This window comes from Hydrogenophaga sp. OTU3427 (assembly GCF_038440225.1).
Classification (GTDB): Bacteria; Pseudomonadota; Gammaproteobacteria; order Burkholderiales; family Burkholderiaceae_C; genus Hydrogenophaga.
In genome coordinates, this window is the sequence record NZ_JASATI010000006.1 from 1 (window position 1) to 55,514 (window position 55,514).

The 55,514-nt window shown below is 65.1% G+C and carries 59 protein-coding genes and 1 tRNA gene (1 of these 60 running past the window's edge); 46 read left to right on the top strand and 14 right to left on the bottom strand.

Annotation, left to right across the window (positions count from 1 at the left end):
• The first annotated feature begins 69 nt into the window (after positions 1–69).
• From AAHB17_RS05125 to AAHB17_RS05155, 7 genes are all read left to right on the top strand, one after another.
• Positions 70–933, top strand: coding sequence for a restriction endonuclease (locus AAHB17_RS05125; protein WP_342129421.1), 864 nt, complete (start codon positions 70–72; stop codon positions 931–933).
• A gap of 51 nt (positions 934–984) precedes the next feature.
• Complete coding sequence (gene hxsB, locus AAHB17_RS05130; RefSeq protein ID WP_342129422.1) at positions 985–2,424, top strand: His-Xaa-Ser system radical SAM maturase HxsB; 1,440 nt, start codon at positions 985–987, stop codon at positions 2,422–2,424.
• Positions 2,424–3,557: a His-Xaa-Ser system radical SAM maturase HxsC gene (gene hxsC / locus AAHB17_RS05135; protein ID WP_342129423.1), complete on the top strand. Its 1,134-nt coding sequence runs from the start codon at positions 2,424–2,426 to the stop codon at positions 3,555–3,557. Before hxsB ends, hxsC begins: the two co-directional genes overlap by 1 nt.
• Complete coding sequence (gene hxsA / locus AAHB17_RS05140; protein WP_342129424.1) at positions 3,554–4,192, top strand: His-Xaa-Ser repeat protein HxsA; 639 nt, start codon at positions 3,554–3,556, stop codon at positions 4,190–4,192. Before hxsC ends, hxsA begins: the two co-directional genes overlap by 4 nt.
• Positions 4,193–4,653: 461 nt before the next feature.
• A complete protein-coding gene (locus AAHB17_RS05145) occupies positions 4,654–7,755 on the top strand; it encodes a hypothetical protein (RefSeq protein WP_342129425.1) in 3,102 nt (1,033 codons plus the stop codon).
• Positions 7,756–8,028: 273 nt separating this feature from the next.
• On the top strand, positions 8,029–8,421 hold the full coding sequence (locus tag AAHB17_RS05150; RefSeq protein WP_342129426.1) for a VOC family protein: 393 nt from the start codon (positions 8,029–8,031) through the stop codon (positions 8,419–8,421).
• A 236-nt stretch (positions 8,422–8,657) separates the two neighbouring features.
• Positions 8,658–9,284 carry a class I SAM-dependent methyltransferase gene (locus tag AAHB17_RS05155; RefSeq protein ID WP_342129427.1) on the top strand — a complete coding sequence of 209 codons (627 nt, stop codon included), beginning with the start codon at positions 8,658–8,660 and terminating at the stop codon, positions 9,282–9,284.
• A 328-nt stretch (positions 9,285–9,612) separates the two neighbouring features.
• On the opposite strand, the gene AAHB17_RS05160 is transcribed toward AAHB17_RS05155, so the two are convergent.
• Both AAHB17_RS05160 and AAHB17_RS05165 read right to left on the bottom strand, forming a co-directional pair.
• On the bottom strand, positions 9,613–10,221 hold the full coding sequence (locus AAHB17_RS05160; protein ID WP_342129428.1) for a cysteine hydrolase: 609 nt from the start codon (positions 10,219–10,221) through the stop codon (positions 9,613–9,615).
• A 71-nt stretch (positions 10,222–10,292) separates the two neighbouring features.
• Entirely contained in the window at positions 10,293–11,198 is a 906-nt protein-coding gene (locus tag AAHB17_RS05165) for a shikimate dehydrogenase family protein (RefSeq protein WP_342129429.1), read from the bottom strand.
• Between AAHB17_RS05165 and AAHB17_RS05170 the strand changes: the two genes are divergently transcribed.
• The 9 genes from AAHB17_RS05170 (at position 11,167) to AAHB17_RS05210 (ending at position 19,799) form a co-directional block, all read left to right on the top strand.
• Positions 11,167–11,826, top strand: a complete 660-nt coding sequence (locus AAHB17_RS05170) for a GntR family transcriptional regulator (protein WP_342129430.1) — start codon at positions 11,167–11,169, stop codon at positions 11,824–11,826. The two genes, AAHB17_RS05165 and AAHB17_RS05170, sit on opposite strands and share 32 nt — an antisense overlap.
• Before the next feature lie 13 nt (positions 11,827–11,839).
• Positions 11,840–12,865 (top strand): ABC transporter substrate-binding protein, encoded by a 1,026-nt coding sequence (locus AAHB17_RS05175; RefSeq protein ID WP_342129431.1) that lies wholly within the window; start codon positions 11,840–11,842, stop codon positions 12,863–12,865.
• A 2-nt stretch (positions 12,866–12,867) separates the two neighbouring features.
• Positions 12,868–13,638, top strand: a complete 771-nt coding sequence (locus tag AAHB17_RS05180; protein ID WP_342129432.1) for an ABC transporter ATP-binding protein — start codon at positions 12,868–12,870, stop codon at positions 13,636–13,638.
• Entirely contained in the window at positions 13,628–14,479 is an 852-nt protein-coding gene (locus AAHB17_RS05185; RefSeq protein WP_342129433.1) for an ABC transporter permease, read from the top strand. The genes AAHB17_RS05180 and AAHB17_RS05185 overlap by 11 nt, the downstream gene beginning before the upstream one ends.
• A complete protein-coding gene (locus AAHB17_RS05190; RefSeq protein ID WP_342129434.1) occupies positions 14,476–15,759 on the top strand; it encodes an FAD-dependent oxidoreductase in 1,284 nt (427 codons plus the stop codon). Before AAHB17_RS05185 ends, AAHB17_RS05190 begins: the two co-directional genes overlap by 4 nt.
• Positions 15,760–15,940: 181 nt before the next feature.
• Positions 15,941–16,915 (top strand): Bug family tripartite tricarboxylate transporter substrate binding protein, encoded by a 975-nt coding sequence (locus AAHB17_RS05195; RefSeq protein ID WP_342129435.1) that lies wholly within the window; start codon positions 15,941–15,943, stop codon positions 16,913–16,915.
• Between the two features lie 426 nt (positions 16,916–17,341).
• Positions 17,342–17,719: a DUF3489 domain-containing protein gene (locus tag AAHB17_RS05200; protein ID WP_342129436.1), complete on the top strand. Its 378-nt coding sequence runs from the start codon at positions 17,342–17,344 to the stop codon at positions 17,717–17,719.
• Complete coding sequence (locus AAHB17_RS05205; protein WP_342129437.1) at positions 17,716–18,087, top strand: DUF2924 domain-containing protein; 372 nt, start codon at positions 17,716–17,718, stop codon at positions 18,085–18,087. The genes AAHB17_RS05200 and AAHB17_RS05205 overlap by 4 nt, the downstream gene beginning before the upstream one ends.
• Positions 18,088–18,131: 44 nt before the next feature.
• A complete protein-coding gene (locus AAHB17_RS05210) occupies positions 18,132–19,799 on the top strand; it encodes a recombinase family protein (RefSeq protein WP_342129438.1) in 1,668 nt (555 codons plus the stop codon).
• Positions 19,800–20,035: 236 nt separating this feature from the next.
• Here the strand turns inward: AAHB17_RS05210 and AAHB17_RS05215 are convergent.
• The 6 genes from AAHB17_RS05215 to AAHB17_RS05240 all read right to left on the bottom strand — a co-directional run bounded on the left by AAHB17_RS05215 (position 20,036) and on the right by AAHB17_RS05240 (position 24,625).
• Positions 20,036–20,123 (bottom strand) — tRNA-Ser (locus AAHB17_RS05215).
• A gap of 50 nt (positions 20,124–20,173) precedes the next feature.
• Positions 20,174–21,460 carry a tryptophan--tRNA ligase gene (locus tag AAHB17_RS05220; protein WP_342129439.1) on the bottom strand — a complete coding sequence of 429 codons (1,287 nt, stop codon included), beginning with the start codon at positions 21,458–21,460 and terminating at the stop codon, positions 20,174–20,176.
• 25 nt (positions 21,461–21,485) lie between these two features.
• Entirely contained in the window at positions 21,486–22,154 is a 669-nt protein-coding gene (locus AAHB17_RS05225) for a site-2 protease family protein (RefSeq protein WP_342129440.1), read from the bottom strand.
• 57 nt (positions 22,155–22,211) lie between these two features.
• On the bottom strand, positions 22,212–22,847 hold the full coding sequence (locus AAHB17_RS05230; RefSeq protein WP_342129441.1) for an L-threonylcarbamoyladenylate synthase: 636 nt from the start codon (positions 22,845–22,847) through the stop codon (positions 22,212–22,214).
• 7 nt (positions 22,848–22,854) lie between these two features.
• Positions 22,855–23,757 (bottom strand): DMT family transporter, encoded by a 903-nt coding sequence (locus AAHB17_RS05235; RefSeq protein ID WP_342129442.1) that lies wholly within the window; start codon positions 23,755–23,757, stop codon positions 22,855–22,857.
• 10 nt (positions 23,758–23,767) lie between these two features.
• Positions 23,768–24,625 (bottom strand): 3',5'-nucleoside bisphosphate phosphatase, encoded by an 858-nt coding sequence (locus tag AAHB17_RS05240; protein ID WP_342129443.1) that lies wholly within the window; start codon positions 24,623–24,625, stop codon positions 23,768–23,770.
• A gap of 83 nt (positions 24,626–24,708) precedes the next feature.
• Here AAHB17_RS05240 and murJ point away from each other — a divergent pair, with 83 nt between their 5' ends.
• The 6 genes from murJ (at position 24,709) to AAHB17_RS05270 (ending at position 30,229) form a co-directional block, all read left to right on the top strand.
• Complete coding sequence (gene murJ / locus AAHB17_RS05245) at positions 24,709–26,274, top strand: murein biosynthesis integral membrane protein MurJ (protein WP_342129444.1); 1,566 nt, start codon at positions 24,709–24,711, stop codon at positions 26,272–26,274.
• Positions 26,275–26,280: 6 nt separating this feature from the next.
• Positions 26,281–27,129 (top strand): SirB1 family protein, encoded by an 849-nt coding sequence (locus AAHB17_RS05250; protein WP_342129445.1) that lies wholly within the window; start codon positions 26,281–26,283, stop codon positions 27,127–27,129.
• Between the two features lie 76 nt (positions 27,130–27,205).
• On the top strand, positions 27,206–27,448 hold the full coding sequence (locus tag AAHB17_RS05255; RefSeq protein ID WP_342129446.1) for a hypothetical protein: 243 nt from the start codon (positions 27,206–27,208) through the stop codon (positions 27,446–27,448).
• An 83-nt stretch (positions 27,449–27,531) separates the two neighbouring features.
• Entirely contained in the window at positions 27,532–28,200 is a 669-nt protein-coding gene (locus AAHB17_RS05260) for a response regulator transcription factor (protein WP_342129447.1), read from the top strand.
• Positions 28,200–29,546 (top strand): sensor histidine kinase, encoded by a 1,347-nt coding sequence (locus tag AAHB17_RS05265; RefSeq protein WP_342129448.1) that lies wholly within the window; start codon positions 28,200–28,202, stop codon positions 29,544–29,546. The genes AAHB17_RS05260 and AAHB17_RS05265 overlap by 1 nt, the downstream gene beginning before the upstream one ends.
• A gap of 41 nt (positions 29,547–29,587) precedes the next feature.
• Complete coding sequence (locus AAHB17_RS05270) at positions 29,588–30,229, top strand: NAD-dependent dehydratase (protein ID WP_342129450.1); 642 nt, start codon at positions 29,588–29,590, stop codon at positions 30,227–30,229.
• Here the strand turns inward: AAHB17_RS05270 and AAHB17_RS05275 are convergent.
• The 4 genes from AAHB17_RS05275 to purM form a co-directional block, all read right to left on the bottom strand.
• Positions 30,223–31,200, bottom strand: coding sequence for a GlxA family transcriptional regulator (locus tag AAHB17_RS05275; protein ID WP_342129451.1), 978 nt, complete (start codon positions 31,198–31,200; stop codon positions 30,223–30,225). The two genes, AAHB17_RS05270 and AAHB17_RS05275, sit on opposite strands and share 7 nt — an antisense overlap.
• Positions 31,197–31,814, bottom strand: a complete 618-nt coding sequence (locus AAHB17_RS05280) for a DJ-1/PfpI family protein (RefSeq protein WP_342129452.1) — start codon at positions 31,812–31,814, stop codon at positions 31,197–31,199. The genes AAHB17_RS05275 and AAHB17_RS05280 overlap by 4 nt, the downstream gene beginning before the upstream one ends.
• On the bottom strand, positions 31,811–32,368 hold the full coding sequence (locus AAHB17_RS05285) for an isochorismatase family protein (protein ID WP_342129453.1): 558 nt from the start codon (positions 32,366–32,368) through the stop codon (positions 31,811–31,813). Before AAHB17_RS05285 ends, AAHB17_RS05280 begins: the two co-directional genes overlap by 4 nt.
• 104 nt (positions 32,369–32,472) lie before the next feature.
• On the bottom strand, positions 32,473–33,504 hold the full coding sequence (purM, locus tag AAHB17_RS05290; protein WP_342129454.1) for a phosphoribosylformylglycinamidine cyclo-ligase: 1,032 nt from the start codon (positions 33,502–33,504) through the stop codon (positions 32,473–32,475).
• Between the two features lie 84 nt (positions 33,505–33,588).
• On the opposite strand from purM, the gene AAHB17_RS05295 reads away from it, so the two are divergent.
• The 6 genes from AAHB17_RS05295 to AAHB17_RS05320 are packed head-to-tail and all read left to right on the top strand — an operon-like array spanning position 33,589 to position 38,824.
• On the top strand, positions 33,589–34,656 hold the full coding sequence (locus AAHB17_RS05295) for an AI-2E family transporter (protein WP_342129455.1): 1,068 nt from the start codon (positions 33,589–33,591) through the stop codon (positions 34,654–34,656).
• Positions 34,653–35,339, top strand: a complete 687-nt coding sequence (gene hda / locus AAHB17_RS05300) for a DnaA regulatory inactivator Hda (RefSeq protein WP_342129456.1) — start codon at positions 34,653–34,655, stop codon at positions 35,337–35,339. Before AAHB17_RS05295 ends, hda begins: the two co-directional genes overlap by 4 nt.
• Positions 35,336–36,019, top strand: a complete 684-nt coding sequence (locus AAHB17_RS05305) for a histidinol-phosphatase (RefSeq protein WP_342129457.1) — start codon at positions 35,336–35,338, stop codon at positions 36,017–36,019. Before hda ends, AAHB17_RS05305 begins: the two co-directional genes overlap by 4 nt.
• On the top strand, positions 36,000–37,604 hold the full coding sequence (gene pcnB / locus AAHB17_RS05310; protein WP_342129458.1) for a polynucleotide adenylyltransferase PcnB: 1,605 nt from the start codon (positions 36,000–36,002) through the stop codon (positions 37,602–37,604). The genes AAHB17_RS05305 and pcnB overlap by 20 nt, the downstream gene beginning before the upstream one ends.
• 3 nt (positions 37,605–37,607) lie before the next feature.
• Positions 37,608–38,075, top strand: coding sequence for a 2-amino-4-hydroxy-6-hydroxymethyldihydropteridine diphosphokinase (folK, locus tag AAHB17_RS05315; protein WP_342129459.1), 468 nt, complete (start codon positions 37,608–37,610; stop codon positions 38,073–38,075).
• Positions 38,072–38,824, top strand: coding sequence for a hypothetical protein (locus tag AAHB17_RS05320; RefSeq protein WP_446719556.1), 753 nt, complete (start codon positions 38,072–38,074; stop codon positions 38,822–38,824). Before folK ends, AAHB17_RS05320 begins: the two co-directional genes overlap by 4 nt.
• A 9-nt stretch (positions 38,825–38,833) precedes the next feature.
• Here AAHB17_RS05320 and pdxH read toward each other — a convergent pair whose 3' ends face one another.
• Complete coding sequence (gene pdxH, locus AAHB17_RS05325) at positions 38,834–39,469, bottom strand: pyridoxamine 5'-phosphate oxidase (RefSeq protein WP_342129460.1); 636 nt, start codon at positions 39,467–39,469, stop codon at positions 38,834–38,836.
• A complete protein-coding gene (locus AAHB17_RS05330; protein ID WP_342129461.1) occupies positions 39,466–40,068 on the bottom strand; it encodes a gamma-glutamylcyclotransferase in 603 nt (200 codons plus the stop codon). The genes pdxH and AAHB17_RS05330 overlap by 4 nt, the downstream gene beginning before the upstream one ends.
• 51 nt (positions 40,069–40,119) lie before the next feature.
• On the opposite strand from AAHB17_RS05330, the gene AAHB17_RS05335 reads away from it, so the two are divergent.
• The 18 genes from AAHB17_RS05335 to era form a co-directional block, all read left to right on the top strand.
• The gene (locus AAHB17_RS05335) at positions 40,120–40,671 is read left to right on the top strand and encodes a YceD family protein (protein ID WP_342129462.1); all 552 of its coding nucleotides are present in this window, start codon (positions 40,120–40,122) and stop codon (positions 40,669–40,671) included.
• A 113-nt stretch (positions 40,672–40,784) separates the two neighbouring features.
• Entirely contained in the window at positions 40,785–40,967 is a 183-nt protein-coding gene (gene rpmF, locus AAHB17_RS05340) for a 50S ribosomal protein L32 (protein ID WP_009518787.1), read from the top strand.
• Positions 40,968–41,068: 101 nt separating this feature from the next.
• Positions 41,069–42,115 (top strand): phosphate acyltransferase PlsX, encoded by a 1,047-nt coding sequence (plsX, locus tag AAHB17_RS05345; RefSeq protein ID WP_342129463.1) that lies wholly within the window; start codon positions 41,069–41,071, stop codon positions 42,113–42,115.
• A complete protein-coding gene (locus tag AAHB17_RS05350; RefSeq protein ID WP_342129464.1) occupies positions 42,116–43,093 on the top strand; it encodes a beta-ketoacyl-ACP synthase III in 978 nt (325 codons plus the stop codon).
• 51 nt (positions 43,094–43,144) lie between these two features.
• Entirely contained in the window at positions 43,145–44,095 is a 951-nt protein-coding gene (gene fabD, locus AAHB17_RS05355; protein WP_342129465.1) for an ACP S-malonyltransferase, read from the top strand.
• Complete coding sequence (gene fabG / locus AAHB17_RS05360) at positions 44,092–44,841, top strand: 3-oxoacyl-ACP reductase FabG (RefSeq protein WP_342129466.1); 750 nt, start codon at positions 44,092–44,094, stop codon at positions 44,839–44,841. The genes fabD and fabG overlap by 4 nt, the downstream gene beginning before the upstream one ends.
• Positions 44,842–44,959: 118 nt before the next feature.
• On the top strand, positions 44,960–45,199 hold the full coding sequence (gene acpP / locus AAHB17_RS05365; RefSeq protein WP_342129467.1) for an acyl carrier protein: 240 nt from the start codon (positions 44,960–44,962) through the stop codon (positions 45,197–45,199).
• A gap of 6 nt (positions 45,200–45,205) precedes the next feature.
• The gene (gene fabF / locus AAHB17_RS05370) at positions 45,206–46,450 is read left to right on the top strand and encodes a beta-ketoacyl-ACP synthase II (RefSeq protein ID WP_342129468.1); all 1,245 of its coding nucleotides are present in this window, start codon (positions 45,206–45,208) and stop codon (positions 46,448–46,450) included.
• 25 nt (positions 46,451–46,475) lie between these two features.
• Complete coding sequence (locus AAHB17_RS05375; protein ID WP_342129469.1) at positions 46,476–46,928, top strand: hypothetical protein; 453 nt, start codon at positions 46,476–46,478, stop codon at positions 46,926–46,928.
• A gap of 63 nt (positions 46,929–46,991) precedes the next feature.
• Positions 46,992–47,633 carry an RNA polymerase sigma factor RpoE gene (gene rpoE / locus AAHB17_RS05380; RefSeq protein WP_342129470.1) on the top strand — a complete coding sequence of 214 codons (642 nt, stop codon included), beginning with the start codon at positions 46,992–46,994 and terminating at the stop codon, positions 47,631–47,633.
• A gap of 38 nt (positions 47,634–47,671) precedes the next feature.
• Entirely contained in the window at positions 47,672–48,343 is a 672-nt protein-coding gene (locus AAHB17_RS05385; protein WP_342129471.1) for a sigma-E factor negative regulatory protein, read from the top strand.
• Between the two features lie 17 nt (positions 48,344–48,360).
• Positions 48,361–49,383: a MucB/RseB C-terminal domain-containing protein gene (locus tag AAHB17_RS05390; protein ID WP_342129472.1), complete on the top strand. Its 1,023-nt coding sequence runs from the start codon at positions 48,361–48,363 to the stop codon at positions 49,381–49,383.
• 185 nt (positions 49,384–49,568) lie between these two features.
• Positions 49,569–50,984: a Do family serine endopeptidase gene (locus AAHB17_RS05395; protein ID WP_446719559.1), complete on the top strand. Its 1,416-nt coding sequence runs from the start codon at positions 49,569–49,571 to the stop codon at positions 50,982–50,984.
• Between the two features lie 492 nt (positions 50,985–51,476).
• Positions 51,477–53,285, top strand: coding sequence for a translation elongation factor 4 (lepA, locus tag AAHB17_RS05400; protein WP_342129474.1), 1,809 nt, complete (start codon positions 51,477–51,479; stop codon positions 53,283–53,285).
• Positions 53,285–54,268, top strand: a complete 984-nt coding sequence (lepB, locus tag AAHB17_RS05405; RefSeq protein WP_446719557.1) for a signal peptidase I — start codon at positions 53,285–53,287, stop codon at positions 54,266–54,268. The genes lepA and lepB overlap by 1 nt, the downstream gene beginning before the upstream one ends.
• Positions 54,269–54,314: 46 nt before the next feature.
• On the top strand, positions 54,315–54,656 hold the full coding sequence (locus tag AAHB17_RS05410; protein ID WP_342129475.1) for a DUF4845 domain-containing protein: 342 nt from the start codon (positions 54,315–54,317) through the stop codon (positions 54,654–54,656).
• A 4-nt stretch (positions 54,657–54,660) separates the two neighbouring features.
• On the top strand, positions 54,661–55,344 hold the full coding sequence (rnc, locus tag AAHB17_RS05415) for a ribonuclease III (protein WP_342129476.1): 684 nt from the start codon (positions 54,661–54,663) through the stop codon (positions 55,342–55,344).
• A protein-coding gene (gene era / locus AAHB17_RS05420; RefSeq protein WP_342129477.1) for a GTPase Era crosses the window boundary here: on the top strand, positions 55,341–55,514 show its start. It continues 852 nt past the right edge of the window; 174 of the gene's 1,026 nt are visible here — the first part of the coding sequence; it begins with the start codon at positions 55,341–55,343; its stop codon lies off the right edge, out of view. Before rnc ends, era begins: the two co-directional genes overlap by 4 nt.

Below are 55,514 nucleotides of genomic sequence, written 5' to 3' on the forward strand. Positions count from 1 at the left end.
AGATGATAAAAATATGTTGCACAATATTTCGTCTGACAAGAAAAAGCCGTTCAGGATGGGAAAGGTGCAATGGCGAGACATAGGAAAACCAGTGCCGCTGAGGATTTGATGGACTTGGTCGCCAAGCTGCCATGGTGGGCAGGCATCGTACTGGCGCTGTCGAGTTATTTCATTCTTCACGCGGTTGCTACCGCGCCATTGCCTGAAGTCAAAACATCCTACGGCATCGGGCAGTTGGCTGTCGTTGGTCTGTGGCGAGGGCTGGCCAATGCGGGTCAATACATCTTGCCCTTCTGCTGCGTCATAGGGGCACTGGCGTCTACCGTTCGCAGGCGAGAACGCCGCAAGCTGGTGGAGACGGCAATTCAGAGTCAGGCCGCCGACGCTTTACAGGGTATTTCGTGGAAAGAGTTCGAGCTCCTAGTAGGCGAAGGCTTTCGTCGTCAAGGGTACTCGGTGACAGAAAACGGTGGAGGCGGTGCCGATGGGGGCGTGGATCTGATCCTGACAAAGGACGGTGAGCGTTACCTCGTTCAGTGCAAGCAGTGGAGGGCGTTCAAAGTCGGTGTGTCGGTCATTCGCGAGTTGTATGGCCTCATGGCTGCAGGTGGAGTTGCTGGCGGCATCGTGGTGACATCGGGTCGATTCACGAGTGAGGCCGTTGCGTTCGCGGGCGGCCGAAACATTCGCCTTATCGATGGTGGGGCGTTGCTGCAACTGGTTCGTCACGAGCTATCGCCGTCCGCGGCTGTCAGCGTGGCGCCACCGCGCCAGGATGTGCCGGCGAACACCAGGCCTGCGAGCGTGTCAGTTTCATGCCCAGTCTGTGACGGACCCATGGTGCAACGGCTGACCAAGCGCGGCACTTCTTCCGGAAAGATGTTCTGGGGTTGTTCGACCTATCCAGACTGCAAGGGAACGCGTCCGATATGAACGCCATGATGCTTGGTGCTCTTGTGTTTCGAGTGCTGCGGGGAGCGTGACATGACTTATACGCCGCAGACAATGTCTTTCCGAAGTCGCCTTTTGACCGATGGTTTTGTCGTGGCGACCGCGGCAACTGGTGATCACGCTTTTTTCTCACCTGAAGAGTTCGAGCAGTTTCGTCACGCACCGGCGACCTTGCCGCTCCATCGACAGGCTGAGCTGCGAGCACGGTTTCTGTTGGGCAGCCCCAATCCATCAACGGGGGTGCGCCGGTTGATGAATTCCCGAATCGCGACAAAACGCGAGACCGTGTCCTCTGGACCCGCATTGCACATCATCGTGCCGACTCTCCAATGTGCGCACTCTTGCCGCTACTGCCAGGTAAGCCGTGCGCTGAGTGACCAGGGGCACACGATTTCTTTGACTGACCTTGACAGTGCCTGTGACTCGATTTTCGAGAGCTCCTCACCCACGCTGACCGTGGAATTTCAGGGTGGCGATCCTCTGTTGCGTTTTGATCTGGTCGAGCATGCGATCCTGCGCATTCAGGCGCGCAATATATTCGAGAAGAAGCGCATTCGCTTTGTGATCGCGTCCACGCTGCATCAACTGGACCCGGCGATGTGCGCGTTCTTCAAAGTGCATGGGGTCTACCTGTCAACAAGTATCGATGGGCCATTGGAGCTGCACAACCGCAATCGCCCTGTTCCTGGTCGCGACGCGTACGAGCGCACGACGCTTGGGGTAGAAATGGCGCGCAGCTTGATAGGGCCTGATGCGGTAGCTGCTCTAATGACCACGACCAAGGCCTCGCTGCCCCACGCTGAAGCCATAGTTGATGAGTATGTTCGGCTTGGATTCAAGGAAATCTTCCTTCGCCCTTTGAGCAGCTATGGTTTTGCGAAACGCAACCAAACCCTGTTGGGCTACTCGGTCGAGGACTTCTTTCGGTTCTATCAGCGTGGGCTTCAGCGTGTTATCCATTGGAATCGACAAGGGGTCGAGATTCGTGAGGTCTATGCTTCGATTTTGTTGAACAAAATGCTGTCGACTTTTGACGCTGGATACGTTGATCTGCAAAGCCCGACTGGCGCTGGATCAAGTGTGCTGGTGTACAACTACGATGGCTATGTTTACCCAAGCGACGAGGCGCGCATGCTGGCCGAATCCGGTGACACGTCTTTGAGAATGGGGCGCATAGGTACGCCTCTCGACGTGTTGTTGAGTTCGCCGATTCGCGGTGAACTGGTCGAGGCGAGCGAGGTTGAGAACACCCCTGGTTGTCGGGATTGTGCCTATAACCTGTTTTGCGCGCCGAATCCTGTCGATATGAAAGCACAGTATGGGCATCTGATCCAATCAATTTTCGAGACCGAGCACTGTCAGCGCCACATGGGCTTGTTCGACGCGATGTTCATGATGGTGCGGGCAGCGGGTGATGAGCTTTTGGACTTGCTTCACCTGTGGGCACACCCGGTGGCCGAGAGGCGGGGTTGATGCGAAAGGTCCAAGCCACTTTCCAGTGTGATTGCGAAACGCGTGTGCATCGTGTCGTGCGCTACACGGATCTTCCGGCACAGTGGGAGCCGGACCTCCGCTTCTTGGTTCTCGTTCAATCCGAGAAGGAGCGTCTTGGCGTAGAAGACTTGCGAAGTGCGGGTCTCGCGCATGTGGCTTGGGTCGAAAGCGCTGCGCTTGAGGATGGCGATGTGGTCGTTCCCAATCCGAATCGAGGCGAGTGTGCGGTGTTGTTGCGGGAGTCGGATGCGCACCATGCGCTGTTCATGACCAACCGATGCAACAGTCTCTGCTTGATGTGCTCGCAGCCGCCGACGCCCAATAACGACAGCTGGCTCGTGGCAGAGGCTGTCGACGCGATCCAACATCTGCGATGGTCACCGCCTGTACTTGGGTTGACTGGTGGAGAGCCATTACTTCTCGGGGACGGTCTTCGGTGTGTCCTTGATGCAGTGCAGGCGCACCATCCACGTGCAACCGTCGAGGTGCTGACCAACGGGCGATTGCTTGCCAATTCAGAAGTCGCGACTCAGATACTGCAGGGGCTTACAACCCGGGTACGCTGGTTGATCCCCCTGTACGGCCACGCCGATTTTTTACATGACTTTGTGGTGCAGGTGCCTGGCGCGTTCGATGAAACGCTGACGGGATTGTTGACATTGCAGACGTATCAGCAGGAGATTCAACTTCGTACCGTGCTGATTGAACCTGTGTTGCAAGTGCTACCTGAACTTGCAGGTTTCGTCGGCCGCAACCTTCCCTTTGTCCGAGAGATGGCTTTGATGGGATGCGAGCCAATTGGCTTCGCATTGGCCAATCGCGAGCTGTGCGAGGTGGACCTGGGTCATTGGGGCGATACGTTGGCGCAGGCTGCGCGCATCTTGCGGCGACATGCCATCCCTCATTTGATCATGAACGTCCCGCTGTGTGCCTTGCCCAGATCGATGTGGTCACTCGCCCACCGAAGCATTTCCGACTGGAAAAATGTCTACGCAGCCGAGTGTGGGCGTTGTGTCGCGAAATCGGATTGCTCTGGCTTGTTCGCATGGCACGAGAGCGGATGGAAACCCTCGTTCCTCAAACCCTTGGATACCAATGAGGTCATCGCATGAGTAAGTTCATCCGGAATATTTCGCTGTTCGTTGCGGGGTTGCCAATATTGACAACCAAAAGTGTCTCGGCTGTACCCGGACTGCAACCAGGTTTTGATTTGCTTGAGTCCCAACCGGTCTCGCTGCGACCATTGAACTGGGATTCGGACAACCTGTTTGCGGGGCATCGGTCGCATTCCAGCCATCGCTCCCACTCAAGCCACAGCTCACACTACTCGGGTTCAGGCGGGGGGAGTTCAAGCTACAAGGCGCCTGTTTATTCCGCGCCGAGTCCTGCCCCTTCCTATACACCTCTGGCTCCCAGTCCAGCTCCGGCGCCCTCGCCTGGAACAGCCGCCAATCACCTGATGGATCAAAAACCTACGGCCAAGCCCATTCCTTCTGGTCAAGGCAATGCGGGTACACATGCGGAAACCGGTGCTGAACTCTCCCGTTCAGAGAAACTTCGATTGCAGGTCATGAGAGTGCAGATGAAGCTCAGAAGTTTGGGGCTGTACGACGGTCAGGTTCACGGTACGATGGACGACGACACTCGCCAAGGCTTGATGTATTTCCAGGACCTCAAAGGGCTACAAAAGACAGGCACAATGACTACGCCAACGCTCAATGCAATGGGTATTCCTGCCGCCAACTAAGGCGTCTGAATCGTTCAACGACATCTCAAGGCTGATTGCAGCCATTGGCGGCCGACGTGGTGTCCGGCAGCTTCCGATCCGGAACAGACATTGGCCGCCTTGATCTCCCCGCCCTGAAGCTGCCGGTCGAATCCGTAGCACGCACCCGGTGGGCATGCGGGCGTTGCATTGCTGCTGATCCTGCGATAGACGACGCAGGTGTCACACCGGTGGTACGCACTTAGTCGACTACGCTATGCAAACTGCCAAGTCGAAGGAGTAAAAGAACTGTGGTCGACCGGATGCTATTCATCGTGATGAGAGTCGTAGTCGCGGTCACACCACGACGTTGGTTGGCTTCGCTCTCCTGGCATGTTGACGAGTTCGTACACCAGTGGCGAGACTCGGCATCGGAGCTCCGGAAGAACTCCTGGTTTGAGCGACTCTTGCTGAGTGCGACTGCGCACCCTTGGATTTTCCTGTTGGCAGCGACCGCCATCTGGGCATTCATCGCTGCCGTACTGCTTGCCCTGGGTACGTACCTCTGCCTCCCGCTGGACAACTGGCAGAAGTCCGATCTGCCGACCTACTTCGGCACGGCTTGGTCAGTCCAGGCAACGGTGGTGGCACTCGTCTATCCGCTCGTCATTTCGTTCGTGACATTCCTGCTGCAACGGCGAGCGACAGCGAAGGTCGCATTGACAGCCTACCTCCTCGAGACCGGTGTCAAACCCTCTGGCACCAGTTCGTTTGCATTGCTGCTCTTGATGACGTTGCAGTATCTCGCTCTGCCGTGGATGTCGATACCGGAGGTACAGGCCGTGATGGTCGCCGACGTAACCTGGCTGGCCGTGAACCTGTTCCTTACCGGCTGGTTCCTGGCACGAACCGCGCAATACCTCCAAGATGAACGTTGCGTGGAAACATTGCAGTGGCTCACCCAGTGCGTCACGCTGCCTCGGGAGGTGCGGGCCTATGCGATGGGACTCCTGCTTCAGAACGCACAAGGGCGCGGCTGGGTTCCGGGCGGGGACTCGTTGAGCGAAAGTGTCACACCGAAAATTAACCTCTTCCCAATGGGCGAGGGTCGCGCAGTTCTGCAGCGAAAGTTCTCAAATCCGAAGGAGATTCGGGACGTTCACTTCAAGCCCCTCGGCTGGGCAATCGGCCGCTGGACCAGGGCTCAGAAAACGGCCCAAGGCAAGTACCCGTTGATGGAACTACCCTGTACGCCCGGCAAGGTCCGCGTTAAGCACATTCTCACGCGGATTCGTGACGCAGCCCCCCCTAGTCGGACAACCACTGCGGCCATTCTTGTGTCTTACCACTTTGCAAAGCCGACTGTTTCTGCCATGCCGTTCACATCTGTGGAAGTCATGGACGAATTGGGGCAAGAGGCTGCGGCGCAAGTGGAGCTTCGACGCGAACCTGGGTTCAGACAGGCGCTCAATGATTTAGTAGACGTGCACGCGGGATTACTGCGGGCGGCCCGCTTCCGCGGGAGTGATGGTGAGCTTGACAACATGAGTCTTCTCCCGGACCCGTACGGCTGGGGTTCGCGCCGGATGGTTCAAACTTGGATGGAACCATACCGCGCTATTGCCGAGGCCGCTGTGGCAGCACTAGAAGACGATGATCGCTTCTTCCAGCGGACAGCAAGATTGTCCGAACGACTGATGTATCGGGCGGGTGAGCAGCCAGCAGACGTGCTGATAGCGTTGATGCTGTCATCAACCCTTTTGATGTACCACCTGGGTCTTTGGTGGAGTCGTCGTGCGGCAACCGAACTGGTGCAGGAATCGCAAATTCCCCGGCTTCTATCACCACCATTGCGCAATGTGTACTGCGACGCACTGCAAGGATGGGTGGGTTCCTGGGAAAGCGTCGATGTCCGCATTAACAACGATGAGGTCCTACACGGCGCTGCGCTGTGGCGTGCGCACGTCACTAGGGTCAAGGTCTACGCAACCCACATCGACGAAACGGCGCTAATGCTACTGGCTGCAGTGGCTCGCGGCGACGCGGAGGCAGCAAGGCGCCTTGAGGATTCACTGGTCAAATGGTGGGGTGAGCGCCAGTACGAATTCGGTGCTGGCCGTGGTGTGTCACAGCCGGGCTGGTCTCTACTCACGCTGTCCTTCGCAGACCTGACCTGGGACGAAGCCAGGACACGGATCCCGGATCTTCCCGAAGGGTCCCAGACAGGCGAGGCTGCGACTCTGCTGTTAGCGACGGTGCTGAAGCGGTACTGGTCCGATGTGTGCATGGTGGTCGCATTTGTCCTGCTGGAGCATGCTGCCAGCCTCGAAAGTGCTGAATCCTTCCTGTGCTTGGAAATCGTGGGAGCCCTGATGGGCGGGCGTGGATACGACAAAGGGGGCAGGGTAGATGTTGACCGACATCGGGGAGCAGGAACCGGCGTAGGTCGTATCGCCCGTGCACTGTTCGGCGACCGCAGCTACTCTCAGCGCTTAGACAAGATTGTCGAACGGTACCGCTCGGACACGCGGGAGCCAATGACGCCTGGCCGCACGTATTCACTCCATGGCGCTGATGACGTCGATGCGTTGACCCGCGGGCAAGCCATCTACTTGACAGCCCTGATCGCTGGACGGCATGAAGACCTCAGCGCGTTTACGCGAATTGTGGAGGAGTGGCGCGAAGAGCTGCAACGACTCGACCGCGTATCCAGGCACTTCCAGGCGCTCGCGAATGAGCTTTGTCAGGATGAGTTCAAACAGCACTCGACGACCATTGCAAAGCTTCGAGAAGTCCTGGAGTGTCAGGAGCCGGTGAACGACGCGTTGAATCACGCGGCCTCGCTCTGCAAGGAGGCTTCGAAGGCGGCCAAGGAGGCTCACGCAAAGACCGTTGCCGATGCGCCACTAGACCCGGAGCGCCTGGTCGAACTGACGCAGAAGGTGCATGCACGAGTCTTCGGCTCTGATGAGCAGAGTGACTTCCCCATCGCGGTGACCACGGACTTCGTAGCGACTGACGAAATCCTTGAGACGGCGAGTCAAAGTTTCTCCGGAGTCTCGAAGCTTCCGTTAACCAGACTTCAGCTGGAAAACATGGATGAACACCTTGTCGATTGGTTCAGCCAGTACACGGCCCGGCATGCGTTCGCAGTTGCTCTGGCAGGAATTCAGCGGAAACGAGGCATCGAGCCCGTACGGGACGACAACGCGCAGGCGTTTTATGCGGACCTCGAGGCACGGATGTCCTCCATCATCGCCAGTGGTTGGACACCAGTGGTTTTGGTCGTCGCAGGCCGACGTGCAGATTACTTGTCGCCGTATCGATTGCCTGAAGATGGCGATGTCCCCGCAGGGTTCGTCATTCGTCCGCCCGACCACCCAGAGCGCGGACTGCATGCAACAGTGAATGGCGTCGAGGTCTACTCCGTACCCATGAGTTCAAGTCGGTACTTAGTGCTTCCGAAGGAGTGGTTGTCGACGCTGCGTTATCAAAGGAGGCAAGGAGACGTAGGGCTCTCACTGCTCTCCAAGAACGAGGCCGCGGGAAAACTGGATATCACTTTCGAGTTCGGATGCGAGTTTGTTGTACCTCACGCCGATTGAGCAGAGAGACCTCCGCGAGGCTGCGGAAGGCAGCCATTGATCCGCCGCGATGCCGGGTGCGCCGGTGGCTGCTTTGAGCTGGGCACCGTGAACTCAATTCACCGGGCGCGAACGGCGGCAACCGCTGCACACCGGCCGGCCGCGCTGCGATATCGGCTTCAGGCACTGAGCACCGAACTCTCGCATCAATGGTCGACCGTGATCACACTCAGCGTAGACTCGCGCCGCCGGCACACCGCTGGCCATGAGAACATTTTAAGGAAAGAGCTAGACATGTTGAACCACGTGATGGTCGGCACCAACGACATTGAACGCGCCAAGCGCTTTTATGACGCCGTGCTCCGCGTGCTGGGCGCGGGAGAGGGCGTGCTCAACGTGAACGGGACCGGCCAGTCTCGCCTGTTCTACCGCCACAACGGCAGCACCTTCGGAATCAGCCAGCCTATCGACGGCCAGCCGGCCACTCACGCCAACGGCGGCACGATCGGCTTCAAATGTCAATCCGCTGAGCAGCTGCAAGCCTTCCACGACACGGCCATCGCGCATGGCGGGACCTCGATCGAGGGCGCGCCTGGCCCCCGAGAGGACAAACCGGGCGCCATGCATCTGGCCTATGTGCGCGATCCGGATGGTAACAAGCTCTGCGCGGTCTACCGGCCCGCGTAAGCCCGGCGTGAGCGAATCGCGCCTGCCTTGACACCGGCTTTGGTCGGACCAGAGCATGCGCCGTTCGTTGGCTGCTCTTGGCCGAGACCGTGATTCCGCCGGTGCGCGCCGAAGCGGCGCTGTCAGCGCGACATGGTGGTTCGAGAGTGCCCCCTATGAGCCGCTGAACTCGATCGGAGAGCGTTCAGGCTGTCCTGTATTTCGGGTCAGGGCGGTGCTGTATGAAATGATGCGGTATGCCATTGAGTTCCGAAGACCTGCAACAAGTCGCCGCGCGCACCCTGGCGCACTACGAGCAGAACGCCCAGAGCTACTGGGAAGGCACGCGCGACCACGACGTCAGCCAGAACATCGCGGCGCTTCTGAAGCACATTTCCGGGCCACCGCCCTTTGACCTGCTGGATTTCGGCTGCGGGCCTGGGCGCGACCTGCACGCCTTTACCGCGCTGGGCCACCGCGCCGTGGGCCTGGAAGGCGCACCAAGCGCGGCGGCGCTGGCGCGCCTACACAGCGGCTGCGAGGTGCTGGAGCAAAGCTTCCTGCACCTCGAACTACCCGCGCAGCGTTACGACGGTGTGTTTGCGAACGCCGTGCTGTTCCATGTGCCCCGCCCGGTGCTGCCGCAGGTGCTACGACAACTGCAGGCATGCCTGCGGCCGGGCGGCGTGCTGTTCAGTTCCAACCCGCGCGGCAATGGCCAGGAAGGCTGGAACGGTGAGCGCTACGGCGTGTTTTACGACTGGCCAACCTGGCGCGCCTTGGTGACGGCCGCCGGCTTCGACGAGTTGGATCACTTCTACCGTCCCTCGGGCCTGCCGATCGAGCAACAGCCCTGGCTGGCGAGCGTGTGGCGCAAGCGCTGAGACCTAGATACGACTAGCTGTACGGCTGACAGTTTCGGCGGGCGGATGCATGGTTTGGGTCGGCTCTCGATCGTCTTGGTCATGCACTTGTCCTACGATACGGCGCATGACCAAGGACCGCTGTCGGGCTCACCAGCGAACTGACGGAGCCGGCCAACAGCGGTCGTCGGACTGATGGAGGTGCGTTTCAACAAGTCGCTATTTGTTGTGACCAAGAAAAGTCGCCCATCGCGAGGAACTATTCATTTAAGCTCGGGAGCTCTTCGTAAAGCCTTCTGCAAGCAACAACCCTTGACGTGGTCGTGCCACTCACTTCCCAAGACACGCATCAATTCACAGAGCACAGGCGGGCGCAGATTTGGTCTGTTGTCGCGACATCGCCAAAGGCCGCAAACACGTTCAGTAGCGCTGCAGTTTGGGCCGCGTCGCTGCGTGCCGCCGTGGCGTCGGCAACGACTATGGTGCGGTAATCCAGTTCCATGGCTTGTCGGGCCGTGGATTCGCAGCAAATATTTGTCAGTGTGCCAGCGATCACCACGGTGTCTATGCCCCTGAGGACCAGTTCTCCATTCAGGCTGCAGTGCTCGGTACCGAGAGCTCCGAAGCGCATCTTGTCCACCACGACGTCGCCAGGCTGCACGTCAATGCCACTGAAGATCGCGTGGCCGCCCGTACCGCCCCCCAGCAGTGCACTCGCTCGTGCTGGATCTCCGCCAGCAACGATTTCTACATAGCGCGACCAGTCGTGCTCGACGACGGTGTGCCGGGTAAAGCAAATAGTGGCCCCGGCTGAACGGAGACAAAGTGTTAGTGCGTTGATGCGGTCAACGATGCGCTTAGCGGAAGGCACGCAGGCGGGTGAATCTTGCCGAATAAAGGCATCTTGCATGTCGATGACGAGCACCGCTGTACGCACAGGATCGAGACGTGGGTACATGACCAGTCGGTCCCGACGGTGGCTAGCGCTTTCAGCCAGCTTGAGTTGAAGAGCCAGGTCCGTTGCCAAAGTCATACTGCCTCCGTTCCGATGTCGATACGCAAGAAAGAGGCGACTGAGCCGAGTTGGCCCAGAGCCGTCGATGCTCCGTTTAGCGTTCGCATTCCCAAATCTGCTGCTGCCCTTAACAAGGGTGTCTCCATAGGTTGCGTTACTAGGTCTGCAACCCATACATCTGCGCGAAGCTGCTTCAGGTCATGGGCATCTACGGCTAGTCCCGGCGCATGCTGCATGCCAATCGGCGTGGCATTTACCACGATATCGACATCATCCAAAGCCTGGTCCGGTGTCCAAGGCGAGCTTTCGGCACACATTGCGAGCATGCCAGCACGTTCCGACGCATCAGTGGTCCGAAAGACGATTGATCGCCCACCTCGGTGAATAAACTCCAGGGCGATCGCGCGGGCGGCTGCACCCGCGCCCACTAAGGCAAGCGACCGACCCATCGGGTCGAAACCGTTGAGACGCGCTCCGTTCCAGAACCCATCGCCGTCGAACATGTCGCCTTCTAAGCCTTGTTCTGTCTTGCGAAGGACGTTCACCGCGCCAATTCTTCTTGCCCTAGAGGTGAGCGTGGTGGCCATCCGAGCTGCAGCCTGCTTGTGCGGGGCCGTGAGCACTAATCCGAGGCAGTTACTGGTGGTGTGCACCATCGACAGCAGCGCCTCTAACGCGCTTGGCGCTGTATCTAGAGGAACGAGCGCCAAGTCTGCGCCAGCTTGCTCGAAGCGAGCATTGAAAAGGGCGGGCAACTGCACCTGAGAGACCGGATACCCCACCATGAAGACTACCTGAGCTGCGCCTGTGAGAAACATGGCAGAACCTTGACAAAAATTGAAGATTTCGAATAATATCCAAAATATTGAAGATTTTGGGAAAGATTGAATGTTCTTCCGCTCAAACGACGAGTCCTCCACCGTGGTTCGCCTCTTGGCCGAGCAGGTACGCCGGGACATCTCATTCGGGGTGCTGGCGCCTGATTCAAAGCTAAAGATCGACGAACTCAGGCAGCGCTATGGGGGAAGTGCGAACTCATTTCGCGAGGCCCTGACACAGCTCGCCAATGACGGACTGGTGGAAGCCACTCCGCAAAAGGGGTTCAGAGTGGCATCAGCCACGACTGCGGACCTGCAGGACATCACGCGGGTGCTCTTCGAAGTTGAATCCGTTGCCATCCGTTGGTCCATGGCAGCGGGTGACGTTCGGTGGGAAGGCGAAGTGATCGCAGCCCAGCATCGCCTCAGCCGAGTCGAAAACCTTGTCGCGCACGACGCCGCAGAGCACGCAGTGGAGTGGGAAGAAGCCGGTCGAGCCCTCCACGCGACCTTGGCCAGCGCCTGTGGATCGCCCCGATTGCTTGAAATCATGCAGAAGCTCTATCAACAGAGCGCCCGCTTCAGGTTGTCGCGCTTGCATGGCCAGGCTTTCGATCCGCGCGTCTCCCAAACTGCGCATGCACGCCTCGTAAACGCCGTGCTCGCACGTGATGCCAGCGCCACGCATGAGGCATTGCGCGAAATCATCTTTGGCTGGAAAACGAACTGACAAAGGGTTGCCCATGTCCATCTCACGCAGAAACATCATCAGGCTTGCAGCCGGGGCGGCGGCATTGCCGACATTCGCCACAACTGCACTGGCAAGCACCGACCGGATCACAGTCGGAGCGCTCCGCTTCACATCGGAAGGGCCAACGTTCCTGGCGTTGGAGCGGGGCTACTTCAAAGACGAAGGTCTGGATGCCAAGATCGAGTTCTTCCAAGCTGCCCAGCCCATGGCCGTGGCCATCGCTTCGGGTGATGTGGACTTCGGCGTCACGGCCGTCACTGCCGGTCTGATCAGCCTTGCCGAGAAGGACGCCTTGAGGGTAATCGGGGGAGCCTTGCAGGAAGAGCCGGGTATCGATGGACAGATCATCTTGGCCTCGCGAAAGGCTTGGGAAGCGGGCCTTCAATCGCCCAGAGACTTACGCAACCGGTCCTTCGGCATCACCACCCACGGCTCGTCATTCCACTACATGGTCCACAAAATAGCGGCCAAAGTGGGAATTCGTCTCAGTGACATCCAGCTCAAGCCCCTACAACAGATCGGAGCTCTGGTGGGGTCGCTAAGCACGGGGCAAATAGATGCTTGGTCGATCGTCCCAGATATCGGCAAACCGCTGATTGCGAAACCGGAGGTGAAGAAGATCGGCGAGATTGCCGAGTACATCCCCGACTATCAGGTGACCACCGTCTTCACCGCCACCAAGATGATCCGCGAGCGCAAGGATGTGGTCCAACGCTTTATGAAGGCGAGGGCGCGTGCAGTAGCCGACTTCAACGGGGCACTGGTTGGTCCCAATGCGGGCCACAGGTCGGCCGAGGATGTTTTGAGGGTGCTCCACAAGTACGTAATGGCGGACCGACCCTTTGAGGTCGCCGCGCCCCTGATCCGCAATGGCGCGATGCGAATAGCGGAGCGATCGCAACTTCATGCCGGCAGCATTCGCGATCAGCTTGATTGGTTCAAGTCTGAAAAGCTTGTGCCACCCTCGGTTACCTTCGACATGCTGGTGGATGCCGGCTTCGCCCCGATCAAAGGCTGAATATGGAGATCCAGCTTAAGGGCGTCCGCCATTGCTACGGAGGGATGCAGGTTTTGGAGGACGTCACCTTCGATCTGCCAACCGGACAGATCGTATGCATTATCGGACCTTCGGGGTGTGGCAAATCAACCTTGCTTCGCTTCATCGGTGGACTCGAACGTCCCGACGAAGGCGAGATCCACCTCGTGGGCGAGCGGCCCTCGGGCTGTCTTAACCCGCTCACATACATCTTCCAAGACTTCGCACTGCTGCCCTGGCGCACTGTAGAGGAGAACATCAGCGTAGTGCTGGAGGATCACCGGATCAAGGGGCAAGAAGCTAGACGGATCATCTCAGACGTACTGGGACGCACGAAGCTTGCCGAGTTCCGCAAGGCATATCCCCGCCAGTTGTCAGGGGGGATGAAGCAGCGGGTCGCCATTGCACGCGCGCTGAGCGTCAGCCCTGCAGTGATGTTGATGGACGAACCACTCTCGGCCTTGGACAGCCAAACGCGCGAGCTGCTGATGGACGACTTGGTGGAGTTGTGGCTACGCGAACGCTTCACTGCGTGCTATGTCACCCACAACCTTGCTGAAGCCGTACGCCTGGGTCACAAGATCATCCTCCTGAGCCGCCGTCCGGGTCGCATTCGCCAAGTAGTGAAAATCGATATGCCGCTGGAGGAGCGCGCCGCGCGGATGATGGAGATGGAAGTGATCCAACGCGATCTTTGGGCGTTGATGCGTGACGAGGCCATGGCGGCCGACCGGGAGTTGGCCCATGACGACTGAAGCACTCTGCAGACGAGCTGCGCCTACCACCGCTATTCCCCTGCAATCCGAACGCGCGAGGCCCGTGCCGTTTCGCGGCGGTGGGTTCAGGCCGCAGCCTATGCGTTGGGTCGGCCCCGTCGTGTTTCTCGCGCTCCTGGTTCTGTGGGAACTGGGATGTCGCACGGGAGTAATCGGCAGCCTCGTCTTGCCGGCACCCAGCAAGGTGTGGGGCGCGCTACAGGACTTATTCCAATCCGGCCTCCTGCGCAAGCACCTGCAGGCCAGCCTTTCCCGACTGGTTGTGGGATGGACATTGGGTGCAGCACTCGGTGTCACCGTCGGCCTGACGATCGGATTGTTCTCGCTAGCTCGCGCAGGTTTGTTGCCTCTGGTGTCGGCGATTTTCCCCATTCCCAAGATCGCACTGCTTCCGCTGTTTGTGATCTGGTTCGGAATCGGAGAGGGCTCCAAGATCGCTACCATCCTTTTCGGCACCTTCTTTCCGATGGTAATTGCAACCTATGGCGGAGTCGACAACGTCGATCGCAGCCTGATCCGCATGGGACAGTCCTTCGGGCTGTCTTGGTCTTCCATCGTTCGCAAGATCATCATCCCGGGCGCGATGCCGGCGATCCTGTCGGGCTTCCGCATCTCCGTATCTATCGGGATCATCTTGTTGGTCGCTGCTGAAATGATCGGCGCGGAGTACGGTATCGGCTCCTACATCCTGATGGCGGGAGCGATTTTCTCGATGGAGCAATTGATCGCTGGCGTCGCGATCCTGTCTCTTATTGGACTCTGCGCCAGCGGCCTCATCGGATGGGCCGAGCGGCGGCTGCTCGGATGGAGGGCAAAATGATGTGGCGTTCACCCCATCGACATGAGCAGAACTACGATGTGATTGTCTGCGGCGGCGGAGCGGCGGGCGTCGGGGCTGCAGTGGGCGCGGCCCGGGCAGGTGCTAGGGTATGCCTTGTCGAGAAGTATGGCTTCCTGGGCGGAGCGGCGACCACTGCGCAGGTCCTTGCGTACTGTGGGTTCTACCAACAAGGCGCAAAGCCGGTGGCCGCTGTGGGCGGCGTCGGGGCTGAATTGCTTGCCAGCCTAAGCAAATACGGACTAGACACTACACCCTTTTGCTCGGAAACCACGGGCAACTGGATCGTGCGCATTGAGCCTGAGCTGCTCAAGCTGACCATGGATGATCTGTTGGTTCGGCATGGCGTAGATGTCCAGCTGCACACCCGCGTAGCTGCCGCTACGCGGACCGGTGAACGCATAGAAGCTGTCACGCTCGCAGGAATGGAAGGCCGGTGGCACGCAGTTGCGGATGCGTTCGTGGATGCCAGCGGCGACGCCAATCTCGCCATGCTTGCCGGAGTGCCCTACCGCATCGGAAATCGCGAGGGCTTGCTTCAGGCAACAACTCTCCCAATGCGGATAGGGGGCGTGCCGCCTGAGGTATCTATCGATCGTCCGGCCCTATGCGCTTCTGTCGCCCGCTACAACGAAGGTGGAGAGTTTCCGATAAGCCGGTCAGACGGTGGCATCATGTTTCGGTTGCCCGTGTCCAGCGACATCTGGTGGATGGCCGTGGATCTCCCGATGGCCGAAGTCAGTTCGCGTTGCTTCACTGCGATGGAGATGAAAGGGCGTGCCATGGCAAACGACTATCTCCACATGCTGCGAAAGCACATGCCTGGCTTCGCCAGCGCATATCTTGTCGCGACTGGCCCCCAGATTGGCGTACGCGAAACGAGACATCCTGCGGCTCGGTACGAGATGACGCTTGAAGACGCAGCGCAAGGAAAAACTTCCGACGACGCAGTGGCTAGAGCGGCTTGGCCAATCGAATTGCATACACAACCGGGGCGGCCAACGTACACGCCGCTTGGCGGTGCTGGCTACTTCCATGTTCCTTACGATGCCATCAGCGCCGCAGGTATTGAGAATCTCTGGTACGGAGGACGAGTGATCGGTGCAGATCCCGAAGCGTATGCCTCGGTGCGAGTGATGGGCACAGCATTCGCTACAGGAGAGGCCGCTGGCGTCTCCGCAGTGGACTATATAGAGAGCAATCATCTGCGCAATGCGCGCACGGTTGCCAATCGATTGCGGGCCAACGGCGCAATCGTCTAAAGCACTAGCGCTTCGGCCTGACGCAAGAGCTTCAACGCGTCCTGGCCTACGCCTAGAAGTTGCAAACCCCTGATGTTCCCTAACTGCAGCGTGTCGTGCTGGCTCAGGGTGTCTTCATGGGCATCGGCAACAAGTTCGAGGCCTGAGGGCCGTACTCGGTAATTTACACAAGGAAACAAAAATGCTTCGACGTACCCTCTTCCAATGCATCGCAAGTACAACGCTGGCTGCATCTTGCGGGCTCCTGCACGCGCAGACCTGGCCATCCAAGCCCGTACGGATGATCGTGCCGTTTCCTGCTGGGTCCACGCCCGACCTGCTTGCGCGCATCCTCACGGATCGCCTCTCAGTGCGCTTGGGGCAGGCTTTCGTGGTGGATAACCGCAGCGGGGCAGCTGGCAACATCGGCACCGACTTCGTCGCAAAGGCGACACCGGACGGCTATACGGTGGGAGTCAGCATAGCGGGACCGCTGGCTATCAACCCGCTGCTGTTCAAATCCATGCCTTATGACCCTGCGCGCGACGTCAAGCTGATCACGGTCGCGGCTACTCAGCCTTCGGTACTGGTGGCGTCGAACAAGCTGAAGGCTTCGACCTCCAAGGAACTGTTCGAACTACTCGCGCATAGGGAAGGCCGCTACAGCTTCGCGTCCATGGGTGCCGGCACGATCTCGCAGATGGGCATGTATGTGCTGACAGCAAACAGCCCGGCGGATGTGATACATGTGCCTTACGCCGGGTCCGGGGCCGCTTCGTTGGCATTGATGTCGGGCGAAGTTGATTTCGCGCTTTTGCCGGCTGCCAGTGTGATGCCACACATCCAGGCCGGCAAGATGAAGGCACTAGGCATCGCTGACGCCAAGCGGATGTCCGCCTTACCAAATGTACCGACGTTGACGGAAGCTGGTGTACGCAGCGTGACAGCCGACGCCTGGATCGGCGTCATCGCGCCCGCTGGCACGCCCGACGCCATCACCGAGCGTCTGCGCGGCGAGATCCTGCAGGTCTTAGCCGAACCGGCTGTGCGCGAGAAGCTTCAGACCCAGACCATGGAAGCCGTGGGCGGTACGCCGGTCGAGTTCCGCAAGGTGTTGGACGGTGAGTTGAAGTTGTGGAGCCCGGTGATCAAACAGTATGGCATCACGATCCAGTGAGGTGACCGATGGCACTTGCTGGATGACCGCAGCCTTAGCGGACTGCTGAGGTACCCACCGTCGCGTCGGAGGACATGGCCTGAATTAAACAGGCCTATGTTCTCATTCAATTTAATTTCCCGATAGGCAGCGTTGTGATTGAGATGACATGCCGTACGCCTCCGGTCGCTGTCGCAATGACTGCTCCTTAGCGGAAAGTGCGCGTTCCTGGAAGTAGTTCGGATGACTACAGTCGCTGCAAACCGGGTATCCACCCGAAATGCTAGCTGGCCGGGGAGTGCCTCGCGCATGGATGAATCCCTCCCACGATGCAAGCAACCGCGGGGAATCATGATCATTCCACACGGACACCTTCGAATTGATTTGGAAGCTGGCTGATGTAGAGCGTTACTGCGACCCGTGCCGCTGTTGGCACGGGAGCAAACGATGAAACCCACAACGCCCAGTACCAAGACCACCAAATACACCAAGCCTGTCGCCAAGCCCTCGGTTCCGACCAAAAAGACTCCCGTCAAAAGGGCCGCGGCCAAGAATTCCCTCACTGCGAAATCCCCACCCAAGCCTCAACCAGTACCTGTTGCCGCGGCGTCCAACGTGGCGACCAAACAGTCCCAGCTCATTTCACTCCTGGAATCGCCAACGGGCGCCACCCTGGCCCAGATGATGAAGCTCACCGGCTGGCAGCCGCACACCGTGCGCGGCATGCTCAGTGGATCCTTGCGCAAACGCCTTGGGCTCGATGTTCGGTCGGAGGTGGAGGAGGGTGTTCGGGTCTACCGCATCGTGGAGGGCTCCGGCAAATGAACACCCTGACCGAGATCACTACCGCCGACCGCGAGCTGCTGATCCAACGCTGGGAGTCCCTCTTTGAGCACGAACCCCCACCCCAGATCCACACCGCCCTCATGCGCCGGGTGTTGGCCTGGAACGTCCAGATGCAGCAGGCAGGTCTGGATCCTTTTGCAGGTCGCCAGCCCATCTCCCGTCCTCCGGTGGTTCTTCGCCCCGGAACCCGCCTGCTGCGCGAATGGCAAGGCGCCACCCACGAGGTACGGGTGCTGGATGCGGGTTTTGACTACGCCGGCCAGACCTACAAGAGCCTGAGCGCCATCGCGCGCGCCATCACCGGCACCCCCTGGTCCGGCCCCTTGTTCTTCGGGATCAAACGCTGATGGCAAGTAAATCGTTCAATTTCTCGACCGCCGGGGCCGCTCAGGTGCCGGCCCTGACCTGCGCCATCTACACCCGCAAGTCCTCCGAAGAAGGCCTGGAGCAGGATTTCAATTCACTCCACGCCCAGCGCGAAGCCTGCGAGGCCTTCGTGCTGAGCCAGAAGGGCCTGGGCTGGACCCTGAACCCCACCACCTACGACGACGGGGGCTTCTCCGGCGGCAACGTCGAGCGCCCCGCCCTGAAACGCCTGATCGCCGACATCGAGGCGGGCAAGATCAAGGTGATCGTGGTCTACAAGGTCGACCGCCTGACCCGCTCCCTGGCCGATTTCGCCAAGCTGGTCGAACTGTTCGATGCCAAAGGCGTTTCATTCGTCTCGGTCACCCAGCAGTTCAACACCACCACCTCCATGGGTCGTCTGACCTTGAATGTGCTCCTCTCATTCGCCCAGTTCGAGCGGGAAGTGACCGGAGAGCGCATCCGGGACAAGATCGCCGCCTCGAAACGCAAGGGCCTGTGGATGGGCGGTGTGGCCCCTGTGGGCTATGTCCCTCATGGCCGCACGCTGGTGCTCGAGGAGATTCACGCTGATCGGATCCGGGCAATTTACGAGCTGTACCTGAAAAAAAACTGCGTGCGCAAGCTCAGTGAAGAACTGCAACTGCGAAAGTGGCTGACGCCCGAGCGCGCCAGCAAGCGGGCAGGGGCGGGTGGCAACAAGCCCTTCAGCCGGGGCCACCTGTACCGCATCTTGAGCAATCCCATTTACGTGGGCAGGGTGCCCCACAAGGACGAAGCCCACCCAGGCCAACACCCGGCCATCGTGAGTGAAGACCTGTGGAACCAGGTTCAACAACGCCTGGCCAGCAACAAACAAGGCACCAAGACCAAGGCCCATGCGGCCAACCCCAGCCTGCTGGCCGGGAAACTGCAGGACGAGCTGGGCAGGCGTTTGATCCCATCCCACGCCCGCAAGGGAAACAAACGCTACCGGTACTACGTGACCCCGGTTGATGAACTGGGCGAAGCCCTGCGGTTGCCGGCTAATGACCTGGAAGAACTGGTGATCGCCGCGGTCATCCGGTGGGCGAGCGACAAGAAGCGGGTGGTGGACGCGGTCGGCTGGGGTGACGCCAAACGGGCCAGCGATGCGATCGAGTCAGGGAAACAGCTCGCTCAAAACCTGAAACTCAGCGCCCGGGACCACATTGGCGACAGCATCCACGCCGTTGAAGTCGGGCCCAGCACCATCCGGATCGCCATCGACCTGGTCGGATGCGGTCTGGTCAAAAAAGAGGCAGACCACAGCACGATCGAGCAACCGGTGCTCGAAGTGCCCGCTGAACGCAAGCGGGCGGGACTGGCGGTCCGGCTGATCATTGGGGAGCCGGGGCCTGGACAGATCGATGCGAGGCAGCACAAGGGCGCCAAGGAGCCCGATCCGACCATGATGGCCATGCTGACCCGAGCCCGGGATTGGTACGAGAGGCTGACGCGCGGGGGGCAGTCGTTGGGTGAAATCGCGGATGCCGAGCAAATCTCAACCAAGTACGTTGGCCGAATTCTCCAGCTGGCGTTGCTGGCACCCGACATCGTGCAGGCGCTGGAGCAGGGCGAATACCCGGTGGAGCTGTCCGCCACCAAGCTCAGCCGGATGGTGCCGCTGCCGATGGACTGGGACGAGCAGAGGCAGTTGCTGGGCATGGCCTGAGCGGCCACAAAGCCAATCCAAAACGGGGTGTTCAGCGCCCCGTTTTGCCTGGAGCGATCGAGGGGCGAAAACCCACAATGTCACCGGCTCCGAGGGCTCACAGAGAAAGGGCCGGAAAAATCAGGTCGAAATTGGGCAGAGAGAGCCCACAGAGAAACCCGAGTCGGGCTAGAGCCCGCATGAACAGGGGCTTTGCCAAAAGAAAAGGCCCTCGCACTGCGAGGGCCTAGACATGCTGGCGGAGAGGGTGGGATTCGAACCCACGGTACCTTGCGGTACGCCTGATTTCGAGTCAGGTACATTCGACCACTCTGCCACCTCTCCTGGTGTGTGGTAAGCCTCAAATTATAGCAGGAAGCGGCGAGGTGTTTTGTTCACGCCTTGTCTTGCGTGAAGTGTTGCAGCGCTTGCGTCACTTCGTCGGACTGTGCGTCGTCTGCCCGCACCACTTCCGGGGGCAGGGTGGCGGGGGTGTCTTGCAAGGCCTTGATGCAGGCGCCGGCGTCGCGTGGCGAAGCGAAACCGGTGCTTTGCAGCAGCAGCTTGCCCTGGGCGTCGACCAGCTTGAAATAGAACTGACCGTCTTTTTCCCGGTATTGCTTGAAGCTGGGCGAGGCGGCTTTGGTGGCCTTGTTGGTTTTGCCGCTGTCCGTGGCGTCCAGCGAACGCAGGCCGACGGCATGGCGCAGACGGGTGGTGAAGGGCGTGGCGATGGCGCGGGCCTTGGCGGCGCCGGCTTTCAGTGTCTTTTCGATCTGTGCCGGGTCCTTCATCAGCTGTTCATAGACCTCGCGCATGGGGGCGATCTCGCGGTCCAGACGCTCGAACAGCACCTCTTTGGCGTCGCCCCAGGCGATGCCCTCGGCGTAAGCCCGGGCCAGGGCGGCGGTTTCCTCGGCGCTGGCAAAGGCCTGGTAGAGCTGGAACAGGGCCGAGCCTTCGGTGGCCTTGGGTTCGCCGGGTGCCCGCGAGTCGGTCAGGATGCCCATGATGAGCTTCTTCAACTGGTCGCGCGGCGCGAACAGCGGAATGGTGTTGTCGTAGCTCTTGCTCATCTTGCGGCCGTCCAGGCCGGGCAAGGTGGCCACGTGTGCTTCGATGGCGGCTTCGGGCAGCGTGAAGTGCTCGCCATAGAGGTGGTTGAAGCTGGAGGCGATGTCGCGCGCCATTTCGATGTGCTGGATCTGGTCGCGACCCACGGGCACCTGGTGGGCGTTGAACATCAGGATGTCGGCCGCCATCAGCACCGGGTACATGAACAGCCCGGCGGTCACGCCGTGGTCCGGTTCCTCGTTGGCGGCGGTGTTCTTGTCCACCGATGCCTTGTAGGCGTGGGCGCGGTTGAGCATGCCCTTGCCGGTGACGCAGGTGAGGAACCAGGTCAGTTCGGGAATCTCGGGGATGTCGGACTGGCGGTAGAAGGTGACCTTGTCCGGGTCCAGCCCGCAGGCCAGCCAGGTGGCCGCGATTTCCAGCGTGGAGCGCTGCACGCGGGCCGGGTCGCCGACCTTGATGAGGGCGTGGTAGTCGGCCAGAAAGTAGAAACTTTCGACGCTGGACAGCTTGCTGGCGCGCACGGTCGGGCGGATGGCGCCGACGTAGTTGCCCAGGTGCGGCGTGCCGCTGGTGGTGATGCCGGTGAGGACGCGCGTGGTGGTCATGGCGGAGACGAAATGAAAGACGGGTTCAGAACAAGAGGGCACGCAGGGGCGTGAGCAGCAGGTCGATGAGGCCGCCGGTGGCGGCCATCAGGGGGCGCAGCCAGAGACTGCCCACCACGCCGCTGATGACCAGGGCCATGACGACGAAGAAGCCCCAGGGTTCGATGCGCGAGACCAGCAGGGCCGCGCGCATGGGCAGCAGGCCGACCAGGATGCGACCGCCGTCCAACGGCGGCAGCGGGAACAGATTGAAGGCGAACATCACCAGGTTGGTCATGATGCCGGCGCGGCACATGGCCAGGAAAAAACGCTCCTCGACCCCGACGGCCACCAGCAGGTACCCGGCCACCGTCCACAGCACCGCCTGCGCCAGGTTGGCGCCGGGGCCGGCCAGCGCCACCCAGACCATGTCGCGTTTGGGGTTGCGCAGGTTGCCGAAGCGCACCGGCACCGGCTTGGCGTAGCCGAACAGAAAGGCGCCCGCGGTGGCGAAGTACAGCAGCAGCGGCATGGCGATGGTGCCCACCGGGTCGATGTGACGCACCGGGTTGAGCGAGATGCGGCCCAGCATGGCGGCGGTGTTGTCGCCAAAATGGCGCGCCGCGTAACCGTGCGCCGCCTCGTGCAGGGTGATGGCGAACAGCACGGGGATGGCGTAGATGGCCACCGTCTGGATGATCTGGGCAAGGTTCATGGGCCTATTGTCCCAGAGCGCCGGCCTGGCCCCGATCCGTGCCGGCGCTTTCGCGGTTCACAGGCCCAGCGTGGCCAGCGCTCCCTGGCCGACGCGGATCACCTCGGGTTCACCGCCCGTGCCCATGGGGGTGAGGTCGATCACGGTGGTGGGTGCCAGCGCGCAGGCGCCGGCGTCGATGACGGCGGCCAGCTCGTGCTGGAAACGCTCGCGTATGGCCTCGGCGTCGTTCATGGGTTCGGTCTCGCCGGGCGGGATCAGGGTGGTGGCCAGCAGCGCCCCGCCGTGTTGCTCCAGCAGGTCCAGCAGCACGCGGTGGGCCGGCACGCGCAGGCCGATGGTCTTGCGCGAGGGGTGGCTCAGGCGGCGCGGGATGTCCTTGCCGGCGTCGAGGATGAAGGTGTAGGGCCCGGGCGTGCCCAGCTTGAGCAGGCGGTACTGCTTGTTGTCCACCTTGGCGTAGTGGGACAACTCGCTGAGATCGCGGCACAGCACGGTGAGGTGGTGTTTGTCGTCCACCTGGCGGATGCGGCGCAGGCGGTCCGCGGCGGCCTTGTCGTCGAGGTGGCAGACCAGCGCATAGCTCGAATCGGTGGGCACGGCCAGGATGCCGCCTTTGGCCAGCAGTTGCACCGCTTGCTTGAGTAGGCGCGGTTGCGGGTTGTCGGGGTGGACGTCGAACAGTTGGGACATGGCGGACTCAGAGAGGGCGGTGCAGGCGCTGCTGGCGCGCCGTCAACCAGGCGGCGCTGGCGCCGCACAACACGATCAGGGCGATGCCGGTCAGCTCGGTGCGGCCCGGCACGTGGTCAAAGACCCACCACCCGGCCAGCATGGCAAAGGCGATCTGGCTGTAGAGAAACGGCGTCAGCGTGGCGGCCGGGGCGCGGGCAAAGGCCAGGATCAGCAGGAAGTGGCCCACCGTACCCATCAGACCCATCAGCAACAGCAGGGCCAGGGTCTCGCCGTCGGGCGGGGTCACCCACACCAGGGGCATCAGCACGCTCAGCCCCAGGGCACCCACCCAGCCGGTGTAGAGGTGCATGGTCATGGCGTTCTCGGTGCGGGCCATGCGGCTGGTCAGGATCTGGAAGGCCGCGTAGGCCACCACCATCACCAGGGGCAGCAGGCTGATCCAGCCCAGGTTCATGTCGCCGTCCTGCCAGGGCTGGACGATCAGGAGGGCGCCGGAAAACCCGCCCAGCACCAGCAGCCAGCGAAGCACGCTCACCCGCTCCTTGAGGAACAGCGCCGCCAGCAGCGTCACCATGAGCGGCGTCAGCATGACGATGGCGGTGAATTCGCCCACCGGCATGTGGCTCAGGCTCACGAAGCCCAGCACGCTCACGCTCAGCAGCAGGCCGCCGCGCAGCAGCTGCAGCCAGGGGCTGTGGGTGCGCAGCAGCGTGCGCCCCCGCATGGGCAGCAGCACCGCGCCCATGACCACCGCCTGGAAGCTGTAGCGGAACCAGACCGCGATCAGCACCGAGATGGCGCCACTGATGGATTTGAAGCTGGTGTCCAGCACCACGAAGCAGGCCACCGCCGTGATCAGCAGCGCGATGCCTTGCAGCGGGCGCGAACCGGGGGCGTGGGCCGTCATGCGCGGCCCGTCACGCGAGGATGCGGTCGGCCAGCAGCTCCCACACCGGGGTCAGGCGGCCTTCGAGGTAGGGCAGCTTGCCCAGGTCGCAGTGGCTTTCCTCGGGGCTGTGGAAGTCGCTGCCACGCGAGGCGGCCAGGTCGAACTCCAGCGCCATGTCGGCGTATTTGACGTACTCGGCCGCCGTGTGGCTGCCGGTCACCACCTCCACGCCGCGCCCGCCGTGGGCCTTGAACTCGGTGAACAGCGCGTATTCGCGGGTCGGGTTGTGGTCGTAGCGGGCCGGATGGGCGATCACGGCCACGCCGCCGGCCTCGGTGATCCAGCGCACCGCGTCGCCCAGCTGGGCCCAGCGGTGGGGCACGAAGCCGGGCTTGCCTTCGGTCAGGTACTTGCGGAAGACCTCGTTGGTGTCGCGGCAGACGCCGCTTTCCACCAGGTGCCGCGCGAAGTGCGTGCGCGAGATCAGGTCCGGGTTGCCCACGTAGTGCAGCGCGCCCTCGAAGGCCCCGTGGATGCCGACCTTGGCCAGGCCGTCGGCCATTTCGCGGGCGCGTTCCTCGCGCCCGCCGCGGGTGCGCTTGAGGCCTTGCGCCAGGGCCGGGTGGTCGGGGTCGAAGCCCAGGCCCACGATGTGCACCGTCAGGTCGGCAAATGTCACCGAGATTTCGGTACCGGTCAGGTACTTCATGCCAGCCGCCCGGGCGGCGGCGGCGGCGCGGTGCTGGCCGCCGATCTCGTCGTGGTCGGTCAGGGCCCACAGTTCCACGCCATTGGCGCTGGCGCGCGTGGCCAGCTCCTCGGGCGTCAGGGTGCCGTCGGAGACGACGGAGTGGCAGTGCAGATCGGCGTTGAGTATGGCGTTCACCGAACCATTTTACGAAGCCGCGCCCACACGCGCTGGACCAGGGGTTCACAAAGTGTGACAGATGTGCTCGCTACACTCGGCGCGTGTCACTGTTCAAAGCCGCATCCCTGATTTCCTTGCTCACGCTGGCGTCCCGCATCACCGGCCTGGTGCGTGAGTTGCTGATGGCGTCGGCCTTTGGCGCCAGCGCCATGACCGATGCCTTCAACGTCGCGTTCCGCATCCCCAACCTGCTGCGCCGCCTGTTCGCGGAAGGCGCCTTCAGCCAGGCCTTCGTGCCGGTGCTGGCCGCCGCCAAGGAGCAGGAGGGCGAGGCCGCCACCCGGGCCATGATCGACCAGATCGCCACCGTGCTGGCGTGGGCACTGACCGCCACCTGCGTGCTGGGCGTGGCCGCCGCGCCCATCCTGGTGTGGGGCCTGGCGGCGGGCCTGAAGCAGGACCCGGCCGGCTTCGAGGCCGCCGTGTTCATGACGCGCTGGATGTTCCCCTACATCGCCTTCATGTCCATGGTGGCGCTGGCCGCGGGCATCCTCAACACCTGGAAGCGTTTTGCCGTGCCGGCCGCCACGCCGGTGCTGCTCAACGTCGCCATGATTGCCGCCGCCTGGTGGGGGGCGCCATGGTTTGCGTCGCTGGGCGTCAATCCCATCTACGCCATGGCCGCCGGCGTGCTGGTGGGGGGGGCGTTGCAGCTGGGGGTGCAGATTCCGGCCCTGCATGCGCTGGGCCTGCTGCCGCGCGTCGGCTGGCGCTGGGGTGCCCTGCGCGACGCCTGGCGCCACCCGGGCACGCGCCGCGTCACCACCCTCATGCTGCCGGCCCTGCTGGGCGTGAGCGTGGCCCAGGTCTCGCTGCTCATCAACACCCAGATCGCCTCGCACCTGCGCACCGGCAGCGTGAGCTGGCTCAGCTACGCCGACCGGTTGATGGAATTCCCCACCGCCCTGCTGGGCGTGGCCCTGGGCGTGGTGCTGCTGCCGCAGCTGGCGGCGGCCAAGGCCAAGAGCGACACCGAGCGCTACAGCGGCCTGCTCGACTGGGGCCTGCGCCTGGTGGTGCTGCTGGCCGTGCCCTCGGCCGTCGCGCTGCTGACCTTTGCCCACCCGCTGGTGGCGGTGCTCTACCACTACGGCGCGTTTTCCGATGCCGACGTGCGCCAGACCGCGCTGGCCCTGATGGGCTACGGCCTGGGCCTGCTGGGACTGATCGCCATCAAGGTGCTGGCCCCCGGCTACTACGCCAGCCAGGACATCCGCACGCCGGTGAAGATCGCGGTCGTGGTGTTGCTGTTCACCCAGGCCATGAACGTGGTGTTCGTGCCCTGGCTGGCCCATGCCGGCCTGGCGCTGTCCATTGGCCTGGGCGCGCTGCTCAATGCCACCTGGCTGCTGCTGGGCCTGTTGCGGCGCGGCACCTACCGGCCGGCGCCTGGCTGGTGGCGCTTTGTGCTGCAGGTGGTGGCCGCCAGCGCTGTGCTGGCGATCTACCTGCTGTGGGCGTCCAGCGGCCTGTCCTGGCTCGATGGCGCCGGCCGCGCCTGGGCCCGTGTGCTGCAGTTGCTGCTGGTGCTGGGCGGCGCGGCAACCCTTTATTTTGTGGTGTTGTTGCTGGGTGGTGTGAAGTTGCGCGAGTTTGTGAGAAAGTAACAAACGATGATGGACTTCGCCCTGCCCACCCCGCTGGACTTTTTTGCTGCCCTGGTCAACGACGACGACCAGCTGCCCTTGCTGGAGGCGGCGGTGGCCATCGCGCAGGACGAATACCCCGACCTGGACGTGCAGCAGGTGCTGGGTGACGTGGACCAGCTGCTGGCGCGCCTGCGGCGGCGCCTGCCGCCCGACGCCGCGCCGCTGCAGCGCCTGCGCGGGCTCAACCAGTTCTTCTTCCGCGATCTGGGCTTTGGCGGCAACGTCAACCACTACTACGACCCCGACAACAGCCACCTCAACGTGGTGCTGCGCACCCGCCGAGGCATCCCCATCAGCCTGGCCGTGCTGTGGCTGGAACTGGCCCAGGGCCTGGGCCTGTCGGCCCGGGGGGTCAATTTCCCCGGCCATTTCATGGTCAAGGTCAACCTGCCCCGGGGCCAGGTGGTGATCGATCCCTTCACCGGCCAGTCGCTGAGCCGCGAGGAGCTGTCCGAACGGCTGGAGCCCTACAAGCGGCGCAACGGACTGGTGGACGACTTCGATGTGCCGGTCGGCCTGTACCTGCAGTCGGCCACGCCACGCGATATCCTGGCGCGCATGCTGCGCAACCTCAAGGAAATCCACACCAGCCAGGAAGACTGGACGCGCCTGATCCCCGTGCTCGACCGCCTCATCGTGTTGTTGCCGCAGGCCCACGCCGAGCACCGCGACCGCGGTCTGGCCTGGGCGGAAAAGGGCGATGCGCGCCGCGCCGTGGCCGACCTGGAGCACTACCTCGCACACGCCGAGGACGCGCTCGACATCGACGCCGTGGCGCAACGGGTGGGTGAGCTGCGGCGCGAACTGTCCTAAGTGTCGCTTAAGTCTGTGTCCCTACAGTCAAGTCAGGCCGGTCACTTGACCGGCCATGACTCGAAAGGACCTGACCATGATCACCCGCATTCGCACCCTGGCCCTGGCTTCGTTGATGGGCGTTGGCAGCCTGGCCCTGGCACCGGCCCACGCTCAACAGTCGCCCATGCCCGCCGCCGCGCCCGCCGCTGCTCCGGCGCCGGCCGTCACCAACACCCAGATGCCGGCCACCGAACCGTCGAAGAAGGTCGTGAAGAAACACGCGGCCAAGAAAAAGCCCGCCGCCAAACGCACCAAGAAGGTCGCCAAGCCGGCTTGATGCGGCAAGCGCCCCGGGGCCGGTTCACCTCCTGGGTGGCCGGCCCCTTGTTTTGTCCCCAGCACCCGGCCTGAAGCCCTGAAATGCGCGTGTTGCTGGTCGAGGACGACACCATGATCGGCCCCGCCGTGCAGGACGGCCTGGCGCGGCGCGGCCTGCGTGTCGACTGGGTGCGCGACGGCGCCGCCGGCTTGTCGGCCGCGAGCACCGAGCCCTTCGACGCCGTGCTGCTCGACATCGGCCTGCCGCGCCTGGACGGCCTGGCCTTGCTCAAGGCCTTGCGTGCCTCGGCCGACCCCGTGTTCAGCCAGGTGCCGGTGCTGCTGGTCACCGCACGCGACGCGGTCACGGACCGCATCGCCGGGCTCGACGCCGGCGCCGACGACTATGTGCTCAAGCCCTTCGACATCGACGAGCTCGCGGCCCGGCTGCGCGCCGTCAGTCGGCGCCGCGACGGGCGGACTTCGACCACCATGACGGCGGCGGGCATGTCCCTGGACACCGCCACGCGCGAGGTCCGGGTCGATGGCCAGCCCGTGAGCCTGTCGGCACGGGAATTCGGCCTGCTGGAATTGCTCATGCGGCGTCCGGGCGTGGCACAGTCGCGCGCGCAGCTGGAGGACCGCCTGCTGGGCTGGGGCGAGGAGGTGGCCAGCAACGCGCTGGAGGTCCACATCCACAACCTGCGCCGCAAGCTGGGCGCGCAGCGGGTGCTCAACATCCGCGGCGTCGGCTATTTCGTGCCCCGTTGATGTCCCGGCGCGCGCACACGTCCATTGCCCGCCGGCTGCTCTGGCGGTTGCTGCCCGCCTGTGTGCTGATCGGCGTCGCGCTGGCCGCTGCCGTGATGGCGCTGGTGGCGCGCCAGACCAGCGAGCTGCTCGACTACCAGCTGGAGCAGGTGGCGCGGGTGCTGATCGACCACGACTTCACGCGCCTGAACGTGCCCCTGGTCGATGACCCGGCCGCCCACCTGGACGTGCAGGTGCTCGACAACCATGGGACCCGCCTGTACCGCTCGGGCAACGAGGTCGACGTGCCCTTTGACAGCCCGCTGGGATTTTCGCGCCAGTTCAGCCGCACCGACCCCGACGAGGATGGCCAGATCGACGAGGTGGTGTTGCGGGTGTTCACCCTGCGCAGCGAATTCCGCACCGTGCAGGTCATGCAGCCCTGGTCGCTGCGCGACGAGCTGGTGCGCGAATCGGGGGTGCGCGTGCTGCTGGCGGCGGTGCTGGCCATGAGCCTGCTGGGCCTGGTGGTGGCGCTGTCGGTGCGCAGCGCGCTGCGGCCGCTGACGCGCCTGCACGACGAGCTGGGCCGGCGCGGCGCGGTGCTCTTGACGCCCATCGTCTGGCCCGATGCGCCGGCCGAACTGCAGCGCCCGCTGACCGCCCTCAACGACCTGCTGGCCCGCCTGCAGGCCAGCCTGGAGGCCCACCGCCACCTGGTGGCCGACGCCGCCCACCAGCTGCGCACGCCCCTGGCCGCCGTGCGCCTGCAGAACGACAACCTGCTGCGCACGCCCGACGGCCCCGAGCGCGAGCGAGCGCAGCAACGCCTGGGCGAAGGCATAGACCGGCTGCAGCGGCTGGTGGCACAACTCCTGGCGCTGGCCCGCATCGAAGGCGGCGGCGCGGCGGCGCGGCCACGCGAGCCGATCGACCTGCGTGGGCTGGTGGCCCAGGCGCTGATGGACGTGGCGCCGCTGGCCGCGCAGCGCGAGGTGGAACTGGTGCTCGACGGTGCCCGGCCGGCCAGCGTGTCGGGCGACGCCACCGGCCTGCGCATGCTGGTGGACAACCTGATCGACAACGCCCTCAAGCACAGCCCGCGTGGCGGCACCGTGTGGCTGAGGCTGTCCACCGAAGGCGGGCAGGTCCGGCTGGTGGTGGCCGACCAGGGGCCGGGCGTGCCGCCGGCCGACCGCGAGCGTGTCCTGCAGCGTTTTGTGCGCCTGCACGCGGGCGAGCAGATCGGCAGCGGCCTGGGCCTGGCCATCGTGGCCGAGGTGGTGCGCCAGCACCAGGGCTCGGTGGCGCTGGGCGACGGCCCCGATGGGCACGGTCTGCAGGTGGTGGTCGGGCTGCCGGCCTGACCGGGGGCGACAATGGGGCATTTCCGCCCCGAGGGACCCACATGAAAACGCTGTTGTTGGCCGGCGCGACCGGCCTGGTGGGCCGCCATGCCCTGCGGCTGGCCCTGGCGGACACGCGTGTCGAGCGGGTGGTCGCGCCCACGCGCCGGCCCTTGCCTCCCCACCCCAAGCTGCTCAACCCCATCGAGGACTTTGCCCACCTGCCGCCCCACGCGCCCTGGTGGAAGGTTGACGGGGTGGTGTGCGCGCTGGGCACCACCATGGCCAAGGCGGGCTCCCGGGCGGCGTTCGAGGCGGTGGATTACGAGATGCCTCTGACGGTGGCGCGGCTGGCTCTGCGCCACGGCGCACAGGCTTTTGCACTCAACTCCGCCCTGGGGGCGAACCCCGATTCGCGGGTGTTCTATTCGCGTGTCAAGGGCGAGCTGGAGCAATCACTGCGGGCCATGAAAAACCCCGGCTACCTCTCGCTGACCTTTGTGCGGCCTGGCCTGATCGGCGGCGAACGTGCCGAAAACCGCCGCGCCGAAAGCCTGACCATCCTGGCCGTGCGGCTGCTGACGCCGTTCCTGCCCCAGCGTTATCGACTGGTGCCGGCCGAACGCATTGCCCACCACCTGGTGGAAGCCGCTCTGGCGGCCACACCGGGTGTGACGGTGCTGGAATCCGAGCAGCTTCAATGACGGGTCGTTGACGGCGTGCCCCGCTTGCCCTGCTGGCGCCAGGCGCGGCGCAGCTGGGTGTCGGACGCAAAACCCGCCAGTGCGGCCGACTGTGTCACGTTGCGCCCGGCGTGCAGGGCCGCTTCGGCCACCGCCAGGCGGATGTCGCGCAGGTATTGCAGCGGCGTGATGCCGGCGTGGGCGGCGAACACCCGGCTCAGGTGGCGCGGCGAGGTGCAGGCCACGGCCGCCATCCCGGGCAGGGTCCAGTCGTTTTGTGGCGCGCTGCTGACCGCATCCTGCACCCGGTGCAGGGCGGCGTGCAGGTGGTTGCGGTGGCGCAGAAAGGGCGAGAGTTCGGGGTCGGCCGGGCCACGCCGCAGCGCCACCACCATGCTTTGCGCCACCTGGGCCGCCACGGCCGGGCCACACACAGCCGCGATGTGGTGCAGGAAGAGGTCGATGCCGGTGGTGACGCCGGCGCTGCTGCTGACGGCGCCGTCGAGCACAAAGACCCGGTTGGCCACCACCTCGCAGCGTGGCGCCACGGCCTGAAGCTCTTCCAGGTGGTGGTGGTGGGTGGTGGCGTGGCGGCCATCGAGCAGGCCGGCATGGGCGGCCAGCACGGCACCGGCGCACACCGTCAGCAGCTGCAGCTGGCCGGCCTGTGGGCGTTGGCCACGCAGCCAGTGCAGCAGCTCGGGCACACCAGGGCCCAGGGGGTCTATGGTGTCGCCTGGCTGGCCCAGCAGCACCAGCCACGACGGTCGGGGCAGGGCGGTGGGCAGGGCTTCGATGCCGCTGATGGTGGCGCCGACAGAACTGGCTGTCTCGGCCAGCGGCCCGACGAAACGCAATTCGAAGGCCTCGGGCTGGCCTTGGGCGCGCAGGCAGCGGTTGGCGATGCGCAGTGCCTCGGCCGGCCCGGCCCAGTCGAGGATCAGGCTGCCCGGCAGCAGCACAAAAAACACCGGGATGGGGGTAGGCGTCACGCCTGCGTCCAGATGAATTCCATCTGCCGCGCGGTGCGCTCGGCCAGCGCCATGCCGGCGAGCCGGGCCACCAGATGCAGACTCATGTCGATGCCGGCGCTGATGCCGCCCGAAGTGACGATGGCGCCCTGGTCGACCCAGCGCACGCCCGTGCGCACCTGCAGTGCGGGGTAGCGTTGACCCAGGTCGTCGGCGTCTTCCCAGTGGGTGGTCACTTGGCCGTGTTGCAGCACCCCGCTGGCCGCCAGCACGAAGGCGCCGGTGCAGACCGAGGCGGTCAGCGTCGCACGCCTGGCGGTGTCGGCCACCCAGGCCAGGGTGTCTTGGCAGGTCAGCACCGCGTCGACCACCCCACCGGGCACCACCAGCACGTCGGTGGCGGGCGCGTCGGCGAAGCCGTGGGTGGGCAGCAGCGTCATGCCGGCGCGGGCGCGCACCGGCTGGCGGTCGCGGGCGACACACAAGACCTCGAAGGGCGGGGGGGCGCCGGGCGCCTCGCGCTGGCGCATGCGGCTGGCGGTGGTGAAGACCTCGTAGGGGCCGGCCAGGTCCAGGGCCTCGACCTCGTCGAAGGCCAGGATCGCCACCCGCAGCGTGTGGGCCGGCGTGGTCACGCCAGGGCCTCGCAGGCCTGTGCCACCGTGGCGATGCGGGCAAAACGGTCCTTGAGCACGGTGGCGGTGCGGCTGCGGATGTCGGCGGCGGGCAGGGGGCGGCCGTCGGGCTGGACCATGTCGAAGGTCAGGGTGGCGTCGGTGACGAAGTCGACCGTGTAGCCGAGGTCGGACGCGTGGCGGGTGGTGGTTTCGCAGCACTGTTCGGTGCGTATGCCGCTGACCACCAGGCGCTGGATGCCCTGCTGGTGCAGCCAGACCTCCAGCCCGGTGCCGACCAGGGCGCTGTGGCGCGACTTGTGGAAGGTGGCGGCGGCCTCAAACGGCGCCAGGCCATCGAGCGGGCACACGGTGCCCGATTCGAGGGCGAAGGCGTTGTCGGGCGTGCGCGGGCCGTCGACGTGAAAGATGCGCACGATGGGCGTGCCGGCGGCCTGGGCGGCGGCGATCAGGGCGTTCTGCGCCGCCAGGTAGGCGGGCAGGTCCTGTTCGCTGAAGTAGGGGCGGCGGCGAAACGATTCCTGGACATCGATCACCAAAAGACAGGTTTTCATGGCAGCAACTCCGGTGTGGGAATGGCTGCATTGTTCCCTGTGGCGAGGGGTTTGTCCGCGCCCCCGGCGGACAAGCACCGATCAAATCAGGACATCAGTCCTGTTCAGGCCACCACCACGGTGGCGCCGTCGCCACGGGCGGCGATGTGGCCGATCTCGTACACCGTCTCGCCCAGCCCGCGCAGGGTGGCGGCGCAGGCGGCGGCTTCGGCCGCGGCGATCACCACCACCATGCCGATGCCGTTGTTGAAGGTGCGGTTCATCTCGATGTCGTCGATGCCGGCGACCTTTTGCAGCCAGGCGAACAGCTCGGTCTGGGGCCAGCTGCCCTTGACCAGGTGGGCGGCCGTGTCTTCGGGCAGCACGCGCGGGATGTTTTCCAGCAGGCCACCGCCGGTGATGTGGGCCAGGGCCTTGATGGGGTGGGCGGCCAAGGCGGCCAGCACGTTCTTCACGTACAGGCGGGTGGGCGCCATGATGGCGTCGCGGAAGGGCTGGCCGTCCAGCGTGGCGGGCAGGTCGGCGCCGGCGCGCTCGATGCACTTGCGCACCAGCGAGAAGCCGTTGGAGTGCACGCCGTGCGAGGCCAGGCCCAGCACCACGTCGCCAGGCTTCACGTCCTGGCCGGTCAGGATCTTGGATTTTTCGACCGCGCCGACGCAGAAGCCCGCCAGATCGTATTCGCCGGCCGGGTACATGCCGGGCATTTCGGCGGTTTCACCGCCGATCAGGGCGCAGCCGCTCAGCTCGCAGCCCTTGGCGATGCCGCCCACCACGGCGGCGGCGGTGTCGACGTCGAGCTTGCCGCAGGCGAAATAGTCGAGGAAGAACAGCGGCTCGGCGCCCTGCACCAGCACGTCGTTGACGCTCATGCCCACCAGGTCGATGCCCACGGTGTCGTGCTTGTTCCACTCGAAGGCCAGCTTGAGCTTGGTGCCCACGCCGTCGGTGCCGCTCACCAGCACCGGTTCCTGGTAGCGCTTGGGCACTTCAAACAGGGCGCCAAAGCCGCCGATGCCGGCCAGCACGCCTTCGCGCATGGTTTTTTTGGCCAGGGGCTTGATGCGTTCGACCAGCGCATCGCCAGCGTCGATGTCCACGCCAGCGTCTTTGTAGGAGAGGGGGGTGTTGCTCATGGAGGGGCCAGGGAAGTGGCAGGAAGGGCGGGGGCGCCGGGGCCGATAAAATTTGTCCGATTTTACGGTCCCACGTTTCACACCATGCAATTTTCCCCCGCCCAACTGCGTGCCGCCACCTGGCTGGGCATGGGATTGCTGGCCTGGCTGCTGCTGGCGGCGCTGTCGCCGGTGCTCATGCCTTTTGTGCTGGCGGCCGTGCTGGCCTATGCCCTGCACCCTTGGGTGGAGCGCATGGCGGCGCGCCGGGTGCCGCGCTGGCTGGGCGCCGGCCTGGCCATCACCTTGCTGATGCTGGTGCTGCTGGCCGTGGCGCTGCTCATCGTGCCGGTGGTCAGCAAGCAGTTGCCGCTGCTGCGCGAGCAGGTGCCGGCCCTGCTGGAGCATGTCAACCAGTGGCTGGCCCCCCTGGCCACGCGTTTCGGCATCGACCTGCAGGTCGACGTCAACCTGGTGCGCGAGACCTTGCGCAAGCTGGTGTCGGGTCACGAGGGCGAACTGATCGACGGCCTGCTGTCTTCGCTGCGCATCGGGGGCAGCGCGCTGCTGGCCCTGATCGGCAACTTCACCCTCATGCCCATCGTCGCCTACTACCTGCTGCTGGACTGGGATGGCCTGGTGCGCCGGCTCAAGGCGCTGGTGCCACCCCGCTGGCAGGCCGCCACCCAGGGTTTCCTGGACGAGACCGATGCCGTGCTGGGCCAGTACCTGCGCGGCCAACTGCTGGTGATGGGCATCCTGGCGGTGTTCTACACCGTGGCGCTGGCCTTGTGTGGCCTCAAGCTGGCCCTGCCCATCGGCGTGTTCACCGGCCTGGCGGTGTTCGTGCCCTACCTGGGTTTTGGCCTGGGGCTGGTGATGGCCCTGCTGGCGGCGCTGCTGCAGTTCCAGAGCCTGGGCGCGGTGGCGATGGTGGGCACGGTCTACGGCATCGGCCAGTTGCTCGAAAGCCTGTACCTCACGCCCCGCCTGCTGGGCGACCGCATCGGCCTGCATCCGATCGCCGTCATCTTCGCGCTGCTGGCCTTCGGCCACCTGCTGGGCTTCGTGGGCGTGCTGATCGCCCTGCCGGCCAGCGCCGTGCTGCTGGTGGCCCTGCGCCGCCTGCAGGCCCTCTACGTGGACAGCCACCTTTACCGGGACCCCTCGTGAAGCAACTGGCCCTGGACATCGGGCTGGCGCCCCTGCCATCCCTGGACAACTTCGCCTCGCACGGCAACGAAGCGGCGCTGGAGCACCTGCACCTGTGGGTGGACAATCCCCTGCGGTCGCCCGTGCCCACCCTGCTGTGGGGCCCGCCGGGCTGCGGCAAGACCCACCTGCTGCAGGCCGTGCGCCTGGCCTTGCAGGGGCAGGGCACGCCCGTGGGCTGGCTGGACGCGAACATGGCCCACCCGCCCGCCTTCGACGACCGCTGGGGCGCCGTGCTGATGGACGACTGCCACCTGTTCACTGCGGCGCAGCAGGCGGCGGCCTTCAACTGGTTCGTCAATGCGCAGACGCCCCACGCCGGCCAGGCGCGCTGGGTGCTGGCCGCGTCCGACCGCCCGCCGGCCGACCTGCAGCTGCGCGAGGACCTGCGCACCCGCCTGGGCTGGGGCCATGTGTTCCAATTGCAGGGCTTGGCCGAGAGCGAGCGCCGCGCCGTGTTGCGCCGCGCCGCCGACGAACGTGGCGTTTTCCTGGGCGACGAAGTCATGGACTTCATGCTCAACCGCTTCTCGCGCGACCTGGGCAGCCTCATGGCCCTGCTCAATGAACTCGACGCCTACGCCCTGCGCACCCAGCGCGCCATCACCATCCCGCTGATCAAAGCGATGCTAGAAAACGAATGAGACTTGCGCTGTTTGACCTGGACCACACGCTGATTCCGATGGACTCGGACCACGCCTGGGGCCAATTCACCGTGGCACAGGGCTGGCGCGATGCCGAGGCCTTTGGGCGCGCCAACGACGCCTTCTACGCCCAGTACAAGGCGGGTACGCTGGACATCCACCAGTACATCCGTTTTGCCACCGAGGTCATCCGCGAGCTGGGCCCCGAGCGGGCCGCCGCTGCCCATGCCGACTTCATGCGCGAGATGGTCTTGCCCCATATCCAGCCGCAGGCACGGCAACTGGTGCGACACCACCAGGCCGCCGGCGACACCGTGATCATCGTCACCGCCACCAACGAGTTCGTGACCCGGCCCATCGCCCAGGCCTTTGGCGTGGACGAGCTGATCGCCATCGAGCTGGAGCGCGACGCGGCCGGCAACCCCACCGGCGCCATCCGCGGCGTGCCCTCGTTCCGCGAAGGCAAGGTCGAGCGGGTGGCCGCCTGGCTGGCCGCGCGCGGCCTGGGCTGGGGCGACGTGGCCCACAGCAGCTTCTACAGCGACTCCATCAACGACCTGGCCATGCTCGAACACGTGCGCGAGCCCGTGGCCACCAACCCCGATGCGCGTCTGCTGGCCATCGCGCAGCAACGCCAGTGGCGCATACTGAACCTCTTCCATGATCAAGAAATTCATTGACAAGCTGCTGGGCAAGTCCAGTCCCGCCGCATCCCGCTTCGGCAAACGTGAGGACGTGCCGGCCTCGGTGCACGGCATCGATCCGTCCCTGGTGGACCAGCGCGCGCTCGACGTGGTGGAGACGCTGCAGCGTGCCGGCTACCAGGCCTACATCGTGGGCGGCGCCGTGCGCGACCTGCTGCTGGGCCTCAAGCCCAAGGACTTCGATGTGGCCACCGACGCCACGCCCGAGCAGGTCAAGGGCCTGTTCCGGCGCGCCTTCATCATCGGCCGGCGCTTTCGCATCGTGCACGTGGTGTTTGGACGTGGCCGTCAGGATCGGGGCCTGAGCGAGGTGATCGAGGTCTCGACCTTCCGCGCCCACCTGGACAGCGCCGACGCCGAGCAGGTCAGCGGCAACGAGCGCACCAGCAAAAGCGCCCTGGCCGGCATGACCCACGCGGTCGATGCCAGCGGGCGCGTGCTGCGCGACAACGTCTGGGGTCCGATCGAGCACGACGCCGCGCGCCGCGACTTCAGCATCAACGCCATGTACTACGACCCGCAGACGCAGACGGTCGTGGACTTCCACCACGGCATCCGCGATGCGAAGAAGCGCGTGCTGCGCATGATCGGCGACCCGGCCACGCGCTACCGCGAAGACCCGGTGCGCATCATCCGTGCGGTGCGTTTCGGCGCCAAGCTCTCGGCCCTGGGCTTCAAGTTCGACGCCAAGACGCGCGAGCCGCTGCAGGCCTCGCGCAGCCTGCTGGCCGACGTGCCGCAGAGCCGCCTGTTCGACGAGATGCTCAAGCTGCTGCAGACCGGCCACGCCCTGGCCAGCGTGGAGCAGCTCAAGTCCACGGGCCTGGCCACCGGCATCTACCCGCTCTTGGACGTGGTGGTGCAGCGCGCCGACGAGGCCTTCGTGAAGCTGGCCCTGCAGGACACCGACCGCCGCGTCGGCGAGAACAAGCCGGTGGCGCCCAGCTTCTTGCTGGCCTGTGTGTTGTGGGCCGACGTGCGCAGCGGCTGGGACAAGCGCCAGGCCAACGGCGAGCAGTCGTTCGCGGCCTTGCAGGACGCGGTGGACGACGCCTTCAACGCCCGCATCGGCGACGTATCGGGCCGTGGCAAGCTGGGCGCCGACATGCGCGAGATCTGGATGATGCAGCCCCGTTTCGACCGCCGCACCGGCGCCTCGGTGTTCACGCTGGTCGAGCAGCCGCGCTTCCGCGCCGGTTTCGATTTCCTGCGCCTGCGGGCGCAGACGGGCGAGGTGGATGAGGAACTGGCCCACTGGTGGGAAACCTTCAGCACAGCCAGTGACGCTGTGCGCCGCGACATGGTGGACGCCGTTCGTGTGGAGCAGCAGAAGCAGAAGGGGGGCGCCAAGCCCACGCGCGTGCGCCGCGTGCCGGTCGCCGCACCGGTCGAGCAGGACCCGCGTTTCCGCGAAGTCGACGGCGGCAGCGAGGACGAGCCCATGGACACCCCCGAGGCGACTGGCGAAGGGGCGCCCGCACGCAAGCGCCGCCGCCGCCGGCGCAAACCCGGTGGTGGCGACGGCGCGGGTGCCCCGGCACCACAAGGCGGCAACGACTGAACCATGGTGGCCGGGGCCGTTTCGGCGTTCGTGGCCCTGGGGGCAAACCTGGGCGACGCCGTGGCCACCGTGCGCCAGGCCATCGCGGCGCTGGACGGGCTGCCGCAGACCACGCTGGTGCGCGCCTCCGGCCTGTACCGCAGCGCCCCCTGGGAGGCCAGCGGCCCCGATTTCATCAACGCCGTGGCGGAAGTCAGCACCGCCCTGGACGCGCACGCGCTGTTGGCCGCCCTGCATGGACTGGAACAGGCGGCCGGGCGCGAGCGGCCCTACCTCAACGCGCCACGCACGCTGGACCTGGACCTGCTGCTGTACGGCGATGAACAGATCGCTACCCCCCGCCTGACCGTGCCCCATCCCCGCATGTGGGAGCGGGCTTTCGTTCTCAGGCCGCTGGCCGAGATCGCGCCCGGTCAGGTTGGCGCAGCGGCCCTCGCCGCCGTGGCTGCACAGGACGCGAGGCCGCTGTGAGCCGAGCCGGCCGCCATCTGCTCGGGTGGGTGTGCTGGCTGCTGTGTGTGTGGGGGTTGTGGGGTTGCGCGACCACACCGGCGCCCCGGGGCGAAGTGCGCGCCGCGCCGGCCACGCCCGCCGAGCTGGGGCAGTCGGACGTGAACCGCATGGCCACGCTGGGCATGCGGGCCAACCTGGACAGCCTGGTGTCCCTGGCCGACAAGCTCTACCGCCGCAACCCCCGTGAATGGCGCAAGGGCGGGGCGGCCAGCCGCGAGGAAGCCCTGGAGCGACTGCGGGTGGCGGTTGATCAGCGCCAGCTGTGGCCGTCGCTGCTGGGCCGCCGCGACGTTGCCGCGCTGGCCCTGGCCTTGTCGCCCGAGTTCACCGGCGACCGCGTGGCGGCCTTCATCGCGGCCAGCGCAGACATGCTGATCGCCGCCCACGGCGGCAAGACCGAGTTCTTCCTGATCGATAGCCTGGACGCCCAGAGCCTCTACAACGCGGCGCGCAATATCGAGATCGCCGTCTGGATGCTGGGCCAGCGCCGCGACGCGGCAGGGCAGCCGCTGCTGCTGGCCGACGAGATCGGCCCCCAGGGGCGCAACCTGAGTTTCGAGCGCGAGTTCGGCAAGGTCGTGGGCCGGCTGGACCTGCTGGCCGTGGTGACGGCCGAGAAATACCGCCGCGCCGTGGTGAGCTATGTGCAGAACCTGCTCGGAGGCAGCTTGCTGCAGTTCCTTCCGGTCAAGGCCGTCGCGCAGTGAGCGCGGGCGTCAGGGCGCGAGGCGCTCGCGTCGCCAGCCGCCGTCGCCCTGCAAGGTGTAGCGCAGCCGGTCGTGCAGGCGGCTCTTGCGGCCTTGCCAGAACTGCCACTGTTCGGGTTTGAGCCGGTAGCCGCCCCAATGGGGCGGGCGGGGCGGGTTGAGCAGGAACTTGGCGCCGAACCTGGCCGCGTTGGCCACCAGCACGCCTCGGCCGTCGATCACCTCGCTCTGTGGGCTGGCCCAGGCGCCGATGCGGCTGTCCAGCGGCCGACTGTGGAAGTAGGCATCGCTGTCGGCGTCGCTGACCTTCTCCACCACCCCTTCGATGCGCACGACACGCTCCAGCTCCACCCAGTGGAACTGCAGGGCGGCGAACGGGTTGCCGGCCAGCTCGCGCCCCTTGCGGCTCTCGTAGTTGGTGTACCAGACCAGGCCCCGTTCGTCGTAGCCCTTGATCAGCACCACGCGGGTGCTGGGGCGCAGGTCGCTGCCCACCGTGGCCAGGGTCATGGCATTGGGTTCGGGCACTTTCGCCTCGATGGCCTGTTGCAGCCACAGGTCGAACTGCTTGAGCGGGTCGGCGTGTGATTCGGTTTCGCTGAGTTCGGCTTTTTCGTAGCTCTTGCGCAGGTCGGCGATGTTCATGTGGGGTGTGGGATGGACGGTGTGTCGTGGGCGAGGGCCACCACCCGCTCCAGCTCGGCGTCATGTATGCCGATGGCGCGCAGGTGTTCGCAGGTCAGGCGGGCGTATTCCAGGGTGCTGCCGTAGCGTCCGCGCGAATGGGCGAATATCTCTCGCAGGCGGGCGTCGCTGAGGCGTCCCGTGAAGTTGGGGCTGTGGCGGGACAGGGTGAAGGACAGGGCCTTGACCGTGCCCTGTGGTGTCTGGCAGGGCAGCCACTTGGGGTCGTAGACCGGGTTGGGCATTTCGCGGTGCCAGAGCTGGGGCAGCATGGCTGGCACCTGGTCGGCCTTCACCCGCAGTGCCATGCCCCGGCAGCTGCCGCCGTTGATCAGGGCCAGCACCAGGCCCGGTCGCTCGGGGGTGCCCCGGTTGACGCGGCTCCACATCTGCAACGCGCGGTGGTGGCCCAGGACGCGGGCCGGGCGCTTTTCCGCGACCTCGAACTCGGTTTTCCAGATCAGCGAGCCGTAGGCGAACAGCCAGAGGTCGTCGCCCTGCGCGCGCCAGCTGTCCAGCGTGTGTTGCAGCATGGTGGCGGCGCAGCGGACGGTGGTCATGGGGTGGCAACTAAAATGGCGGGCTGATCTTTCAAGCATACCCCCGAGCGCATGTCCACACGATTCAATCCCGACCGACTTGATCTGCGCATGCTGGCGCAGTCGGGCGAGCCGCTGCAGGGCGACGACGCGCTGGCCTTGTTCCCGCGCCTGGCGGCCGAAGCCGGCGATGCCACGCAGCGCCTGGTGCGCTGGGTGGCCCGTGCCGAATGGCGGCGCCCGGTGCCCGTGCCGGGCGCGGCCACGCTGGAGGCCCCGGTGTTGTGGCTGCATCTGCAGGCGGCCACGTCGCTGCCCCTGACCTGCCAGCGCTGCCTGGCGCCGGTGGACGAGGCGCTGGACATCGACCGCTGGTTCCGCTTCGTGGCCGACGAGGCCACCGCCGACAACGAGGACGAGGACAGCGAGGAGGACGTGCTGGTGTTTCAGCCGGCCTTCCAGCTGCGCGAACTGATCGAGGACGAACTGATCATGGCCCAGCCCCTGGTGCCCATGCACGGGGTCTGCCCGACGGCCCTGCCGACCTCCGCCGGGCCGGTCATCGAGGACGCGCCAGCCCGGCCGAATCCCTTTGCCGTGCTGCAGCAAATCAAGAAGGGTTGAGCCCGAACTGGGCAGATGCTTCGGATAAGGCTATAATGCGGAGTTCGGCGCCGGCCACGGCTAGAGTGGGTTGAGCGCATTCCACTCAGTTTCATTTTTTTCAGGAGCCCACCATGGCCGTTCAGCAAAACAAGAAATCGCCTTCCAAGCGCGGCATGCACCGCTCGCACAACGCCCTGACCACCCCGGGCACGGCTGTTGAGCCGACCACCGGTGAAGTCCATCTGCGTCACCACATCAGCCCCAACGGTTTCTACCGCGGTCGCCAGGTGCTGAAGAACAAGTCCGAGGCCTGATCGCGCTTTCCGCGCGGATCGGCCAACCCGGCTTCACTTCCAGCCCCAATCAAGGCCCGGCGCTACGCCAACAGTAGCTTCGGGCCTTTTTGTTTGCACGCATGATCACCCTTGCCGTTGACTGCATGGGCGGCGACCATGGTCCCGCCATCACCTTGCCGGCCTGCCGGCGCCTGCTGGAGCAGCACGCCGACGTGCACCTGCTGCTGGTGGGTCTGCCCGAGGCATTGAGCGGCTTCCGGCACGAGCGCGCCACCCTGGTGCCGGCCAGCGAGGTCGTGGCCATGGACGATCCGGTGGAGGTTGCCCTGCGCCGCAAGAAGGATTCGTCCATGCGGGTGGCGATCCAGCAGGTCAAGGACGGCGCGGCGCAAGCGGCCATATCGGCCGGTAACACGGGTGCTTTGATGGCGATCGCACGCTATCTGCTCAAAACGCTTGATGGCATCGACCGCCCGGCCATCGCCTATCCCATGCCCAACGCCCGTGGCGACGCCACCACCGTGCTGGACCTGGGGGCCAATGTCGACTGCACCGAGCAGCACCTGCTCGAATTCGCGGTCATGGGCTCGGCGCTCGATTCCGTGCTCAAGAACAAGCCACAACCCAGCGTGGGTCTGCTCAACATCGGTTCCGAGGCCATCAAGGGCAACGAGGTCATCAAGAAGGCGGGCGAGCTGCTGCGCAGCGCCGGCGAGGCGGGCGACCTCAACTTCATCGGCAACGTCGAGGGCAACGACATCTTCAAGGGCACGGCGGATATCGTGGTCTGTGACGGTTTTGTTGGCAATGTCGCCCTCAAGACCAGCGAAGGCCTAGCGTCGATGATCGCCGAATTTTTGCGGCAAGAGTTTTCGCGCAACATATTCACCAAAATCGCGGCAGTTGTCGCCTATCCGGTGCTATCTGCCTTTAAAAAGCGCGTGGACTACCGGCGCTACAACGGCGCGGCCTTGTTGGGTTTGCGTGGGCTGGTGTTCAAGAGCCACGGCTCGGCCGACCCGTTCGCCTTTGAGCAGGCACTGATCCGGGCGTATGATGCGGCCCGAAACCACTTGCTGGACCGTGTGCAGGCCCGCATTGCGCACGCCGCGCCCCTGTTGACCGGCGCCAACGCCGTGCCGGCCTCGGCGGCCGCCCCAGAGTAAATGACCGTTTATTCCCGCATCACCGGTACCGGCAGCTATTTGCCGCCGCGCCGTGTCACCAACGCCGACCTGGCGGCCGAGCTGGCCGAACGGGGCCTGGAAACGTCCGACGAATGGATCGTGGAGCGCACCGGCATCCGGGCGCGCCACTTTGCCGCGCCCGATGTGTGCAGCAGCGACCTCGGTGCCGAGGCCGCCCGCCGCGCCATCGCGGCCGCCGGTCTGCAGCCGCAGGACATCGACCTGATCATCGTCGCCACGTCCACGCCGGACATGGTGTTCCCCTCCACCGCGGCCATCCTGCAGCACAAGCTGGGCATTGCCGGCTGCCCGGTGTTCGACGTGCAGGCCGTGTGCAGCGGCTTTGTCTATGCGCTGACCGTGGCCGATGCCATGATCCGCACGGGCACCGCCAGCAAGGCGCTGGTGATCGGTGCGGAGGTGTTCAGCCGCATCCTGGATTTCAATGACCGCACCACCTGCGTGCTGTTTGGCGATGGCGCTGGCGCCGTGGTGCTGGAGGCCAGCGACACGCCGGGTATCCTGGCCACCGACCTGCACGCCGATGGCAAGCACGTGGGTATCCTGTGTGTGCCGGGCACGGTCTCGGGCGGCCAGGTGCTGGGCGATCCCACCCTCAAGATGGACGGTCAAGCGGTGTTCAAGCTGGCCGTCGGCGTGCTCGAAGACGCGGCCCGTGCCACGCTGGCCAAGGCGGGCCTGAAGGACACCGACATCGACTGGCTGATTCCGCACCAGGCCAACATCCGCATCATGACGAGCACCGCGCGCAAGCTCAAGCTCTCCATGGACAAGGTGGTGGTCACGGTGGACCAGCACGGCAACACCTCGGCGGCCTCCATCCCGCTGGCGCTGGATCACGCGGTGCGTGCCGGCCAGGTCCAGAAGGGGCAGACCCTCATGCTCGAAGGCGTGGGCGGCGGCTTCACCTGGGGCGCTGTGCTGCTCACCTATTGATTCCTCATTCAATATCCCTGCGCGGACCCCGGTCCGCCAAAGGCCATTGCCATGAAACCCTTTGCTTTTGTTTTTCCCGGTCAGGGCTCGCAGTCGGTGGGCATGCTGGACGCCTGGGGCGACCACCCCGTGGTGCGGGACACCCTGCAGGAAGCCTCTGACGCCCTGGGCGAGGACGTCGGCCACCTGATCCAGGAAGGCCCCAAGGAGGCCCTGGCGCTGACCACCAACACCCAGCCGGTGATGCTGGTGGCGGCGGTGGCTGCCTGGCGTGTCTGGCGTGCCGATGGCGGCGCGCTGCCCGCCGCTGTGGCCGGCCACTCGCTGGGCGAGTACTCTGCGCTGGTCGCCTCGGGTGTGCTGACGCTGGCCCAGGCCGCGCCGCTGGTGCGTTTTCGCGCCGCCGCCATGCAGGAGGCGGTGCCGGTGGGCACCGGCGCCATGGCCGCCATTCTGGGCATGGACGCTGCCAAGGTCATCGCCGGCTGCGCCGAGGCGCAGGCCACGTTCGGCCCCGGCAGCGCGGAGGTGGTGGAGGCGGTCAATTTCAATGACGCCGCCCAGACCGTGATCGCCGGCAGCAAGGCCGCGGTCGAAAAAGCCTGCGAGGTGCTCAAGGCCAACGGGGCCAAGCGTGCGCTGCCGCTGCCGGTGTCCGCGCCTTTCCACTCCAGTCTGATGAAGCCGGCGGCCGACAAGCTGAAGGCCAAGCTGGCCGACACGGCCCTTGCCGCTCCGCAAATCCCGCTGGTCAACAACATCGACGTGGCGGTGGAAACCGACGCCGACCGCATCCGCGACGCGCTCTACCGCCAGGCCTTCGGGCCGGTGCGCTGGGTCGAGTGTGTCCAGGCCATCCAGGGCCGTGGCATCACCACCCTGGTGGAGTGTGGCCCGGGCAAGGTGCTGGCCGGCATGACCAAGCGCATCAACGCCGAGCTGACCGGCGCCGCGTTGTTTGACCCGGCCACGCTGGCCGAAGTGAAGGGATTGCTCGCATGAGTGAAGTCAAATTCGAAGGCCAGGTGGCCCTGGTCACGGGTGCCTCGCGTGGCATTGGCGCGGCGATCGCGCTGGAACTGGCCGCGCGTGGCCTCAAGGTCATCGGCACCGCCACCAGCGACGAAGGCGCGGCCCGCATCAGCGCCGCCCTGGCGGCCCATGCCGGCTGCCGTGGCGCCACGCTGGACGTGAACGACGCCGCCGCCGGCGAAGCACTGGTGGACGCCATCGTGAAGGAACATGGCGCCCTGCACGTGCTGGTCAACAACGCCGGCATCACCCGCGACATGCTGGCCATGCGCTTGAAGGACGACGACTGGGACGCGGTGCTGGACACCAACCTCAAGGCCGTGTTCCGCATGAGCCGCGCCGTCATCCGCCCGATGATGAAGCAGCGGTATGGCCGCATCATCGGCATCACCAGCGTGGTGGGCGCCTCGGGCAACCCGGGTCAGGCCAACTACGCGGCCGCCAAGGCCGGCGTGGCCGGCATGACGCGTGCCCTGGCGCGCGAGCTGGGCAGCCGCAATATCACCGTCAACTGCGTGGCGCCGGGCTTCATCGAGACCGACATGACCGCCAGCCTGGCCGAAGAGCAGCAAAAGGCGCTGCTGGGCCAGATTCCGCTGGGCCACCTGGGCAAGCCGGCCGACATCGCCCACGCGGTGTCTTTCCTGGCGTCGCCCCAGGCGGCCTACATCACCGGCCAGGAGCTGCACGTCAACGGCGGCATGTTCATGGCCTGACCCTGTTCTCAACGTCGTTTGAACCCGCCCGGCGGGCCGGTCGGGGTTGCCTTTTAGATGTGCAACCCTAGCCCGGCTAAAATGGCGGCCTTCATTCCAACCACCCTTTGAGGGACATATGAGCGATATCGAAGCACGCGTGAAGAAAATCATTGCCGAACAACTCGGCGTGGAGGAAAGCCAGGTCACCAACGAAAAAGCCTTCGTGGCCGATCTGGGTGCAGACTCGCTCGACACCGTGGAACTGGTGATGGCCCTGGAAGACGAGTTCGGCATCGAGATCCCCGACGAAGACGCCGAGAAGATCACCACGGTGCAAAACGCCATCGACTACGCAGTCGGCCACCAGAAGGCTTGATTTGGCATGACCAGACGCCGTGTTGTCGTGACCGGTCTGGGCTGCGTCAGTCCCGTGGGCAACACGGTGGACGAGGCCTGGGCCAATTTGCTCGCCGGTCGCTCCGGCATTGACCTGGTCACCAAATTCGATGCCTCCAGCTTCGCCTGCAAGATCGCGGGCGAGGTGAAGAATTTCCCGCTCGAGTCCTATATGGGGACCAAAGAGGCGCGGACCATGGACACCTTCATCCACTACGGCGTTGCCGCCGCGGCCCAGGCCGTGGCCGACGCCGGGTTGAAGGTCGGTGAGGCGCTCGAGGCCGATGTGGCCGAGCGCATCGGCTGTGTGATCGGCTCGGGCATCGGCGGTCTGCCGCTGATCGAGGAGACCCACGCCGAACTCACCAACCGCGGACCACGGCGCATCTCGCCGTTTTTTGTGCCGGCCTCCATCTCCAACATGATCGCCGGCCACGTGTCGATGCGTTTTGGCTTCAAAGGCCCCAACCTCGCCATCGTGACCGCCTGCACCACCGGCCTGCACTGCATCGGTGAGGCCGGGCGCCTGATCGAGTACGGCGACGCCGACGTGGTGGTCGCGGGCGGCTCCGAAGCCACCGTGTCACCGCTGGGCCTGGGCGGTTTTGCCGCCATGCGCGCACTGTCCACCCGCAACGACGACCCGGCCACCGCGTCCCGCCCCTGGGACAAGGACCGCGACGGCTTCGTGCTGGGCGAGGGCGCGGGCGTGCTGGTGCTCGAAGAGTACGAACACGCCAAGGCGCGCGGCGCCAAGATCTACGCCGAACTGGCGGGTTTTGGCATGAGCGCCGACGCCGGCCACATGACCGCGCCCAGCATGGACGGCCCCCGCCGCGCCATGGTGCTGGCGCTGCGCAACGCCGGCATCAACGCCGACCAGATCGACTACCTGAACGCGCACGGCACGTCCACCCCGCTGGGCGACGTGAACGAGACCAACGCGATCAAGGCCGCCCTGGGCGACCACGCCAGGAAGACGGTGGTCAACTCGACCAAGTCCATGACCGGCCACCTGCTGGGTGGTGCCGGTGGCATCGAGTCGGTGTTCACCGTGCTGGCGCTGCACCACCAGAAAAGCCCGCCGACCATCAACATCTTCAACCAGGACCCGGAGTGCGACCTGGACTACTGCGCCAACACCGCGCGGGACCTGAAGATCGATGTGGCCATGAAGAACAACTTCGGCTTCGGTGGCACCAACGGCACGCTGATCTTCAAGCGCGCCTGAGCCGTCTCCGCCAACGAGTTCGGGCATGACCCGCTACCACGCCCCGTCGGTGTCCTATCCGGCGGGGCGTGGTCGTTTGGAGTCCTGGGGGCTGGGCGTGCTGTGCGGGCTGGCCTGGCTGCTGCTGGCCGTGGCGGCGGGGCAGGGCGCCCAGCCCTGGCGGCACCCGCAGGCCGCGTGGTCCCTGGGCCTGGGCGCGGGTCTGTGTGTCTCGGCGGCCGGAATGGTCTGGTGGCGCCTGCGCGCCGTACCGACCGGCTGGCTGTGCTGGCGCCAGGGCGGCTGGAGCTGGCACGCCCGCCTGGACGCGGCGCCGCGGGATGTGGCCCGGGTCGACCTGGTCTGTGACGTGCAGCAGGCGCTGCTCGTGCGTGTGCGGGCCGCGGGCGATGTGCCGCGCTGGCTGTGGCTGGAGCGTTCGCGCGACCCCCTGCGCTGGGACGACCTGCGGCGCGCGGTCTGGGCGGCCCGGCGCTGAGCCGGCCACCCCGTCGGGCCATGGGGTGGCCATGGGGTATATTTCGCGGCCACCACAGACACCATGAACCCCGACGACCACAACGCGCCACCCGCGCCCGACAGCGACGCCTTGCTGGTGCAGCGCACGCTGGCGGGCGAACAGAAGGCCTTCGAGATGCTGGTCATCAAGTACCAGCGGCGGGTGGAGCGGCTGATCGGCCGCATGGTGCGCGATGTCGACCTGGTGCCCGACATCGCCCAGGAAACCTTCATCCGCGCCTACCGGGCGCTGGCCCAGTTCCGGGGCGACGCCCAGTTCTACACCTGGCTCTATCGGATCGCGGTCAACACCGCCAAGAAGCAGTTGCTGGAGCTCAAGCGCGACCCGGTGATCGTGATGTCGGCGATGAAATCGTCCGACGACGATGAAACTTCTTCGGCCGATCCGGAACCAAATCAGCAAATCTCTGACGCGGAGACCCCCGAGGCACTGCTGGCCAGCAAGGAAATCGCGGCGGCCGTGAACGCCGCCATGGAAGCCTTGCCGGTCGAGTTGTGCCAGGCCATCACGCTGAGGGAGATCGACGGCCTGAGCTACGAGGAGATCGCCCAGGCCCTCGGCTGCCCGATCGGCACCGTGCGCTCGCGGATTTTCCGTGCCCGCGAAGCGATTTCGGCCCGTATCAAGCCCATGCTGGAAAACCAGTCGGGCAAACGCTGGTGAAACACCCGCCTCGACGATGACACCCTAGTGAGTTGACCATGAACCGCCCAACGCCCATTTCCACCGACCAAGCCGACACGCAGACCCCGTCGGCCGGCGAGGCCTTGTCTGCCTTGGCCGACGGCGAGCTGACGGCGGCGGAACTCGCGGCGCTGTGGCAGGGCGAGGATGCCGAGCAGATGGCCACCTGGGGCCGATACCAGCTGATTGGGGAGGCCTTGCGCGCCGGCGCGGCCTTGCCGGCCGATGCCGGCCGCGTGGCGACCGTGATGCAGCGCTTGCGCACCGACAGCCCGCAGGTCCAGCCCGAGCGCGTGTTGCCCGTGGCCGTGCAGGACCCGTTGCGGCAGGCGCAGTCGCACCACGCCGCCAACGACGAGGTTTTTCGGTGGAAGATGCTGGCCGGTTTTGCCGCCGTGGCGGCCGCGGCGGCGGTGATCTGGAACGTCACGCTGGTGGCGCCCGGCGCAGCCGGTCCACAACTGGCCCAGGCCCCATCGGCGCCCGCGCCGGCCACCACGCTGGCGGCCGCCGACAGCGGCCAGCCGCCGCCGGTGCTGGTGCCCGGGCAGCAGGGGCCCATCCTGCGCGATCCGCGCCTGGAGGAGCTGATGGCCGCCCACCGCCAGGCCGGGGGCATGTCCGCGCTGCAGATGCCCGCGGGCTTCTTGCGCAACGCCACCTTTGAATTGCCGGGTGGCGAACGATGAAACGGCGGGCCTTGCGGATGTGGACACAACAGGCGTTCGGTGGCTGGCGCCCCTGGGCGCTGGCCGTGTGCGCGTTGATGGCGCTCGACCCCGGGTGGGCCCAGACCACCGCGCCCGCGGGCACCACGGCGGCACCGGCGCAAAGCCTCAACCAATGGCTGGACCGGCTGCAGGACGCGTCGCGTCGCCGCGCCTACATTGGTACGTTCGTGGTGTCGGCCGGGTCGGCCATGGCAGCCTCCAAGATCTGGCATGTGTGTGACGGCACCCAGCAGATGGAGCGCATCGACTCGCTCACGGGCACGGCACGCACCACCTTGCGCCGCAACGACGAGGTGTTGACCTTCGTGCCCGAGTCGCGCGTGGCCTGGGCCGAGAAGCGCGACGCGCTGCGCCCCTTCCCGGACCAGATCAAGACGCCGGGCAACGCCATCGAGGAGTACTACAGCGTGCGCCTGCTGGGCGTGGACCGGGTGGCGGGCGTTGACGCCGATGTGCTGCAGATCCTGCCACGCGACACGCTGCGTTTCGGCTACCGGGTGTGGTCGGAAAAACAGACCGGCCTCGCGGTGAAGATGCAGACCCTGGACGGCCAGGGCCAGGTGATCGAGCAGATGGCGTTCTCCGAACTGCAGCTGGACGCGCCGGTGAAGATGGAGACCCTGAGCCGCCAGATGGCCAAGACCGAGGGCTACAAGATCCTGCGGCCACGCCTGAACAAGACCACGGCCGATGCCCAGGGCTGGCGCCTGCGGCAGGAGGTGCCGGGCTTCCTGGGCATGGCCGCCCACACCCGAGGCGACCCGGCGGCCCCCGCAGGCAGCCTGCCCATGCAATGGGTGTTCTCTGACGGGCTGAGCTCCGTGTCGCTGTTTGTCGAGCCTTTCGATGCCCAGCGCCACCGGCAAGAGGGCCATTCGGTCATGGGCGCCACGCACACCCTGACCCGCCGCGTGGGTGAACACTGGCTGACGGCCATGGGTGAAGTGCCGCCGGCGACCTTGCGCCAGTTTGCGCAGTCGCTGGAACGTCTGCGCTGAAGTTGGATCACAGCCCACGGGTGCCTTGACATCCGGGCGCCGACCACCATTTTCCGGTCGTGCTGGATCTCACTTTTGTTTTTCACAGGACACACATGCAAGCCAAGTCGACAATTTCCTGGGGCCGGCGCGCAGCGGCGCTCGTTGCCGTGTCGGGTCTTTCCATCGCCGCCACCGTGGCGGTGATGCCGCTCAAGCCGGTGGCGGCGCAAGGTGCGCCGACAGCGGCGCCGGTGGTTCGGGGCCTGCCCGACTTCACCGAACTGGTGGATCTGGTGGGGCCGTCCGTGGTCAACATCCGAACGGTGGAGAGGGTGCGCCAGGGCGCCCGCTCCGGCAGTCCTCAAGAAGAGCAGATGCTCGAATTCTTCCGCCGCTTCGGCATCCCGGTGCCGCCGGGCGCCACGCCGCGCGGCCCGCGCGCCGAACGCGATGGCGACGAGGCCGAACGCCCGCGTGGCGTCGGCTCCGGCTTCGCTCTCACCACCGACGGCTTCATCATGACCAATGCCCATGTGGTGGATGGTGCCGACGAGGTGGTGGTGACGCTGTCTGACAAGCGCGAATACAAGGCCCGCATCGTGGGCGCCGACAAGCGCAGCGACGTGGCGGTGGTCAAGATCGAAGCCTCGGGCCTGCACGCGGTCAAGGTGGGCGACGTGAACCGCCTGCGCGTGGGCGAATGGGTCATGGCCATCGGCTCGCCCTTTGGCCTGGAGAACACCGTGACCGCCGGCATCGTCAGCGCCAAGCAGCGCGACACCGGCGACTACCTGCCCTTCATCCAGACCGACGTCGCCATCAACCCGGGCAACTCGGGTGGCCCGCTGATCAACATGCGTGGCGAGGTGGTGGGCATCAACAGCCAGATCTATTCGCGCTCGGGCGGTTTCCAGGGCATTTCCTTCGCCATCCCCATCGACGAGGCGGTCCGTGTGTCGGAGCAGTTGCGCTCGACCGGGCGCGTCACGCGCGGGCGCATTGGCGTGGCGATCGACCAGGTCAGCAAGGACGTGGCCGAGTCCATCGGCCTGAGCAAGGCCGAAGGGGCGTTGGTGCGCAGCGTGGAGGCCGACTCGCCCGCCGCCAAGGCCGGTGTCGAGCCTGGCGACATCATCGTGCGCTTCGATGGCAAGCCGATCGAGAAATCGGTCGACCTGCCGCGCCTGGTGGGCAACACCAAGCCCGGCAACCGCAGCACCCTCACCGTGTTCCGCCGTGGCAGCACCAAGGACCTGAGCGTGACGGTGGCCGAGATCGAGCCCGAGCGCGTGGCCCAGCGCAGCGAGCCCAAGGACACCCGTCAGCCCGCGACGGCATCGGTCAAGACCCTGGGTCTGAGCCTGAGCGAGCTCAGCGACGAGATCCGCAGCGAACTCAATGTGCGCGGTGGCGTGCGCGTCGAGGCGGCCGAGGGCGCCGCCGCCCGTGCCGGCTTGCGCGAGGGCGACGTGATCACCGCCGTGGCCAACACCGAGGTGCGTGGTCTGAAGGAGTTCGAGGCCGCCGTGGCCAAGGCCGACAAGGCCCGCCCCATCAACGTGTTGTTTCGCCGTGGCGATTCGGCCAATTTTGTCCTGATCCGGCCGACCACCCGCTGAATGCGACAGCCGTGCGAATGGCCCCGCAATCCGGTGGGCCATTGGCCGGGCCGGTGGGGTTATTGTGTCTGTCCGACCGCCACCTGGTGCCGACCTCAAGTGGGTGAGCAGTCACCCACTTTTTTCAGCTGTGACCTGAGCCAGTAAAATCGGGGCTTGTTGGTGGGGATTGCCGCCAAAGAGCGCATGCACTGTTCGCCATGCGAAAGGGTCAAGTCTTATTCACAGGCTGATCCTTGCGGAGGTGGATAGGCTTGTGACTATCTTGTGGATAAAATCCTGTTGCAGTGCGGCAACAGCCCCTGGCCCCGGTTTTGCGGGGTTGGCGCCCCCCACTTTTTGCCTAAAATGAAGCCCCAACTATCGCAGTTGCCATTGATTGTTGGTTCGGGGCGCGTCAATTGTTGACGCGCCCCTTTTTCATGACCGCGGCCCGCGTGCCGCGTCATGGCCTCACCGGCGTTTGCGCCTTTGCTTGAGCCTTTTCTTGTGATGAATCACATCAGGAATTTTTCCATCATTGCCCACATCGACCACGGCAAGTCCACGCTGGCCGATCGCATCATTTCGCGCTGTGGCGGCCTGTCCGACCGCGAGATGAGCGAGCAGGTGCTCGACTCGATGGACATCGAAAAAGAGCGCGGCATCACCATCAAGGCCCAGACCGCAGCCCTCAAGTACAAGGCGCGTGACGGGCAGGTCTACAACCTCAACCTGATCGACACACCGGGCCACGTGGACTTCTCCTACGAGGTGAGCCGCTCGCTGTCGGCCTGCGAGGGCGCGCTGCTGGTGGTGGATGCCAGCCAGGGTGTGGAGGCGCAGACCGTGGCCAACTGCTACACCGCGCTCGACCTGGGCGTGGAAGTGGTGCCGGTGCTCAACAAGATGGACCTGCCCAACTCCGATCCGGACAATGCCAAGGCCGAAATCGAGGACGTGATCGGCATCGACGCCACCGACGCCATCCCCTGCTCGGCCAAGACCGGCATGGGCGTGGAAGACATCCTGGAAGCCGTGGTGGCGCGTATCCCCGCGCCCAAGGGCACGGCGGAGGCCCCGCTGCGCGCCATGATCGTGGACAGCTGGTACGACGCCTACGTGGGCGTGGTCATGCTGGTGCGCGTGGTCGATGGCCGCCTGCAAAAGGGCGAGCGTTTCAAGATGATGGCCACCAACACCGTCTACAACGCCGACAACCTGGGCGTGTTCACGCCGGCCAACGAGCCACGGCCCTCGCTGGAAGCGGGCGAGGTCGGCTACATCATCGCCGGCATCAAGGAACTGCAGGCCGCCAAGGTGGGCGACACCATCACGCTGGAAAAAAAGCTGCCCAACAACCTGGGCCCCGCCACCGAGGCCCTGCCGGGCTTCAAGGAAGTGCAGCCACAGGTGTTTGCCGGCCTCTACCCGACCGAGGCCAGCGAATACGATGCCCTGCGAGACGCGCTGGAAAAACTCAAGCTCAACGACGCCGCGCTGCACTACGAACCCGAGGTGTCGCAGGCGCTGGGCTTTGGCTTCCGCTGCGGTTTCCTGGGCCTGCTGCACATGGAGATCGTGCAGGAACGCCTGGAGCGCGAGTTCGACCAGGACCTCATCACCACCGCGCCCAGCGTGGTCTACCAGGTGGTCAAGCCCGACGGCGAGGTCATCATGGTGGAGAACCCCTCCAAGATGCCGGACCAGGGCCGCATCGAGGAGATCCGCGAGCCCATCGTGACCGTGCACCTCTACATGCCGCAGGAGTACGTGGGCGCCGTCATGACGCTGGCCAACCAGAAGCGCGGCATGCAGATCAACATGGCCTACCACGGCAAACAGGTCATGCTGACCTACGACATGCCGCTGGGCGAGATCGTGCTGGACTTCTTCGACAAGCTCAAGTCGGTCAGCCGCGGCTACGCCTCCATGGACTACGAGTTCAAGGAGTACCGGGCGTCCGACGTGGTCAAGGTCGACATCCTGCTCAACGGCGAGAAGGTCGACGCGCTGTCCATCATCGTGCACCGCAGCCAGTCGCAGTACCGTGGCCGCGCCGTGGCCGCCAAGATGCGCGAGATCATCAGCCGGCAGATGTTCGACGTCGCCATCCAGGCGGCCATCGGCGCCAACATCATCGCGCGCGAGACCATCAAGGCCTTGCGCAAGAACGTGCTGGCCAAGTGCTACGGCGGCGACATCACCCGCAAGCGCAAGCTGCTGGAAAAGCAGAAGGCGGGCAAGAAGCGCATGAAACAGATCGGTTCGGTCGAGGTGCCCCAAGAGGCGTTCCTGGCCATTTTGCAGGTGGAAGATTGATGCAACAGTCGACGATGAGTGGCCTGACCGCCGTGGTGCTGGGTCTGTTCGGGGCCTACGCGGGTGCCTGGTACCTGGGGATGGTGGACGGCAATTTTGCGCTGCTGCTGTTGCTGGCCACCGTGGTGACCGGTGTTTACTGGGTGGCTGAAAAGTGGCGTTTCAAGCCCCAGCGTGAGCGCGCCGCGCAGCAACTGGCCGAACAGCACGGCCAGCGCATGGAAGAGCTCAAGCGCCAGGGCATCACCAAGTTTGACACCGAAGGCATCGAGCCGGCGCGGCAGAAGCTGCTGGCCCAGCCCTGGTGGCTGGACTGGACCGCCGGCCTGTTCCCGGTGATCCTGGTGGTCTTCGTGTTGCGCTCCTTCCTGTTCGAGCCCTTCAAGATCCCCTCCGGCTCCATGATTCCGACGCTGCTGGTCGGGGATCTGATCCTGGTCAACAAATTTCACTACGGCGTGCGCCTGCCGGTGATCAACAAGAAGATCATCGCCAACCACGAGCCGCAACGCGGCGACGTGATGGTGTTCCGCTACCCGCCGCAGCCCAGTCTGGACTACATCAAGCGGGTGGTGGGCGTGCCGGGCGACGAGGTGGCCTACCTGAACAAGCGTCTGACCGTCAACGGCCAGCCGGTGCCCCACGTGGCACGGCCCGATTTCTTCGACGCCGACACCATGCGCTACAGCAAGCAGTTCCAGGAACAGCTCGGTGGCAAGACCTTTGGCGTGCTCAACGACGACGGCCGTCCGGCTTTCATCCCGGGCGCGACCGAGTTTCCGTTCCACGACCAGTGCCGCTACAGCGCCGAAGGCGTGGTCTGCAAGGTGCCCGATGGCCAGTACTTCATGATGGGCGACAACCGCGACAACTCGCTGGACTCGCGCTACTGGGGTTTTGTGCCCGAAGCCAACATCGTGGGCAAGGCCTTCTTCGTCTGGATGAACTTCGGCAATTTCAAGCGCATCGGCTCTTTCGAGTGAGTAAGATGCGGAGCATTGAAATGTCAACACATCCATGGAGATCGGTATGAAATCGACACAACGCGGCCTGTCCCTGATCGGCCTGCTGCTGGTGGGGGGCGTGCTGGCCTTCCTGGGCGTGGTGACAGCGCAGTGCGTGCCGGTCTTCGTCGAGTACCAGGCCATCACCAAGGCCGCCAAGCGCGCCAGCAACGAGACCACGCTGGCGACCGTGCGCGCGGCCTTTGACAAGGCGCGCACCATCGATGACTTCACCTCGGTGATGGGCAAGGACCTGGAAATCACCAAGGAAGACGATCGCGTGGTGGTGTCCTTCTCCTACCAGCGCGAAGTCCCCCTGGGTGGTCCGGTGTTCCTGACCTTCAAGCTCAAGGGCAACTCCAAGTGACGCTGTGAGCCCCGATCTGCAGGCGCTGCAGCAGCGCCTGGCCCATACCTTTGCACAGCCACGTCTGCTGGAGCGCGCGCTCACCCACCGCAGTTTCGGTGCCGACCACTACGAACGCCTGGAATTCCTGGGCGACTCCGTGCTCAACCTGGCGGTGTCCGGGCTGCTCTACGAACAGCTCAGCCAGCAGGCCGAGGGCGATCTCTCACGCATCCGTGCGAACCTGGTCAAGCAGGACACCCTGCACGAGCTGGCGGTCGGCCTGGGCCTGCCGCAGCTGTTGCGCCTGGGCGATGGTGAAAAACGCTCGGGCGGCCACAAGCGCCCCTCCATCCTGGCCGATGCGCTGGAAGCCATCATCGGTGCCGTGTTCCTGGATGCCGGCTACGACACCGCCGCCGCGCTGGTGCGCCGCCTCTACCAGAAGGTCGACGTGACGCCGACCATGGTGGCCAGCGCCAAGGACGCCAAGACCGAGTTGCAGGAGTGGCTCCAGGGCCGCAAAATGAAGCTGCCGCAGTACCGTGTGGTGGCCACGCTGGGCGAGGCCCACAAACAGACCTTTGACGTCGAGTGCGAGGTGATCGAGTTGGGCCGTGCCGAGCGCGGCATAGGCAACTCGCGCCGCGCCGCCGAACAATCCGCTGCCGCAGCCATGCTGCAATACCTGAAGACACCGTCCCGATGAGCACCAAACCCCAGACCCCAGCCGACGCCCCGGTGGACCCCGAGCTGGAGGCGATGCTGGCGCGTGCCTTGGGCCAGCCGGGCGGACAAGCGGCCGAGCCGGGACCCGATGCTGTTCCCGAGCCGGTGGAGGTGCCGCCCGAGGCGCAGCGCTGTGGCTTCATCGCCATC

Bases quoted from the DNA above. Each gene is read 5' to 3' on its own strand.
- AAHB17_RS05255 (WP_342129446.1), top strand. From the start codon at position 27,206: ATGATCACCCGCATTCGCACCCTGGCCCTGGCTTCGTTGATGGGCGTT.
- AAHB17_RS05225 (WP_342129440.1), bottom strand. From the start codon at position 22,154: ATGAACCTTGCCCAGATCATCCAGACGGTGGCCATCTACGCCATCCCC.
- AAHB17_RS05295 (WP_342129455.1), top strand. From the start codon at position 33,589: ATGCAATTTTCCCCCGCCCAACTGCGTGCCGCCACCTGGCTGGGCATG.
- AAHB17_RS05180 (WP_342129432.1), top strand. From the start codon at position 12,868: ATGGAGATCCAGCTTAAGGGCGTCCGCCATTGCTACGGAGGGATGCAG.
- hxsB (WP_342129422.1), top strand. From the start codon at position 985: ATGACTTATACGCCGCAGACAATGTCTTTCCGAAGTCGCCTTTTGACC.
- purM (WP_342129454.1), bottom strand. From the start codon at position 33,504: ATGAGCAACACCCCCCTCTCCTACAAAGACGCTGGCGTGGACATCGAC.
- AAHB17_RS05230 (WP_342129441.1), bottom strand. From the start codon at position 22,847: ATGTCCCAACTGTTCGACGTCCACCCCGACAACCCGCAACCGCGCCTA.
- lepB (WP_446719557.1), top strand. From the start codon at position 53,285: ATGCAACAGTCGACGATGAGTGGCCTGACCGCCGTGGTGCTGGGTCTG.
- rpmF (WP_009518787.1), top strand. From the start codon at position 40,785: ATGGCCGTTCAGCAAAACAAGAAATCGCCTTCCAAGCGCGGCATGCAC.
- AAHB17_RS05205 (WP_342129437.1), top strand. From the start codon at position 17,716: ATGAACACCCTGACCGAGATCACTACCGCCGACCGCGAGCTGCTGATC.
- AAHB17_RS05190 (WP_342129434.1), top strand. From the start codon at position 14,476: ATGATGTGGCGTTCACCCCATCGACATGAGCAGAACTACGATGTGATT.
- AAHB17_RS05330 (WP_342129461.1), bottom strand. From the start codon at position 40,068: ATGACCACCGTCCGCTGCGCCGCCACCATGCTGCAACACACGCTGGAC.
- AAHB17_RS05285 (WP_342129453.1), bottom strand. From the start codon at position 32,368: ATGAAAACCTGTCTTTTGGTGATCGATGTCCAGGAATCGTTTCGCCGC.
- AAHB17_RS05175 (WP_342129431.1), top strand. From the start codon at position 11,840: ATGTCCATCTCACGCAGAAACATCATCAGGCTTGCAGCCGGGGCGGCG.
- hxsA (WP_342129424.1), top strand. From the start codon at position 3,554: ATGAGTAAGTTCATCCGGAATATTTCGCTGTTCGTTGCGGGGTTGCCA.
- plsX (WP_342129463.1), top strand. From the start codon at position 41,069: ATGATCACCCTTGCCGTTGACTGCATGGGCGGCGACCATGGTCCCGCC.
- AAHB17_RS05185 (WP_342129433.1), top strand. From the start codon at position 13,628: ATGACGACTGAAGCACTCTGCAGACGAGCTGCGCCTACCACCGCTATT.
- AAHB17_RS05335 (WP_342129462.1), top strand. From the start codon at position 40,120: ATGTCCACACGATTCAATCCCGACCGACTTGATCTGCGCATGCTGGCG.
- AAHB17_RS05305 (WP_342129457.1), top strand. From the start codon at position 35,336: ATGAGACTTGCGCTGTTTGACCTGGACCACACGCTGATTCCGATGGAC.
- AAHB17_RS05235 (WP_342129442.1), bottom strand. From the start codon at position 23,757: ATGACGGCCCACGCCCCCGGTTCGCGCCCGCTGCAAGGCATCGCGCTG.
- pdxH (WP_342129460.1), bottom strand. From the start codon at position 39,469: ATGAACATCGCCGACCTGCGCAAGAGCTACGAAAAAGCCGAACTCAGC.
- AAHB17_RS05385 (WP_342129471.1), top strand. From the start codon at position 47,672: ATGAACCGCCCAACGCCCATTTCCACCGACCAAGCCGACACGCAGACC.
- AAHB17_RS05155 (WP_342129427.1), top strand. From the start codon at position 8,658: ATGCCATTGAGTTCCGAAGACCTGCAACAAGTCGCCGCGCGCACCCTG.
- fabD (WP_342129465.1), top strand. From the start codon at position 43,145: ATGAAACCCTTTGCTTTTGTTTTTCCCGGTCAGGGCTCGCAGTCGGTG.
- AAHB17_RS05260 (WP_342129447.1), top strand. From the start codon at position 27,532: ATGCGCGTGTTGCTGGTCGAGGACGACACCATGATCGGCCCCGCCGTG.
- AAHB17_RS05350 (WP_342129464.1), top strand. From the start codon at position 42,116: ATGACCGTTTATTCCCGCATCACCGGTACCGGCAGCTATTTGCCGCCG.
- AAHB17_RS05170 (WP_342129430.1), top strand. From the start codon at position 11,167: ATGTTCTTCCGCTCAAACGACGAGTCCTCCACCGTGGTTCGCCTCTTG.
- AAHB17_RS05195 (WP_342129435.1), top strand. From the start codon at position 15,941: ATGCTTCGACGTACCCTCTTCCAATGCATCGCAAGTACAACGCTGGCT.
- AAHB17_RS05160 (WP_342129428.1), bottom strand. From the start codon at position 10,221: ATGTACCCACGTCTCGATCCTGTGCGTACAGCGGTGCTCGTCATCGAC.
- AAHB17_RS05390 (WP_342129472.1), top strand. From the start codon at position 48,361: ATGTGGACACAACAGGCGTTCGGTGGCTGGCGCCCCTGGGCGCTGGCC.
- fabG (WP_342129466.1), top strand. From the start codon at position 44,092: ATGAGTGAAGTCAAATTCGAAGGCCAGGTGGCCCTGGTCACGGGTGCC.
- AAHB17_RS05150 (WP_342129426.1), top strand. From the start codon at position 8,029: ATGTTGAACCACGTGATGGTCGGCACCAACGACATTGAACGCGCCAAG.
- AAHB17_RS05250 (WP_342129445.1), top strand. From the start codon at position 26,281: ATGATGGACTTCGCCCTGCCCACCCCGCTGGACTTTTTTGCTGCCCTG.
- AAHB17_RS05395 (WP_446719559.1), top strand. From the start codon at position 49,569: ATGCCGCTCAAGCCGGTGGCGGCGCAAGGTGCGCCGACAGCGGCGCCG.
- hxsC (WP_342129423.1), top strand. From the start codon at position 2,424: ATGCGAAAGGTCCAAGCCACTTTCCAGTGTGATTGCGAAACGCGTGTG.
- AAHB17_RS05265 (WP_342129448.1), top strand. From the start codon at position 28,200: ATGTCCCGGCGCGCGCACACGTCCATTGCCCGCCGGCTGCTCTGGCGG.
- lepA (WP_342129474.1), top strand. From the start codon at position 51,477: ATGAATCACATCAGGAATTTTTCCATCATTGCCCACATCGACCACGGC.
- AAHB17_RS05375 (WP_342129469.1), top strand. From the start codon at position 46,476: ATGACCCGCTACCACGCCCCGTCGGTGTCCTATCCGGCGGGGCGTGGT.
- fabF (WP_342129468.1), top strand. From the start codon at position 45,206: ATGACCAGACGCCGTGTTGTCGTGACCGGTCTGGGCTGCGTCAGTCCC.
- AAHB17_RS05410 (WP_342129475.1), top strand. From the start codon at position 54,315: ATGAAATCGACACAACGCGGCCTGTCCCTGATCGGCCTGCTGCTGGTG.
- folK (WP_342129459.1), top strand. From the start codon at position 37,608: ATGGTGGCCGGGGCCGTTTCGGCGTTCGTGGCCCTGGGGGCAAACCTG.
- AAHB17_RS05125 (WP_342129421.1), top strand. From the start codon at position 70: ATGGCGAGACATAGGAAAACCAGTGCCGCTGAGGATTTGATGGACTTG.
- AAHB17_RS05200 (WP_342129436.1), top strand. From the start codon at position 17,342: ATGAAACCCACAACGCCCAGTACCAAGACCACCAAATACACCAAGCCT.
- AAHB17_RS05220 (WP_342129439.1), bottom strand. From the start codon at position 21,460: ATGACCACCACGCGCGTCCTCACCGGCATCACCACCAGCGGCACGCCG.
- rpoE (WP_342129470.1), top strand. From the start codon at position 46,992: ATGAACCCCGACGACCACAACGCGCCACCCGCGCCCGACAGCGACGCC.
- AAHB17_RS05270 (WP_342129450.1), top strand. From the start codon at position 29,588: ATGAAAACGCTGTTGTTGGCCGGCGCGACCGGCCTGGTGGGCCGCCAT.
- acpP (WP_342129467.1), top strand. From the start codon at position 44,960: ATGAGCGATATCGAAGCACGCGTGAAGAAAATCATTGCCGAACAACTC.
- pcnB (WP_342129458.1), top strand. From the start codon at position 36,000: ATGATCAAGAAATTCATTGACAAGCTGCTGGGCAAGTCCAGTCCCGCC.